The sequence below is a fragment of the Mycobacterium sp. genome (assembly GCF_025965855.1).
Taxonomy (GTDB): domain Bacteria; phylum Actinomycetota; class Actinomycetes; order Mycobacteriales; family Mycobacteriaceae; genus Mycobacterium.
In genome coordinates this window covers 1-44,189 of the sequence record NZ_JAOPWB010000006.1, presented here as the reverse complement: position 1 = coordinate 44,189, position 44,189 = coordinate 1, and the positions used below count along the sequence as shown (strand labels likewise).

The 44,189-nt window shown below is 66.9% G+C and carries 41 protein-coding genes and 5 pseudogenes; 20 read left to right on the top strand and 26 right to left on the bottom strand.

Features of this window, described 5'->3' with window-relative positions; all coding sequences use genetic code 11:
- From JWP83_RS00490 to JWP83_RS00475, 4 genes and pseudogenes are all read right to left on the bottom strand, one after another.
- Positions 1-122, bottom strand: a pseudogene (locus JWP83_RS00490) (WXG100 family type VII secretion target); the annotation flags it as partial.
- Between the two features lie 107 nt (positions 123-229).
- Positions 230-556: a hypothetical protein gene (locus tag JWP83_RS00485; protein ID WP_367185557.1), complete on the bottom strand. Its 327-nt coding sequence runs from the start codon at positions 554-556 to the stop codon at positions 230-232.
- 531 nt (positions 557-1,087) lie between these two features.
- Complete coding sequence (locus JWP83_RS00480) at positions 1,088-2,281, bottom strand: PPE family protein (RefSeq protein WP_297724510.1); 1,194 nt, start codon at positions 2,279-2,281, stop codon at positions 1,088-1,090.
- Positions 2,282-3,074: 793 nt separating this feature from the next.
- A complete protein-coding gene (locus JWP83_RS00475) occupies positions 3,075-4,472 on the bottom strand; it encodes a glycine--tRNA ligase (RefSeq protein WP_297724530.1) in 1,398 nt (465 codons plus the stop codon).
- Between the two features lie 192 nt (positions 4,473-4,664).
- Between JWP83_RS00475 and JWP83_RS00470 the strand changes: the two genes are divergently transcribed.
- From JWP83_RS00470 to JWP83_RS00460, 3 genes are all read left to right on the top strand, one after another.
- On the top strand, positions 4,665-5,102 hold the full coding sequence (locus tag JWP83_RS00470) for a helix-turn-helix transcriptional regulator (RefSeq protein ID WP_297724526.1): 438 nt from the start codon (positions 4,665-4,667) through the stop codon (positions 5,100-5,102).
- Positions 5,099-5,491 carry a Fur family transcriptional regulator gene (locus JWP83_RS00465; RefSeq protein WP_297724507.1) on the top strand — a complete coding sequence of 131 codons (393 nt, stop codon included), beginning with the start codon at positions 5,099-5,101 and terminating at the stop codon, positions 5,489-5,491. The genes JWP83_RS00470 and JWP83_RS00465 overlap by 4 nt, the downstream gene beginning before the upstream one ends.
- Before the next feature lie 135 nt (positions 5,492-5,626).
- Positions 5,627-6,628, top strand: a complete 1,002-nt coding sequence (locus JWP83_RS00460; protein ID WP_367185555.1) for an alpha/beta fold hydrolase — start codon at positions 5,627-5,629, stop codon at positions 6,626-6,628.
- On the opposite strand, the gene JWP83_RS00455 is transcribed toward JWP83_RS00460, so the two are convergent.
- Genes JWP83_RS00455 through recO form a run of 3 tightly spaced genes read right to left on the bottom strand, consistent with a single transcriptional unit; the run spans position 6,625 to position 8,719 of the window.
- Entirely contained in the window at positions 6,625-7,053 is a 429-nt protein-coding gene (locus tag JWP83_RS00455; RefSeq protein WP_297724504.1) for a hypothetical protein, read from the bottom strand. The genes JWP83_RS00460 and JWP83_RS00455 overlap by 4 nt on opposite strands.
- Entirely contained in the window at positions 7,054-7,938 is an 885-nt protein-coding gene (locus JWP83_RS00450; RefSeq protein ID WP_297724523.1) for a decaprenyl diphosphate synthase, read from the bottom strand.
- On the bottom strand, positions 7,922-8,719 hold the full coding sequence (gene recO, locus JWP83_RS00445; protein WP_297724501.1) for a DNA repair protein RecO: 798 nt from the start codon (positions 8,717-8,719) through the stop codon (positions 7,922-7,924). The genes JWP83_RS00450 and recO overlap by 17 nt, the downstream gene beginning before the upstream one ends.
- Before the next feature lie 61 nt (positions 8,720-8,780).
- On the opposite strand from recO, the gene JWP83_RS00440 reads away from it, so the two are divergent.
- Positions 8,781-10,286, top strand: coding sequence for an amidase (locus JWP83_RS00440; RefSeq protein WP_297724498.1), 1,506 nt, complete (start codon positions 8,781-8,783; stop codon positions 10,284-10,286).
- Between the two features lie 62 nt (positions 10,287-10,348).
- Positions 10,349-11,809: an ornithine decarboxylase gene (locus tag JWP83_RS00435; RefSeq protein WP_297724494.1), complete on the top strand. Its 1,461-nt coding sequence runs from the start codon at positions 10,349-10,351 to the stop codon at positions 11,807-11,809.
- Here the strand turns inward: JWP83_RS00435 and era are convergent.
- The 8 genes from era to hrcA all read right to left on the bottom strand — a co-directional run bounded on the left by era (position 11,798) and on the right by hrcA (position 19,395).
- Entirely contained in the window at positions 11,798-12,697 is a 900-nt protein-coding gene (gene era / locus JWP83_RS00430) for a GTPase Era (RefSeq protein ID WP_297724491.1), read from the bottom strand. The two genes, JWP83_RS00435 and era, sit on opposite strands and share 12 nt — an antisense overlap.
- Positions 12,698-12,769: 72 nt before the next feature.
- Positions 12,770-13,090 carry a cytidine deaminase gene (locus JWP83_RS00425; RefSeq protein ID WP_297724488.1) on the bottom strand — a complete coding sequence of 107 codons (321 nt, stop codon included), beginning with the start codon at positions 13,088-13,090 and terminating at the stop codon, positions 12,770-12,772.
- On the bottom strand, positions 13,083-14,399 hold the full coding sequence (locus JWP83_RS00420; RefSeq protein ID WP_297724484.1) for a hemolysin family protein: 1,317 nt from the start codon (positions 14,397-14,399) through the stop codon (positions 13,083-13,085). Before JWP83_RS00420 ends, JWP83_RS00425 begins: the two co-directional genes overlap by 8 nt.
- Positions 14,396-14,929: an rRNA maturation RNase YbeY gene (gene ybeY / locus JWP83_RS00415; protein WP_297724482.1), complete on the bottom strand. Its 534-nt coding sequence runs from the start codon at positions 14,927-14,929 to the stop codon at positions 14,396-14,398. The genes JWP83_RS00420 and ybeY overlap by 4 nt, the downstream gene beginning before the upstream one ends.
- A gap of 16 nt (positions 14,930-14,945) precedes the next feature.
- Complete coding sequence (locus JWP83_RS00410; protein ID WP_297724479.1) at positions 14,946-15,995, bottom strand: PhoH family protein; 1,050 nt, start codon at positions 15,993-15,995, stop codon at positions 14,946-14,948.
- A gap of 360 nt (positions 15,996-16,355) precedes the next feature.
- Positions 16,356-17,117, bottom strand: coding sequence for a 16S rRNA (uracil(1498)-N(3))-methyltransferase (locus JWP83_RS00405; RefSeq protein ID WP_297724476.1), 762 nt, complete (start codon positions 17,115-17,117; stop codon positions 16,356-16,358).
- A gap of 18 nt (positions 17,118-17,135) precedes the next feature.
- Entirely contained in the window at positions 17,136-18,281 is a 1,146-nt protein-coding gene (gene dnaJ, locus JWP83_RS00400; protein ID WP_297724473.1) for a molecular chaperone DnaJ, read from the bottom strand.
- Between the two features lie 70 nt (positions 18,282-18,351).
- Entirely contained in the window at positions 18,352-19,395 is a 1,044-nt protein-coding gene (gene hrcA / locus JWP83_RS00395) for a heat-inducible transcriptional repressor HrcA (protein WP_297724470.1), read from the bottom strand.
- 164 nt (positions 19,396-19,559) lie between these two features.
- Here hrcA and JWP83_RS00390 point away from each other — a divergent pair, with 164 nt between their 5' ends.
- From JWP83_RS00390 to JWP83_RS00380, 3 genes are all read left to right on the top strand, one after another.
- Positions 19,560-19,874, top strand: coding sequence for a type II toxin-antitoxin system VapB family antitoxin (locus JWP83_RS00390; protein WP_297724467.1), 315 nt, complete (start codon positions 19,560-19,562; stop codon positions 19,872-19,874).
- A 65-nt stretch (positions 19,875-19,939) separates the two neighbouring features.
- The gene (locus JWP83_RS00385; RefSeq protein WP_297724464.1) at positions 19,940-20,536 is read left to right on the top strand and encodes a carboxymuconolactone decarboxylase family protein; all 597 of its coding nucleotides are present in this window, start codon (positions 19,940-19,942) and stop codon (positions 20,534-20,536) included.
- A complete protein-coding gene (locus JWP83_RS00380) occupies positions 20,533-21,435 on the top strand; it encodes a sigma-70 family RNA polymerase sigma factor (protein ID WP_297724461.1) in 903 nt (300 codons plus the stop codon). Before JWP83_RS00385 ends, JWP83_RS00380 begins: the two co-directional genes overlap by 4 nt.
- On the opposite strand, the gene JWP83_RS00375 is transcribed toward JWP83_RS00380, so the two are convergent.
- The 4 genes and pseudogenes from JWP83_RS00375 to JWP83_RS00360 all read right to left on the bottom strand — a co-directional run bounded on the left by JWP83_RS00375 (position 21,432) and on the right by JWP83_RS00360 (position 24,415).
- On the bottom strand, positions 21,432-21,926 hold the full coding sequence (locus JWP83_RS00375; protein ID WP_297724459.1) for a hypothetical protein: 495 nt from the start codon (positions 21,924-21,926) through the stop codon (positions 21,432-21,434). The genes JWP83_RS00380 and JWP83_RS00375 overlap by 4 nt on opposite strands.
- 33 nt (positions 21,927-21,959) lie before the next feature.
- Positions 21,960-22,457 carry a hypothetical protein gene (locus JWP83_RS00370; protein WP_297724456.1) on the bottom strand — a complete coding sequence of 166 codons (498 nt, stop codon included), beginning with the start codon at positions 22,455-22,457 and terminating at the stop codon, positions 21,960-21,962.
- A gap of 227 nt (positions 22,458-22,684) precedes the next feature.
- Positions 22,685-22,897 carry an MbtH family NRPS accessory protein gene (locus tag JWP83_RS00365; RefSeq protein ID WP_297724520.1) on the bottom strand — a complete coding sequence of 71 codons (213 nt, stop codon included), beginning with the start codon at positions 22,895-22,897 and terminating at the stop codon, positions 22,685-22,687.
- A gap of 165 nt (positions 22,898-23,062) precedes the next feature.
- Positions 23,063-24,415: pseudogene (locus JWP83_RS00360) on the bottom strand (salicylate synthase).
- 407 nt (positions 24,416-24,822) lie between these two features.
- Here JWP83_RS00360 and JWP83_RS00355 point away from each other — a divergent pair.
- From JWP83_RS00355 to JWP83_RS00340, 4 genes and pseudogenes are all read left to right on the top strand, one after another.
- The gene (locus JWP83_RS00355; protein ID WP_297724453.1) at positions 24,823-26,058 is read left to right on the top strand and encodes a sodium-dependent bicarbonate transport family permease; all 1,236 of its coding nucleotides are present in this window, start codon (positions 24,823-24,825) and stop codon (positions 26,056-26,058) included.
- Positions 26,059-26,633: 575 nt separating this feature from the next.
- Positions 26,634-26,786, top strand: a pseudogene (locus tag JWP83_RS00350) (hypothetical protein); the annotation flags it as partial.
- Between the two features lie 318 nt (positions 26,787-27,104).
- A complete protein-coding gene (locus tag JWP83_RS00345; RefSeq protein WP_297724450.1) occupies positions 27,105-28,949 on the top strand; it encodes a SulP family inorganic anion transporter in 1,845 nt (614 codons plus the stop codon).
- A gap of 128 nt (positions 28,950-29,077) precedes the next feature.
- A pseudogene (locus JWP83_RS00340) lies at positions 29,078-29,251 on the top strand (sodium-dependent bicarbonate transport family permease); the annotation flags it as partial.
- Positions 29,252-29,254: 3 nt separating this feature from the next.
- Here JWP83_RS00340 and hemW read toward each other — a convergent pair.
- Both hemW and JWP83_RS00330 read right to left on the bottom strand, forming a co-directional pair.
- Complete coding sequence (gene hemW / locus JWP83_RS00335) at positions 29,255-30,427, bottom strand: radical SAM family heme chaperone HemW (protein ID WP_297724447.1); 1,173 nt, start codon at positions 30,425-30,427, stop codon at positions 29,255-29,257.
- 6 nt (positions 30,428-30,433) lie between these two features.
- On the bottom strand, positions 30,434-30,640 hold the full coding sequence (locus tag JWP83_RS00330) for a hypothetical protein (protein ID WP_297724445.1): 207 nt from the start codon (positions 30,638-30,640) through the stop codon (positions 30,434-30,436).
- 6 nt (positions 30,641-30,646) lie between these two features.
- Here JWP83_RS00330 and JWP83_RS31085 point away from each other — a divergent pair, with 6 nt between their 5' ends.
- The 5 genes from JWP83_RS31085 to JWP83_RS00310 all read left to right on the top strand — a co-directional run bounded on the left by JWP83_RS31085 (position 30,647) and on the right by JWP83_RS00310 (position 35,972).
- The gene (locus JWP83_RS31085; protein WP_367185556.1) at positions 30,647-30,748 is read left to right on the top strand and encodes an Ms4527A family Cys-rich leader peptide; all 102 of its coding nucleotides are present in this window, start codon (positions 30,647-30,649) and stop codon (positions 30,746-30,748) included.
- Positions 30,749-30,857: 109 nt separating this feature from the next.
- Complete coding sequence (locus JWP83_RS00325) at positions 30,858-32,525, top strand: nitrite/sulfite reductase (RefSeq protein ID WP_297724442.1); 1,668 nt, start codon at positions 30,858-30,860, stop codon at positions 32,523-32,525.
- Positions 32,522-33,265 (top strand): phosphoadenylyl-sulfate reductase, encoded by a 744-nt coding sequence (locus JWP83_RS00320; protein WP_297724439.1) that lies wholly within the window; start codon positions 32,522-32,524, stop codon positions 33,263-33,265. Before JWP83_RS00325 ends, JWP83_RS00320 begins: the two co-directional genes overlap by 4 nt.
- Positions 33,262-34,002, top strand: a complete 741-nt coding sequence (locus JWP83_RS00315) for a sirohydrochlorin chelatase (protein ID WP_367185554.1) — start codon at positions 33,262-33,264, stop codon at positions 34,000-34,002. The genes JWP83_RS00320 and JWP83_RS00315 overlap by 4 nt, the downstream gene beginning before the upstream one ends.
- A 32-nt stretch (positions 34,003-34,034) precedes the next feature.
- Positions 34,035-35,972: a gamma-glutamyltransferase family protein gene (locus JWP83_RS00310; RefSeq protein WP_297724434.1), complete on the top strand. Its 1,938-nt coding sequence runs from the start codon at positions 34,035-34,037 to the stop codon at positions 35,970-35,972.
- Between the two features lie 17 nt (positions 35,973-35,989).
- On the opposite strand, the gene JWP83_RS00305 is transcribed toward JWP83_RS00310, so the two are convergent.
- The 5 genes from JWP83_RS00305 to JWP83_RS00285 all read right to left on the bottom strand — a co-directional run bounded on the left by JWP83_RS00305 (position 35,990) and on the right by JWP83_RS00285 (position 41,567).
- Complete coding sequence (locus tag JWP83_RS00305) at positions 35,990-37,087, bottom strand: TOBE-like domain-containing protein (protein ID WP_297724431.1); 1,098 nt, start codon at positions 37,085-37,087, stop codon at positions 35,990-35,992.
- Positions 37,088-37,100: 13 nt separating this feature from the next.
- Positions 37,101-37,916 carry a sulfate ABC transporter permease subunit CysW gene (gene cysW / locus JWP83_RS00300; protein WP_297724427.1) on the bottom strand — a complete coding sequence of 272 codons (816 nt, stop codon included), beginning with the start codon at positions 37,914-37,916 and terminating at the stop codon, positions 37,101-37,103.
- Positions 37,916-38,803, bottom strand: coding sequence for a sulfate ABC transporter permease subunit CysT (gene cysT / locus JWP83_RS00295; protein ID WP_297724424.1), 888 nt, complete (start codon positions 38,801-38,803; stop codon positions 37,916-37,918). The genes cysW and cysT overlap by 1 nt, the downstream gene beginning before the upstream one ends.
- A complete protein-coding gene (locus JWP83_RS00290; RefSeq protein ID WP_297724516.1) occupies positions 38,800-39,834 on the bottom strand; it encodes a sulfate ABC transporter substrate-binding protein in 1,035 nt (344 codons plus the stop codon). The genes cysT and JWP83_RS00290 overlap by 4 nt, the downstream gene beginning before the upstream one ends.
- A gap of 701 nt (positions 39,835-40,535) precedes the next feature.
- On the bottom strand, positions 40,536-41,567 hold the full coding sequence (locus JWP83_RS00285) for a (4Fe-4S)-binding protein (RefSeq protein ID WP_297724421.1): 1,032 nt from the start codon (positions 41,565-41,567) through the stop codon (positions 40,536-40,538).
- Between the two features lie 57 nt (positions 41,568-41,624).
- Between JWP83_RS00285 and JWP83_RS00280 the strand changes: the two genes are divergently transcribed.
- From JWP83_RS00280 to JWP83_RS00270, 3 genes and pseudogenes are all read left to right on the top strand, one after another.
- A complete protein-coding gene (locus tag JWP83_RS00280) occupies positions 41,625-41,915 on the top strand; it encodes a three-helix bundle dimerization domain-containing protein (RefSeq protein WP_297724418.1) in 291 nt (96 codons plus the stop codon).
- A gap of 337 nt (positions 41,916-42,252) precedes the next feature.
- A complete protein-coding gene (locus JWP83_RS00275) occupies positions 42,253-43,890 on the top strand; it encodes an L-lactate permease (RefSeq protein ID WP_297724415.1) in 1,638 nt (545 codons plus the stop codon).
- A gap of 56 nt (positions 43,891-43,946) precedes the next feature.
- Positions 43,947-44,189: pseudogene (locus JWP83_RS00270) on the top strand (hypothetical protein); the annotation flags it as partial.

The window sequence follows — 44,189 nt, the reverse complement described above, 5'->3', positions numbered from 1 at the left end:
GCGATGTTCATCGACGACGACCACATCTTGCGAGCCTCGTCCTCAACGGTCTGCGCGTGGACCTCAAAACGTCCCGCCATCGCCCGCATCTGATGCGGGTCAGTCATAAAACGTGTAGCCATGTTGCCTTTCTCCTTCTGGACTAACTTCCTGGATTTCTCATACAGATTGGCCTTGGTCGGCGGCTGCGTGGATCCGGGAGCCGCCGATCACACGTGATCCCTCTTTCTCAACCTGCCGCCGGAGAAGTCGGTATCACGCTGGTTGTGCGCGGCATGTCGAAGCGAGGTTCCGCTTCGGCTTCCCACGCGCTCCATTCGTCCCACTCGTTCCATTCACCCGTGCCCTCAGTGGCGACCTCCGGGTTCAGCCCGTCGGCCGCCTTGTCATTGGCATCGGTGCCGTCTTCCGGCTCCGGTGCCCAATGGTCATAGTCATCCGGCGGAACGGCCACCCCCCACTTCAGGGGAACCGATAAACCGCCGAGCATGCCCGACTCACCACGCTTCGCCGCCACCGCATCGTCCGGCAGCGGCGAACCAAGAGGCAATAGCACGCTGCCCCCTTTCACAGCCGTCTTCGTACTTTTCTCACCCCGTGGCGAACTATTCACCACCAGGCACTTCGCATCGTAAGTCAATCCTGAGGACAATATCCGGGATTCACCGATTTCGCTCCTTTTAAGACAAGTCGCGAACATGGACGAACCGAGGGCCGGATCCGGGTCGAAGCGGCCGCCGGCGTCGCGCTCCGCCGGCGGGAACCGGCCATTTGACCTGCGGCTCGGGTCTGATCGGGAGTCGTTGCCAGGCAACACCTTCCGGCGCGGGCAGCGAATTTTGGCGGATTCCCGGGGCGATGCCGTTGTCGGGGTTATGGATATGGGGCGCGGCGGGCCGAAGCTCCCTGCGGATTCCCACCGGCCGGCCCGAGGTGGCGCGGCGAATTATCGGTCGTTTTAGCGACGCGCGGTGGATCCGGCCGCGGGAAATGAAAAGCGGTTCGGCCGGCGGGTAAACATGCCGAAGGCGCGGGCAACACCATTCCCCCCAGGTGTTACCCGCGCCTTTGGTAGCTGATACGTGGCCTATCCGACGCCGGTCCGCGGCACCACGCTGGGCCGAGACTGGATCACGTGGGTCGGGCTGGCCCCGCCCCGGCCCATCATCCCGCCGGGCATGCCACCGCCGGCACCGCCACCGCCCATCGGCATCGGCATCATCGGCATGCCGCCGCCCATGGGGGCCCCGGCCGCCGCAGCTGCGCCGGGCACTTCGCCGGCCATCCCCGACATCGCCGCACTGACCATCCGGGATGGCGCCGACCCCTGCCAGGTCGGGGGCACCGACATCGCTCCGACCAGCCGCGCCTTGCCCAAACCGGCCTCGGCGCCACCCAGGCCGCCGATTCCACCGCCAAGTCCCTTGCCCGCCGGACCGGCGCTGCTGACGAACTTCGCCGGATCCATGGCGCCGGCCGCACCCGTTGCTCCAGCCAGCCCCGCCGAATTCGCGCCGCCCATTCCCGCTTGGGCCGCCATCATGATCGGCGACATCATCATGCTCACCGGCATCATTCCAACCTGGGCGACCGTCGACAGCGACGAAACTGGCAACGCCGAAGCCAGGGACGACGCCTGCGACGCCACCCCCCCAACCGACATCAACGGACCAGCAATCGACGCCGTCAGTCCAGCGCCCTGCGTTGCGACACCAGTCAGCGGCGCCGTCAGCAGCCCCGCCAGGCCGGCGAGGTTCAACGGGGGCGGGCTGAACGCCGGCAACGCCGCGGCCACCCCCATCGCCCCGCCGTGATAGCCCAGCATCGCGGCGACGTCCTGGGCCCACATCTCCATGTACTCGAATTCGGTCATAAAGATCGCCGGGGTGTTCTGGCCCAGGATGTTCGTCGCGATCAGCGCCATCAGCTGGACACGGTTCGCGGTGACCGCCGGCGTGGGCACCGTCGCCGCCAACGCGGACTCAAACGCCGTCGCCGCGGTGCGGGCCTGAAGGGCCGCGGTCTCGGCCTGCCCGGCGGCCGCGCTCAGCCAGCCCACGTACGGCGTCGCCGCCGCCGCCATCGAGACCGACGCCGGACCCGCCCACGGCCCGTCGGTCAACCCGGTGACGACGTTTTGAAACGACGCCGCGGCACCCGACAGGTCCGACGCCAGCGCGTCCCAGGCCGACGCCGCCATGAACAAGGGCCCCGAACCCGCGCCGGCGAACATCAGCGCCGAGTTGATCTCCGGGGGAAACAACGTAAAAGCAGGAATCATCACAACCCCAACACATCCGGCCGCGTCAACGGCTCCGACAACTACGTAGCCAACGTTCGACTGCGACGACTAGACGCATGCCTACCGCCACGGCTGAAGCGTAAGTCAATCGCGAACCGAAAATGGGGCGTTTCACGAAATCGGTCCCCATTCGGATGGCAGCGGGGCGGGAGGCCGCGTGATCGGCCTGGGTTAAAGCGGGCGACTATCCGGACAAGCGGCCCGGCGGGTGTCAAAAACATGGACAAACTGCGCCGGGGTTCCCGCGTTCGAGGCACAGGGGGGCCTTCCGCAAAGACGCGGCGAGGCGTTCACCCGCCAATACATGCACCGGGCGAAGAAGTCGCAAAATGCCCGTAAATCTTTTAGAACAAGTTCGTGAAGAAGCCCCTTTGCTGAGGCGAACGCGCTGGAGTCGCCGGTTCCCCAGGTGAACAAACCCGAGCTCATGATGCCCGCGACGACGCTACCGACGTCGTCAACGCCCGCGTTCCGGTAACCGGAGTTGTCAAATCCGGTGTCGAGGATCCCGGAGCGCCCCGGCTTGGTACTCATAGTGCGGGTGTTGGTGAACACCGGAATTCCGGAAAGCCGAGTTTTGAAAGCCAGAATTTCGGTGTCAGTGGGATTGTTCTGGCCTAAGCCCGAATTTCTCGCTGCCCGGGTTGAAGAAACTGGAGTTGAGGACAATTCACGAAACCGGTGTTCGAGTTGCCCGAGTTCAAGAAGCCGGAATTGCCGAAGTTGCCGACCCAAAAAACGATGGGACACTCGAAGCGTCGGAGAGGCTGGCCTAGCAGCCCTTCAGGCGCGTCGCGAGGTATTCGGCGACGGCGCCCATCGCGACCCGATCCTGCGTCATGGCGTCGCGCTCGCGCACGGTGACGGCGTCGTCCTCGAGTGAGTCGAAATCGACCGTCACGCAGAACGGCGTACCGACCTCGTCCTGGCGCCGGTAGCGGCGACCGATGGCGCCGGCATCGTCGAAATCGATGTTCCAGCTTTTGCGCAATTCGGCCGCCAGGTCGCGGGCCTTGGGGCTCAGGTCGGCGTGCCGCGACAGCGGCAGCACCGCGGCCTTGACCGGCGCCAGCCGCGGGTCGAGCCGAAGCACGGTGCGCTTGTCCATGCCGCCCTTGGCGTTCGGGGCTTCGTCCTCGGTGTAGGAGTCGATCAAGAACGCCATGAACGACCGCGTCAGGCCTGCCGCCGGTTCGATGACATACGGCGTGTACCGAGTGTCGGTCACCTGGTCGTAGAACGACAGGTCAACGCCGGAATGCTTTGCGTGCGTTGATAAGTCGAAATCGGTACGGTTGGCGACACCTTCCAGCTCGCCCCAGGGGTTGCCGACGAAACCGAACTTGTACTCGATGTCGACGGTGCGGTCCGAGTAGTGCGACAACTTCTCCTTCGGGTGCTCATACAGCCGCAGGTTCTCCGGATCGATGCCGAGGTCCACGTACCACTGCAGCCGGGTGTCGATCCAATACTGATGCCATTCCTTAGCGGTCGACGGCTCGACGAAGAATTCCATCTCCATCTGTTCGAACTCACGGGTCCGGAAGATGAAGTTGCCGGGGGTGATCTCGTTGCGGAAGCTCTTGCCGATCTGTCCAATTCCGAACGGCGGCTTGCGGCGGGCCGTCGTCACCACGTTGGCGAAGTTGACGAAGATGCCCTGCGCGGTTTCGGGCCGCAGGTAGTGCAGCCCCTCCTCGGTTTCGATGGGTCCGAGATAGGTCTTGAGCATCATGTTGAACTCGCGGGGTTCGGTCCATTGGCCCTTGGTGCCGCAGTCCGGGCAGACGATCTCGGTCATCGGCACCGAATCGGGGTCGTCGATCCCCTTCTTGGCCGCGTAGGCCTCCTGCATGTGGTCCTGGCGGTGTCGGTGGTGGCAGTTCAGGCACTCGACCAGCGGGTCGTGGAAGACCTCGACGTGGCCGGAGGCCACCCATACCTGGCGCGGAAGGATGATCGACGAATCGATGCCCACCACGTCGTCGCGGCCGGTGACCACCGAGCGCCACCACTGGCGTTTGATGTTCTCCTTGAGCTCCACGCCCAGCGGGCCGTAATCCCACGCCGATTTGGTGCCGCCGTAGATCTCGCCCGAGGGAAAGACGAAGCCCCGCCGTTTGGCCAGGTTGACTACTGTGTCGATGACGGACGCCACGGGGCGGTGCACTCCCTTTCGAAGATCCAGGCAGACAGGTGCGACGGCGAAGCGCCGCCGCAAAACATCAGTCATGGTATCGACCGCCGCCTCGGGCACTCATCGGCTTTGACATGCGTCATCATGCATGTGACAGTGGAAGGCGGCCGATCATGGCGCTTCCAAATATCCGGCACTTCTCGAGGTGATGACTCTCCCATGGCGATGTCCTCCTCTGTGCCCTTTCCCAAGTCCTCTTCGGTGCCGACCGCTGCCGGCGGCGACATGCGATCCGACCTGGGCGTGGTGCCGCACGAGCACGGCGAAGCCGACTCCGGCGACCACGCGATATTTCCCGAATATCCCGTGCCGCCGTCGCGGGAGATTCTTGACGCCGCCGGAGAGCTGTTGCGCGCGCTGGCCGCGCCCGTGCGGATCGCCATCGTGCTCCAGTTGCGCGAATCACAGCGCTGCGTGCACGAACTGGTCGACGCCTTGGGCGTGCCACAGCCGCTGGTCAGCCAGCATCTGAAGATACTCAAGGCGGCTGGCGTGGTCGCCGGGGAGCGATCCGGCCGCGAAGTGCTGTACCGGCTCGCAGACCACCACCTCGCACACATCGTCGTCGATGCCGTCGCCCACGCGAGCGAGGACACCTTATGAATGGCGCGAGCGTGCGCTCCACCCGCCAGCGGGCCGCGATTTCCACGCTGCTCGAGACGCTCGACGAATTCCGCTCGGCCCAGGAGCTGCACGATGAGCTGCGCCGGCGCGGCGAGAACATCGGTTTGACCACCGTGTATCGGACGCTGCAGTCGATGGCGGCGGCGGGAATGGTCGACACGCTGCGCACCGACACCGGCGAATCGGTCTACCGCAGATGCTCGGAGCACCATCACCACCATCTGGTGTGCCGCGGCTGCGGTTCCACCATCGAGGTGGGCGACCACGAGGTCGAGGAGTGGGCGACGCAAGTGGCCGCCAAGCACGGCTTTTCCGACGTCAGCCACACCATCGAAATCTTCGGAACGTGCTCGGAGTGCGGGTCCTAGGCTTACCCGAGCCGGCACGGTGCGGCATGTTTTCTTTGATCTGAAAAAAGTGTCCGAGACGCGCCCGCCGCGTGCTCCTACCCATGAGTGGCCCACGGGCCGAGGCAAGCAAGACTCAAGGGAAGCGAGAATACGATGCGGAATCCAACGCCCCACCTGCGGCCGGTACGCGACGTAGAGACTCCGTCACTGCAGTTCCGGACCATCCACGGCTACCGCCGCGCCTTCCGGGTTGCGGGCTCGGGTCCGGTCCTGCTGCTGATCCACGGCGTCGGCGACAACTCCAAGTCCTGGGGGCCCGTGCACGCCAAGCTGGCGGAGCGCTTTACGGTCATCGCGCCGGACCTGCTGGGCCACGGCGAGTCCGACAAACCCCACGCCGACTACTCGTTGCCGGCCTTCGCCAACGGCATGCGCGACCTGCTCGCCGTGCTCGGTATCGAGCGGGTCACCGTCGTCGGGCATTCGTTCGGTGGCGGCGTCGCGATGCAGTTCGCCTATCAGTACCCGCAGCTGGTCGAGCGCATCGTGCTGGTGAGCGCCGGCGGCGTCGCTCAGGAGGTGAGCCTGGCGTTGCGGTTGGCGGCGATGCCGATGGGCGCCGAGGCGCTGGGCGTGCTGCGCGCGCCTGGCCTGATGCCCGCGATGCGGCGCATCGGCCGCGCCGTCGGGACCGTGCTGGGTTCCACCAGGCTCGGGCGTGACGCCGTCGATGCGGTGCAGCTGCTCGAGGGCTTCCAGGATCCCGCCGGGTTGGCGGCTTTTGCGCGCACCTTGCGGTCGGTGGTGGACGCGCGCGGCCAATTCGTCACCATGCTGGACCGCAGCTATCTCGTGGAATCCGTTCCGGTGCAGATCATTTGGGGCGAAGACGACGTGATCATCCCGGTGGACCATGCCCACACGGCCCACGCGGCGATGCCCGGTTCGCGCGTCGAGATCTTCGAAGACTCCGGGCACATGCCGTTTCACGACCACCCGGATCGCTTCGTCGAGGTCCTCGAGCGGTTCATCGACTCGACCCGACCGGCCGATCACGAACCGGACCGCGTGCGCTCGCTGCTGCGGACCGGCGGCCGCGACGACCTTGCCCCCGATTCGGTGGCCGTCGCGCCGACCGAATCCGCCGTCTGCTAGCCCGTCACGGAACGCCGTATCTCGGCGCCCGTGTCCAGCACCAGCAGGATCAGGGTGCGCAGGGCGTCGTCGGTTAGTCCGCCACCGGGAAAGTTGTAGCGCAGCATCACGTCGGCGGTTTTGGATGCGCTCTTGCCGGAGTTGCGCTGCACCGCCTTCTCGCTGACCTTCTCGACCAGCGTCACGCTGCCGAAGTTGCTCTCGCGCGCCTGCTTGGCGATCTGGTCGCCGATTTTCTTGGTGAGCGGCAGGTCCCAGGCCAAGATCTGGGTCAGCGAGATCAGGTCGAGGTCCTCGGCGATGTTCACCACCCGTAGCGACGCCAGCGTGCCGTTGTGGCGCACCGTCAGCGCGCCGTCGGGTTCCTCCTCGACGGCAAGGACGTCGCGCAGTATCGACGCCAAACGCTCCTGCAGTGACGGCATTTAGGCGCTCCCAAACCTTCGATTGCGCTCAGCGTATTCCTCGCAGGCCGCCCACAGGTCGCGGCGGTCGTAGTCGGGCCACAGCTTGTCGGAGAAGATGTACTCGGCGTACGCCGCCTGCCACAACATGAAATTGCTGGACCGCTGCTCCCCCGACGTCCGCAGGAAAAGGTCGACGTCGGGGATGTCGGGCCGTTGCAGGTGACGGGAGATCGTCGCCTCGGTGATGCGTTCGGGGTTGAGCCGGCCGGCCTCGACCAGACGAGCGATATCCTTTGCCGCTTCGGCGATTTCGGCGCGGCCGCCGTAGTTCACACAGTAGTTCACCGTGATGACGTCGTTGCGCCGCGTCATGGCCTCCGCGATCGCCAATTCATTGATGACGCTGCGCCACAGGCGGGGCCGGGAACCCACCCACCGGATCCGGACCCCGATCTCGTTGAGGTTCACGCGGCGCATCCGCACCACGTCGCGGTTGAACCCCATCAGGAACCGGACCTCTTCGGGGGAACGCTTCCAGTTCTCGGTGGAGAAGGCGTACAGGCTGAGCCACTTGATCCCGATTTCGATTGCGCCGCAGACGATGTCGATTACGACCGCCTCGCCCGCCCGATGCCCGTCGGTCCGGGTCAGCCCGCGTTGAGAGGCCCAGCGACCATTGCCGTCCATCACGATCGCCACATGATTGGGTAATCGGTCCAACGGGATCCGCGGCGCGGCCGCTTTCGAAATGTGCTGCGGCGGCCGGCGCGGCCCACCGTCGGCGGACGGCGGCAGCTCCGGGAAGGCGACCGGCCAGGTCGACGTGTCGGGAAAGACCGGGTAATCGTCGGGCGCGGGGGGCAGTTGGGGGAAGTTCGGCTTGCGCTCAGCCACAGACCGTATCCTGCCCGATCAGCGCGGCGCGCCGTTCGGCGATGGTGCGGTCGACGTGATATGTCCGCTCTACCAGCGGCAACGTTTTGAGCTGCCGTTCCAGATGCCACTGCAAGTGCGCGGCCACCAATCCGCTGACGTAGCTGCGGTGTGATTGCGGCGACGCTTCGGCGGCCTCCCAATCGCCGTCGTGCAGGGCGGCCATCAGATCCAGCACACCCGGCGGCGGGGTGGTCGAACCGGCCGGGCGGCAGTGTGTGCAGACGCTGCCCCCGGCGGCGACGTGAAACGCCCGATGCGGACCGGGCGTGGCGCACCGGGCGCACTCGGTGAGCGCCGGCGCCCATCCGGCGATGCCCATGGCACGCAGCAGATAGGCGTCCAGCAGCAGGTCACGGGGCCGGTGTCCGTCGGCGACCGCCCGCAGCGCGCTCACCGTGAGCCGGTGCAGGGCCGGGGCGGGTGCCCGCTCCTCACCGGCGAGGCGTTCGGCGGTTTCCAGCATCGCGCACCCGCAGGTGTACCGGCCGTAGTCGCTGACGATGTCGGTGGCGAACGCGTCGATGGCGACGACCTGGGTGACGATGTCGAGATTGCGGCCGGGGTGCAGTTGCGCGTCGATGTGAGCAAACGGCTCGAGTCGCGCGCCAAATTTGCTGCGGGTGCGGCGCACGCCCTTGGCCACCGCGCGAACCAGCCCGTGATCGCGGGTCAGCAGGGTGACGATCCGGTCGGCTTCGCCGAGCTTGTGCTGGCGCAACACCACAGCCCGGTCACGATATAGCCGCATCACAATAGTTTTGCACCCCGCTGCGACAATGCGGGTATCCGCGCCGTTAGTCTCGTACCCCGTGATTGGCGCTTCCGGGTCCGCTTTCGGGGCCCTCTCCGGCTCGGGTTCCGGATCCGGCGGCCAGCGCCTGCCCACGCTGACTGACCTGCTCTATCAGCTGGCCAGCCGCGCGGTTACATCCACCACGCTGGTGAGCCGCTCCCTGCACGCCATCCACGCGAGCCAGCCGACGCTGAACGCCTTCCGGGTGGTGCTCACCGAGTCGGCGCTGGCCGATGCGGCGGCGGCCGATCGGCGGCGCGCGGCCGGGGACACCGCCCCGCTGCTGGGCATCCCGATCGCGGTCAAAGACGACGTCGACGTCGCGGGAGTGCCGACCGCGTTCGGCACCGAGGGGTACGTCGCGCCCGCTACCCACGACGCCGAGGTGGTGCGCCGCCTGAAAGCCGCCGGCGCGGTGATCGTCGGCAAGACGAACACCTGCGAACTGGGCCAATGGCCATTCACCAGCGGTCCCGGATTCGGACACACCCGCAACCCCTGGTCGCGCCGGCACACGCCGGGCGGATCCTCGGGGGGTAGCGCGGCCGCGGTGGCCGCGGGTCTGGTCGCCGCCGCCATCGGCTCCGACGGCGCCGGCAGCGTGCGCATCCCCGCGGCGTGGACGCACCTGGTGGGCATCAAGCCGCAGCGCGGCCGCATCTCGACCTGGCCGTTGCCGGAGGCGTTCAACGGCATCACGGTCAACGGCGTGCTGGCGCGCGCGGTGGCCGATGCGGCGTTGGTGCTGGACGCCGCGTCGGGCAACGTCGAGGGCGACCGGCACAAACCGCCCCCGATCACGGCGTCCGACTTTGTCGGGAAGGCGCCCGGTCCGCTCAACATCGCGCTGTCAACCCGGTTCCCGTACACCGCTTTTCGGGCCAAGTTGCACCCCGAGATCCTGGCCGCGACCCGGGCCGTCGGCAAGCAGCTCCAGCTACTGGGCCACACCGTGGTGCCCGGCAACCCCGACTACGGCCTGCGGTTGTCGTGGGACTTCCTGGCCCGGTCCACCGCGGGGCTGCGGGACTGGGAGGAGCGGCTGGGCGACGGGGTGGTCCTCGACCCCCGCACCTTGTCCAACCTGCGCGTGGGCCACGTGATGGGCGAGGCGATCCTGCGCAGCGCGCGCCGCCACGAAGCCGTCGACCAGCGCAGGGTCGGTTCGATCTTCGACATCGTCGACGTGGTGCTCGCGCCCACCACCGCCCAACCGCCGCCGTTGGCGCGGTCCTTCGACCGGTTGAGCGGGTTCGGCACCGACCGCGCCATGATCGCGGCTTGCCCATTGACCTGGCCATGGAACGTGCTGGGGTGGCCGTCCATCAACGTGCCCGCGGGCTTTACCTCCGAAGGTTTGCCAATCGGCGTGCAGCTGATGGGGCCGGCAAACAGCGAGGGCCTGCTGATCTCGCTGGCCGCGGAGCTGGAGGCCGTCTGCGGCTGGTCGACCAAGCAGCCGAGCGTGTGGTGGCGTCCCGGCGGCGACACGCCGCCGGCCGGCACGCCGCCGCGAAGGTGAGGTGCCGCCCGAACGCGAGGGCGCGCGCACATAGCCCGGGACAACACGGGTATTCCGTTGCAATGGATCAATCCGATGCTCCACTGCTGAATGCGCTGGCCGACTACCGCGATAAGGACCGGTACGGGTTCACGCCACCGGGCCACCGGCAGGGCCGCGGCACCGATGACCGGGTCCTCGCCGTGCTGGGCCGCGAACCTTTCCTCGACGACGTGCTGGCCAGCGGGGGGCTGGATGACCGCCGGACAAGCAACGGGTTCCTGAAGCGCGCGGAAGACCTCATGGCCGACGCCGTGGGTGCCGACATCGCATGGTTCTCCACCTGCGGCAGCTCGCTCTCGGTGAAGGCGGCGATGATGGCCGTGGCCGGCGGCGACGGCAGCCTGCTGGTGAGCCGGGACAGCCACAAGTCCGTCGTGGCCGGCCTCATTTTCTCCGGTGTGCAGCCCCGCTGGATCACCCCGCGCTGGGACGCCGAGCGTCATTTCTCGCACCCGCCCTCACCGCAACAGGTGGAGGAAACCTGGGAAAAGCATCCCGACGCCGCGGGAGCGCTGATCGTGAGCCCCAGCCCGTACGGCACCTGTGCCGACATCGCCGGAATCGCCGGAATCTGCCACGCGCGCGGCAAGCCGTTGATCATCGACGAGGCCTGGGGCGCGCACCTGCCCTTCCACGAGGACCTTCCGACCTGGGCGATGGACGCCGACGCGGACCTCTGCGTGGTCAGCGTGCACAAGATGGGCGCCGGTTTCGAACAGGGCTCGGTGTTTCACGTGCAGGGCGACCGGATCGACCGGGACCGCCTCTCGGCCTGCGCGGATCTCCTGATGACCACCAGCCCCAGCGTCCTGGTGTATGCCGCGATGGACGGATGGCGGCGGCAAATGGTCGAACAGGGTCACGACTTACTCGGTGCCGCACTGGATTTGGCGTGCCAGCTGCGCCAGGACATCGAACTGATTCCGGACGTGCAGGTGCTCGACGACGAGCTGCTCGGTGTGGAGGCATCCCATGACCTGGACCGGTTGCAGGTGTTGATGGATGTTTCGGAGACGGGCACCTCCGGTTATCAGGCCGCCGACTGGCTGCGCGCGCACGCCCCCGTCGATGTTGGGATGAGCGATCACCGCCGCATCCTGGCGACCCTGTCCTTCGCCGACGACAAGACCACCGCGGGGCGCCTCACCCAGGCGCTCACGGAATGGCGCACGGCGGCCGACGATTTCGACCGGCCGCCGCAAATCGACCTGCCCTCACCCGAGGAGCTGCAGCTGGAAACCGTCTGCCTGCCCCGCGACGCGTTCTTCGGGCGCGTCGAGGCGGTGCCCACCGACCGGGCCGCGGGACGGATCTCCGCCGAACAAGTCACCCCGTACCCCCCGGGCATTCCCGCCGTCGTGCCGGGCGAGCGCCTCAACGCCGGCGTGCTGAACTACTTGTGTTCGGGCGTGCGCGCCGGGATGAACGTCCCCGACGCGGCGGATCCGTCGCTGCAGACGATCCGGGTGCTAAAAACCTAGCCGGCCAAGCTGTTTGGGGTCGCTCTGCCAGTTTTTGGCGACCTTGACGCGCAGGTCGAGGTAGATCTTGGTGCCCAGCAGCTTCTCGAGCTGGGCGCGCGCGGCGGTACCCACTTCCCGCAGCCGCGCGCCGCCCTTGCCGATGACAATGCCCTTCTGGCTGTCCCGCTCCACGTAGAGGATGGCGTTCACGTCGATGAGATCATCCCGGCCGTCGCGCCTTGTGATTTCGTCGATCACCACCGCCAGCGAATGCGGCAGCTCGTCGCGAACCCCCTCCAGGGCGGCCTCGCGGATGAGCTCGGCCATCAGGACCTCTTCGGGTTCGTCGGTCAGCTCCCCGTCGGGGTAGTACGCCGGGCCGACGGGCAGCGCCGCGGCCAGCACGTCGATCAGCACGTCGACCTGCGTGCCGGTTGCCGCGGACACCGGGACGATTTCGGCCGAGCCGCCGACCAGTTCGCTTGCGCCGACCAGCTGCGCGGCGACCCGGTCTTTGGGCACCTTGTCGATTTTGGTGACGACGGCCACGAGCGTGGTCTTGGGCGCGATCGCACGAATCTGTTCGACGATCCACCGGTCGCCCGGGCCGATGGCCTCGTCGGCCGGGATGCACAACCCGATCACGTCGACTTCGGCGTAGGTATCGCGGACCAGGTCGTTGAGCCGCTTGCCCAGCAGGGTGCGCGGCCGATGCAGGCCCGGGGTATCGACCAGGATGATCTGGAAGTCTTCCCGGTGCACGATCCCGCGAATGGTGTGCCGGGTGGTCTGCGGACGCGTCGAGGTGATCGCCACCTTGGCGCCGACGAGGGCGTTGGTCAGCGTCGACTTGCCGGTATTCGGCCGGCCGACCAAACATACGAAGCCCGAACGGAATTCAGCCATGATCACCCGTCGCCGAGCGTGCACACAGTGCGATTTTCGCCGGATATTTTCGCCGTGAGCGCACGTTCGGCGTCATAACAGGTTGCCGGCGCGGTCGGTGACGATGATGACGGCCGTCGGCGAGAGTTCGCGAACCGCGACGATCCCGGGATCGTCCGCGGATCCCGCCACCAGGACGGCGGCCTCCAGCCTGGTCGCGCCGCTGGACGCGGCGGCGGCGACCGCGGACTGCAGTCCGCTCAGCTTCAGTGTCGACAAGTCCACCGGCGCGGCCGCATACGTGCGTCCGTCGACATCCCTGACCGCGGCGCCGCTGCCGGCTTCGGCGCGGGCCATCGCGGCCCGGGCCAGCACCACCAGCTTGGCGTCCTCGGCGTCGAGCTCCTCAGCCATGGCCACCGGCCTCCCCGTCGGTCGATCCGTTGGACCCGCCGTACTCGGCCGGGCTCAGCAGTACGGTGTTGATCCGAACTCGCCCTCGATGATCCGGGCCGCCCTCGGCGCGCAAGCGCAGGCCGTGCGAGACCACCTCGGCCCCCGGCAGCGGCACCCGGCCCAATTCCAAGGCGACCAGGCCTCCCACGGTGTCGACGTCGAGGTCGTCGTCGAATTCCACGTCGTACAGTTCCCCGACGTCTTCGATCGGCAGCCGCGCGGAAACCCGAAAGCGCTTGTCGCCCAACTCTTCTATTGGGGCCGTCTCCGCCTCGTCGTACTCGTCGGCGATCTCGCCGACGATTTCTTCCAGCACGTCTTCGATGCTGACCAGGCCGGCTATCGCGCCGTACTCGTCGACCAGCAGCGCCATGTGGTTGCGGTCGCGCTGCATCTCCCGTAGCAGCGTGTCCAGCGGCTTGGAGTCCGGCACGAAGATCGCCGGGCGCATCACCTGCGACACCTTGGTGTCCCGGCCGCCATCGGGCGACAAGAAGGTCTGCCGGACAAGGTCTTTCAGGTACACCACCCCGACGACGTCGTCGACGTTTTCGCCGATCACCGGGAGGCGGGAATGCCCGCTGCGCACGGCGAGGTTTGTCGCCTGGCTGGCGAACTTGTCGCTCTCGATCCAGATCATCTCGGTGCGCGGCACCATCACCTCGCGGGCCGGGGTGTCACCGAGCTCGAAGACCGACTCGATCATCCGGCGTTCGTCGGCGGCGACCACGCCGCGCTGCTGGGCCAGGTCGACGACTTCGCGCAGTTCGATCTCGGAGGCGAACGGCCCGTTTCGCAACCCGCGGCCCGGCGTGAGCGTGTTGCCCAGCACCACAAGCAACCGGCTGAGCGGCATCAACAACCACGAAATCACCCGCAGCGGAAGGGCCGTCACCAAGGAAATGGAATACGCGTGCTGGCGGCCGAGGGTGCGCGGTCCGACTCCGATCACGACGAAGCTGGTCACCACCATGATGGTCGCGGCGCCGAACAGCGCCCATTTCATGCCGAAGTTGTCGTAGAGGAACACCACCAGCAACACGGTCGCGGTGATCTCGCAGATGATGCGCAGCAACACCACCAGATTGATGTAGCGTGGCCGCTCGCTCATCACCTTGAACAGCGACACCGCGCCGGGTCGCTCCTCGCGCACCAGTTCCTGCACCCGCGCCAGCGACACCGTGCTGACCGCGGCGTCGATCGCCGCGAAAAGGCCGCCCAGAGCGATCAGGGCGATCGCGCCGAGCAGCTGCGACACGCCGGTCAATTGTCGAAATACCTTGACTTGTCCAGCAATCGGCGGTCGCGCTCCTCCTGGCGATCTTGCTGGTAGGCCTCGACCTGTTCGGCGACCCATTCTTGGAGCAACCGGTCCTGCAGCGCGAACATCTCTTTTTCCTCGTCCGGTTCGCCGTGGTCGTAACCGAGCAGATGGAGCACGCCGTGAATCGTCAACAGCGCCAACTCATGGCCCAGGCTGTGGCCCGCCGCGGCCGCATGCTCGGCGGCGAATTCCGGGCACAGCACGATGTCGCCCAGCATCGAGGGGCCCGGCTCGGGCGCGTCGGGGCGGCCGCCGGGCTCGAGCTCGTCCATCGGGAAGCTCATCACGTCGGTGGGCCCGGGCAGGTCCATCCAGCGCATGTGCAGGTCGGCCATCGCCGCGGTGTCCAACAGCACCATCGACAGCTCGGCGCTCGGGTTGACGTCCATCCTGGCGATGACAAACCGCGCGACGCTGACCAATTCCGCTTCGGAGACGTCGATGCCCGACTCGTTGGATACTTCGATGCTCATAAGTTCATCGCGCTCATCATCGGCGGGTGCGGGTACCCGAGGCCCGCCGGGCCGCCCGGTTCATCCCCGAGCCGGGCTCCTCGTAGCGGGCGTAGGCGTCGACGATCTCCGAGACCAGCCGGTGGCGCACGACATCCACGCTGGTCAGCTCCGCGATGTAGATATCCTCGACGCTCTCGAGGATGTCGACCGCGGACCGCAGCCCGGAACGGGCGCCGCCGGGAAGGTCGATCTGGGTCATGTCCCCGGTGACGACGATCTTCGACCCGAAGCCCAGTCGGGTGAGGAACATCTTCATCTGCTCGGCGGTGGTGTTCTGCGCCTCGTCGAGGACGATGAACGCGGAATTAAGGGTGCGGCCCCGCATATATCCGAGTGGCGCGACTTCGATGACGCCGGCGGACATCAGCTTCGGGATCAGCTCGGCATCCATCATGTCGTACAGGGCGTCATACAGCGGCCGCAGGTAGGGATCGATCTTCTCGCTCAGCGTTCCAGGCAAAAAGCCAAGGCGCTCACCGGCTTCCACGGCAGGCCGGGTCAGGATGATCCTGCTTACCTGCTTGGTCTGCAGGGCGTGGACAGCCTTGGCCATGGCCAGATACGTCTTACCGGTACCGGCGGGGCCTACCCCGAAGACAATGGTGTTGGCGTCGATGGCGTCGACGTAATGCTTCTGGTTGAGCGTCTTGGGCCGAATCGTGTTGCCGCGGCGCGACAAGATGTCCAGGGTCAGCACCTCGGCCGGTGACTCGTTGCCGGTACCGACCAGCATGGCAACGCTGTGGCGCACCACCTCCGGCGTCAACGGCTGACCGCTGGCCACGATCGAAACCAGCTCGGAAATCACCCGTTCGGCCAGTGCGACGTCGGCCGGCTCACCGGCGAGGGTGACGGCGTTGCCCCGCACGTGCAAATCGGCGTTCAGTATGCGTTCCAACGCGCGCAGGTTTTCGTCTGCCGAGCCCAGCAGGCCCACCACTAGGTCTGGCGGAACATCAATGCTGCTGCGAACCTGAGAAGATGCCGATGACGAGGTAGCAGCCTTGGTTTCGCGGGGCGTCACGTGGCTTCTGATGCCTGCTTTCTGGTCGGCTTGTCAGGGGTTTGCTCGGCTGCCTCAGTCTACGCCGGGGCCCCCGGTTGGTCAGCTTTGAGCAGCGTCTTCAACGGCAGGACACCTGGTCCGGGACCTCACGAGCCCGGACGACACCGGCAGCTGCGCCTGGTCGGGTAGCAGCACGTGATTGGCGAAGGATTTCGCGGTCATGGCCGCCATGGTGGCGGCGACGTCCTTGGGCGATGAACTCGGCGGCGACGTGCTCGTCAAAGATGGCGCTCAAATCCCGCGGGCTACTCATCCAGAGGCTCCCTTCGTCGCGAGACTGTAATTGTGCGGGGAAAGTCCGAGTAGCGGCCTGTCAAACTACAGGCTCGACGCGGCATCCCATCGCGGGGTGAGCACGCCCAGCGCACCCAGCGCCACCGCGGCCGCGGTCGACGTCCGCAGCACCTGCGGGCCGAGACGCACCGCCACCGCGCCCGCCCCGGTCAACGCGGCGATCTCGTCCGGCGCGATGCCGCCTTCCGGACCGACCACCAGCAGCACCGAATCTGCTTGTGCCACATGAAAATCCGCCAGCCGATCGGTCGCCGACTCGTGCAGGGCCAGCACCGCCGACCCGGCCGCCACCTCGTCGCGGACCCGTCGGGTCAGCGCCGACGTGGACAGCACGCCCTCGACGGACGGGATGTGCGCGCGGCGGGACTGCCGGGCGGCCGAACGGGCGACGGCACGCCACCGGCGCAGACCCTTGTCGACCCGGGCGCCGTCCCAGCTGGCCACACAGCGGGCCGCCTGCCAGGCCAGGAACGCGTCGGCGCCGGCTTCGGTGGCCAACTCGATCGCCAGCTCCGAGCGATCGGACTTGGGCAGGGCCTGCACCACCGTCACCGCCGGACGCCCGGGGGCGACGCTCCAGCGCCCCAGCACCCGCGCGCGCAAGCCCTCGCGGCCCGCGTGCTCGACCTCGCAGCGGGCGAGGCCGCCGTTGCCGTCGCCGAGGACCAGTCGCTCGCCGGGCCGGATCCGGCGCACCGTGGCGGCGTGGAACCCCTCGTCGCCGTCGACGACGGCGAGCGCGCCGGTGTCGGGCAGTTCGTCAACGTAGAACAGCGTCGCCACCATGCGCGGGGCTCCTAGAAACTAGCGCCCGGTGAAGGTCTCGCGGAGCCGGCTGAACAGGCCGCCGCCGGCATGGGTCGAACGGACCTCGGCCACGTCGCGGCTGCGTCGGGTCTTCAGCTCGCGCAGCAGTTCGCTGTCGTGGTGGTCCAGCCGGGTGGGGACCACCACCTCGACGTGGACGTTCAGGTTGCCCCGGGCGCCCGACCGCAGGTGCGGCATCCCGTGGCCGCGCAGTGTGAGGATCGTGCCGGGCTGCGTGCCGGGCGGAATGTTGATCTCGCTCTTGCCGTCCAGGATGGCGTCGATGGTGACGGTGGCGCCCAGCGCCGCGTCGACCATCGGCACCGAAACCGTGCAGTGCAGGTCGTCGCCATCGCGGACGAAGATGTCATGAGCCTGCTCGTGGACCTCGACGTACAGGTCGCCGGCCGGCCCTCCCCCGGGCCCGACCTCACCCTGGGCGGCAAGCCGGACCCGCATGCCGTCGCCGACACCGGCGGGAATCTTGACGCTGATCTCCCGACGGGCCCGCACCCGCCCGTCGCCCATGCATTGGTGGCACGGATCGGGGATGACCACTCCCACGCCGCGGCAGGTGGGACACGGCCGCGACGTCACCATCTGGCCCAGCAGCGAACGCTGCACGGTCTGCACCTCCCCGCGGCCACCGCAGGTGTCGCAGGGGACGGGCGCGGAATCGCCGTTGGTGCCCTTGCCCTGGCAGCGATCGCAGAGGACCGCGGTGTCGACGGTGACCTGCTTGGTCACCCCCGTCGCGCACTCTTCGAGATCCAGCCGCATCCGCAGCAGCGAGTCGGAGCCGGGCCGAACCCGTCCGATGGGACCGCGGGAGGCCGACCCCGCGCTGAAGCCGCCACCGAAGAAGGCCTCGAACACGTCGCCCAAATTGCCGAAGCCGCCGAATCCGGCGCCGGCCGTGGCGGCGTTCTCCAGCGGATCCCCGCCCAAGTCGACGATCCGGCGTTTCTCCGGGTCGCTCAGCACCTCGTAGGCGACGCTGATTTCCTTGAACTTCGCCTGCGCGGCCTCATCGGGGTTGATGTCGGGATGCAGCTCGCGCGCCAACTTGCGGTATGCGCGTTTGATCTCCGCATCGCTGGCGTTTCTGCTCACGCCGAGCAGCCCGTAATAGTCGCGTGCCACGCCTGACTCTCCTGAAGGGTCTTAGGCCGCGCCTACGCGGCCGTCCACAAACTCTGATGCGGGTGCGCGGTCATCGGGCACCCAGAACTTCGCCGATATAAAGAGCAACCGCAGCCACGCTGGCGATAGTTCCCGGATAGTCCATCCGGGTGGGTCCCAGCACACCCATGCCGCCGTACACGGTATCCGAGGTGCCGTAGGCGGTGGACACCACCGAGGTGCCCACGATCTGCTCGGCGGCGGTCTCGTGCCCGATGCGCACCGTCACCTTGCCGGCTTGCTGCTGGGCCGCCAGCAACCGCAGCACCACCACCTGCTCCTCCAGGGCCTCCAGGATGGACCGCAGGGAACCGCCGAAATCCGCGGCGTTGCGGGTCAGATTGGCGGTGCCGCCCATCAGCAGGCGTTCCTCGGTGTGCTCCACCAGCGACTCCAGCAACACCGTCGCCGAGCGGCCCACGGCGTCGCTCAGGCTGTTGGGCCGCCCGCTGCGCCCGTGGAACTCCCCGGCCAAGTCGGCGACCGCCGTCGACGCCGCGGAGAGCCGCTTGCCCACCAGGGCCTGGCCGAGCATCTCGCGCAACTGGGAAAGCTGATGGTCGTCGATGACGTCGCCGAGTTCGACGATGCGCTGGTCCACCCGTCCGGAGTCGGTGATCACCACCATCAACAGCCGCGCCGGTGTCAGCCCGACCACTTCCAGATGGCGGACGCTCGACGTCGACAGCGTCGGGTACTGCACCACCGCAACCTGGCGAGTCAGCTGCGCCAACAGCCGCACCGCGCGGCGCAGCACGTCGTCGAGGTCGACGCCGGACTCCAGGAAGCTTTGGATCGCCTTCCGCTCCGCCGACGACAGCGGCTTGACGTCGTCGAGCCGGTCCACGAACTCGCGGTAGCCCTTTTCGGTGGGCACCCGCCCTGAGCTGGTGTGCGGCTGGGCGATGTAGCCCTCGGCCTCCAGCACCGCCATGTCGTTGCGGACCGTGGCGGACGACACACCCAGGTTGTGCCGCTCCACCAACGACTTCGAACCGATCGGTTCCTGCGTGGCGACGAAGTCGGCGACGATCGCGCGCAGCACCTCAAAGCGACGCTCGTCGGCACTTCCCATCGGCACCCACCTCCTTGATCGTGTCCATTTTACGGTCTCAAGAGCTGGTAACCGCCATCCGCGGGTCGTCTGGCGATAACCGCCGGCAAGTTCCCGGCTAGCCTGTCCAGCATGTACCCGTCGGGCCGCCGCGACGCGTCCGGAACGTCCAAGACGACCCGCCGATGATTTTCAAGGGCGTGCGCGACGGCAAGCCGTACCCGGACCACGGGCTGTCCTACAAGGACTGGTCCCAGATACCGCCGCAGCAGATCCGGCTCGACGAACTGGTCACGACGACGACCGTGCTGGCGCTGGACCGCCTGCTGTCGGAGGACTCCACCTTCTACGGCGACCTCTTCCCGCACGCGGTGCGATGGAAGGGCATCACCTACCTCGAGGACGGCCTGCACCGCGCGGTGCGCGCCGCGCTGCGGAATCGCACCGTGCTGCACGCCCGGATCTTCGACATGGACATGCCGCTGAGCCAGCAGACGTAGCTCCGGTCACGTTCGGGCCCCGCCAGGTGTCGACCTAGTGAGGACGACACTCAAGGAGGACCGCCATGTCTCGGCTTCAAGGAGTCTCCGACCGCGACGCCGGCCCGGGCGCGAAGATCGCCTTCTTCTTCACCAGACGCAAGCTGGCGCAGATGACCGGCCTGAAAACCGCGGGGATGCTGGAACCGCTGCGCATGTACGCGCACATCCCGCGATTGCTCAACGCCTACGGCAAGCTGGAGCAGGCCGAGTCGAAACTGGACATCCTCAGCCCCCGCCACCGCGCGCTGGCCGAACTGAAGTCGGCGACCACCGTGCGCTGCGAGTACTGCATCGACCTCGGTTCACAGATCGCCCGCCAGTGGGGAATCACCGACGAGGAGCTGCTGGGGATGGCCGATTACCGCAACGCCGCATGCTTCTCCGAGCTCGACAAGCTGATCCTGGAGTACGCCACCGCGATCAGCCGCACCCCGGTCGAGGTGAGCGATCGGCTCTTCGGAGCGCTGCGCGCCCACTTCGATACGCCGCAACTCGTCGGGCTCACCCACGTCATCACGCTGGGCAACCTGCGCGCCCGGTTCAATATCGCGCTCGGCATCGGTTCGTCCGGCTTTTCCGGCAACCGGGTCTGCGCCCTGCCCGAGGCCGGTCGCGCGTGACGGCGGGGGACGCTTCGCTGTCCGCGCGCTTCGAGGCGGCGCGGCCAAGGCTGGGCGCCATCGCCTACCGCATGCTGGGCTCGGTCGACGACGCCCAGGACGCCGTGCAGGAGGCGTGGCTGCGGCTCAGCGCCAGCAACGGCAACGGCAACGGCACCGGTGCTGAAGATATCGCCAACCTCGACGCCTGGCTGACCACCGTGGTGGCCCGCATCTGCCTGAACGCGTTGCGCGACCGCCACGGGCGCGGCCGGGAGGAGCCGGTCGGGCACCTGCCGGATCCGATCGTGGATGCCGAGGGCGAATTCGATCCCGAACACCGGGTGATGTTGGCCGACGCGGTGGGGTTGGCGCTGTTCGTGGTCCTGGATACGTTGCCGCCGGCCGAGCGGCTGGCGTTCGTGCTGCACGACGTGTTCGCGGTCCCGTTCGACGAGATCGCCCCCATCGTCGACCGGACGCCGGAGGCGACGCGCAAGCTGGCCAGCCGGGCGCGCCGGCGCATCGAGCAGGCCGATCCAGCCCCCGACGGTGGTTTCGCCGCGCAACGCGAGGCCGTCGACGCCTTCTTCGCCGCGGGCCGCGCCGGCGACTTCGACCGGCTGGTGTCGGTGCTGGATCCCGGCGTTGTCTTGCGCGGCGATTTCGGCCGTGGCGCAACCGGATTCCGCGCCGAGGGTGCGGAATCCGTCGCCAGGCTGGCCCGCAGCTACGCGGGACCCGAGCGCGAGGTACGCCCCGCCACGGTCAACGGCGCCGCCGGCGCGGTCATCGTCGTCGCCGGCCGACCCAGCGCGATCATGGGATTCGTCGTCCGCCGCGGGCGGATCGCCGCGATCGACGTGCTGGCCGACCCGGAGCGCATCGCGCGGACCGACCTGAGCGCGGTGACCGGCTAACCCGTCGCTGACGCTGCCTGTATCAGCGCGATGGCGGCGTCGTGCTGCAGGATCCAGTTGCCGCCTTGGTTGACGAACGCGAGGTGCTTGGTCACCGGGCCGGCGAACCTCGGACCCCCGATGGCGACGTCGGCCTGGGCCGCGTTCGGGCCGGCCGGCGCAATGTTCGTCACGGTGAACGTCTCCGGGAAGTTCCCGTTCCGGTAGGCCTTTCTCAGGTCGTGGTCGGCGACGTGGCCCTCGTCGGGATTGATGCCGTTTTCGACCAGGTTGTTCTTGGTCGTATACGACACGCCGGGATTGGTGGCCTGGTCGCAAAGGCCGGACAACTGCTCCGGGGTCGGCAGCCCCGGCGCGGGCGGCGGCTCCTGCGGTAACGGCGCGCCGACCGCGGTCAGTTGCACCTGACTCGGCGGTGCGCCAGCAGCGATCCCCGCGGCGGCGCCCCCAACGACGGCCAACGCCACCACGCTTGTGACTACAAATTTCATGGTTCCCCCTCCAGTGTTTCGTGGACGTGTGAGTCAGTGTCCCGCGGCCTGCAACAGCTCCATCGCCGAGGAACGTGACAGCATCCAGCTGCCCTGGTTCACGAACGTGACGTTCTGTGTGACCGGGCTCGGGATCTTCGGACCCGAGACCGCGACATCGGCCGTGACCGAACCCGGCGCACCCGATTGGATAGTGGTGATGTTGAAGCCCAGGGGCAGATCCCCGTTCTTGGCGGCCTTCTTCAGCTCGTGGTCGGCCATGTGCGCCTCGGTCCCGCTGATGCCACCTTCAACGAGGTTGCCCTTGTTGGCGAACGGGACACTGGGGTCGGCGAGGCTGTTCAGCAGCCCGGTCAACTGGCCCGCCGTCTGGACGTTCGCGCCGGGCGCCGGGGCCGGCGGCGGGTTGTGCGGCTGCGGCGCGCCGATCGCGGCCAGCCGCACCTGGACCGGGTTGCCGGCCGCAAGGGAGGAGATGGACGTCGCGCCGACGGCCGCGGCGCCAAGGGCACCCAGAGCTGGCACACCCATGGCTAGCGACTTCAGGGATTTGACGCGCAAGATCAGGTCCTCCCCCTTTTGATCCGCATGCTCTCGGGACGGTCCGTCGCGACGCCCATGGTGTAAATGGTGTAAGTGTGCCCGCTGTGACTGGTGTTCTGTGTCTCAGGCGAATCACGTTCGGAGCACGCTATGGGTGCGAGCCATCAGCAATCTGTGCCGTAGCCGGTAGCGGCCCAGAAACGCGCGGCGGGAGGTCAGTCGCCGGCCATGGCCTCGCGCAGGCTCTTGGGCCGCATGTCCGCCCAGTTCTGTTCGATGTAGTCGAGGCACTCCGGCCGGCTCGCTGCGCCGTAGACCGCGCGCCAGCCGGCCGGGATTTCGGCGAAAGCCGGCCACAGGCTGTGCTGCTGTTCGCCGTTGATATGCGGGTTCCATACCTTGAACAGCGAGAGGTGGCGGTTGAGCAATCGCTCGACCACGGGCTCGAGCTCGCGAAGTAGCTGCAGATTGGTCAAGCCATCGGACACGGAGCTCTCCCAGTTATATGTGTCGATCAGTATCTGTGTCGTGTGGTTACACCAAGATGACACGCTGGGGAATCGGCCGACTAGGGACTAAAGTCCCTGGCGGCGCTATTGCCGCGCAACCAGGTACGGCGCGAGCGTGGACAGCTTTTCGCAGGTATCCTCGAATTCGCGCACGGGCTCGGACTCTTCGATGATTCCGGCGCCGGCGCGCAACCAGGTCTTTCCGTCGCATTCGTAGGCCGCTCGCAGCGTCAGCGCCGCGTCGAGCCCGCCCGCCGCCGAAAGCATGACGACCGCACCGGAATAGAGGCCGCGGGGGCCCTCATCGAGGCGCAGGACGGCCTCTACGCCGGCCGCCTTCGGGATGCCCGACGCCGTGACTGCCGGAAAAAGCGCTTCCAGCGCGTCCATCCGGTCTATCGACGGGTCCAGCCGGGCGCTGATCGTGGAGCCAAGGTGCTGCACGCTCCCCCGCTCCCGCACAGTCATGAAGTCGGTGACCACCGCGGTTCCCGGTTCGGCGATCTCGGACATCTCCTGCAGCGAGCTGCGTACCGAAATGGCGTGCTCGACAATCTCTTTGGAGTTCGATTCCAGATCGTCGCGGGCCTGACGATCATGCACCGCGCCGCGGCCGAGCGCGCGTGTCCCGGCCAGCGGCTCGGTCACCACGGTGCCGTCGTGGTCAACGGCCGCCACAAGCTCGGGGCTGTAGCCCACGGCGCGCATGCCGCCGAGCCGCAACAAGAACGACCTCACCGGGGTGTTGTGCCGACGGCCCAGCCGGTAGGTGGACGGGAAGTCAAGCGGGAAAGGCACTTCGACGCAGCGCGACAGGATCACCTTGTGATACTCGCCCTGGGCGATCTCGCGGACGGCCACCGCCACCCGAGCGCGGTAGCCGGACGGGTGGCGCTCACGTCGACCGTTCGGACGTCCGGCACGCTGCGCACGCCGTCGCTCACCAACTGGTGTACCGCCTCGCCGTGGGCGACCTCGGCGCCGTAAAGGCGAACCGCATCCGCGGTCACCACGATGCGGGTGCGGGGCCAAAACAGCCGCGCCAACGGCGTTTGCGGTGCCAGTCGCTGCTGCAGCCCGTAACGGTAGACGCCGAATTCAAAGGCGACCCAGCCGAAAAGCTGGTCGGTTTCGAGTAGCAGCCGGTCGACGGCTTCACCCAGCACCGGCCCGGGCCGGGCCGGACCATTGTTGCCGCTGCGTGCTGCCGTCGCGGATCACCCTCAGCTCATCGCTGTCCAGCTCGACGATCGCCCGCACTCCGCTGGCCAGCACCCATTGCCCGTCGCGCTCGTAGAGCAGGTACTCCTCGCCCAAGCGCTCGGGCAGCACGGCGGCCAGCTCGGCCGCCAGATCGGCCGGATGAAGGTCGGGGGGCAACGGAATCGGTGGTGACGCAGAGCCGGCGGGACTCGTCTCGACGCTGACCTCGGTCACGGTTAGTAAACGTAGCCTAACCTATGTAAGGCCGCGCAACCCCTTCCCTGGACCAGCCGAAAACCGGCCTCGCCCGCCGGCGGGCTCACCGGCGCGGAGTCAGCGTCGGGCCCTCGCCGGCGCGTCAGCATCGCCACGCCCATCCCCACAGCGAATCCCCAGAAAAGTCACAGTGGACTCACGCTAATCGGGCTCTATATGTTCCTACCAGCACGGCTGTGACCTCCGGCTTTAGCAAAATCCGGTATTCGCTCGCGCCGACGTTAAACGTGGGTTTCTCGGGCTGTTTCCGAGTGGCGGACGCGCAATGGCGGGGCTAAATTTTTGCACGATCATCGGGATGTTCGTGGTGACCCCCTTCGGACGGTGCTTTCCCTGATCACCGGATCACTGAAGAGAGGCACCAAATGCTGCAGGAGTTCTGGCACAACTTCACCCACAACCTATTCAAGCCGCTGCTGTTGTTCTTTTACTTCGGGTTCCTGATCCCCATCCTGAAGGTGCGCTTTGAGTTCCCATATGTGATCTATCAGGGATTGACGATGTACCTGCTGCTGGCCATCGGCTGGCACGGTGGCGAAGAGCTCGCCAAGATCAGCGCCTCAAGCATCTGGAGCATCGTGGGATTCATGCTGGTGGGCTTCGTGCTGAACTTTGTGATCGGAGCCATAGCTTATGGGTTGATGGGTTGGCTGACCTCCCTGCGAAAAGTCGACCGAGCAACGGTCGCCGGCTACTACGGATCGGACTCGGCGGGAACGTTTGCCACCTGTGTGGCCGTCTTGGCCGCCGTCGGCATCGCGTTCAACCCCTACATGCCGGTGATGCTGGCCGTCATGGAGGTTCCCGGCTGCCTGGTCGCGCTGTACTTCGTGGCGGTACTGCGTCACCGGAACATGGACGCGGCGGGGAACATGCCCGACGAGCCCGGATATACCCCACCGGTGAAGGTCGGCGTCGGGCCCGGCACCGCGGCAAAGCCCCCGCATGGCCAGAGCCTCCAGGCTGAGCACGAGCGGGGAGTCGAGCAGGAGGTAGAGCTCGCGATGGAAAGGCTGGAGCATCCGGACTGGGAGCCCGACCAGAGTCCAGCGATCGGTAAGGCCAAGAGGATGCCCCTTTTCTCCCGCGAGCTCCTGCAGGAGGTGTTTCTCAACCCCGGACTCGTCCTCCTCTTCGGTGGGATCATGATCGGCCTGATCAGTGGGTTGCAGGGACAGAAGGTCGTTGCCGACGACGACAAATTCTTCGTATTGGCTTTCCAAGGCGTGCTGTGTCTGTTCCTGCTCGAGATGGGCATGACGGCCTCCCGCAAGTTGAGAGACCTTCGATCGGCGGGCCCCGGTTTCATCGTTTTCGCCCTGCTGGCACCGAATATCTTTGCGCCGCTGGGGATCATTGTCGCTCACATCTACGCATCCCTCACCCACGCCGATTTCAAGCCAGGAACCTACGTGTTGTTCGCGGTGCTTTGCGGTGCCGCCTCTTACATCGCCGTTCCGGCCGTGCAGCGGCTGGCGATCCCGGAGGCCAGCCCAACCCTGCCGCTAGCCGCATCACTGGGTTTGACCTTTTCCTACAACGTCACCATCGGAATCCCGCTCTACATCGAGCTCAACCGCTTAGTCTCGCACTGGTTCTAATCTCCTGAGGGTTGAGAACGGCTTAGCGCAGAGCAGGGTCCGCGCCACCGCGTCAGCGAGCAGCCTTTCGCGCTGCGGGTTGAGATGTCTGTCAGCACCAAGCCGCACCGGGTCCCGTGCGGACCAACTTGAAACACACCCAACCACGATGGGCAGACCGGATGGTGCGGGCAACGTGCCGGCATCCACGTGTCAGCGGCCATAGGAGGGGGAGTGAAACGAGCCCAGGTGACCGGCCGCATTCCACGCCGACGACCTGCTGCTCGTTCCGACTCGGTGTGAATCTGCTTGCAGCCGAGCGCAATACGCATTGAATTTGTCCGCTGCAGGCCGCTCCTAAACGCGATGTCTCCGAAAATCACTACAGCAGAGCTGTATTCGATCCCGCGAGTGATTCTCACCGCCGGCCGTTACGCCGCTAAGCGCACCGGCGATCCCCCATGTGGCGATGCCTAGCTGCGCGATGTCGAAGAATCTCGGTCTACGCTTTCGAACCCACGGCAAGGTGGCGCCCGCGAGCCGCAGATCGGGCACGAAGATCTCCTTGTGCCACAACATGATCCGTCACCGCCGCTGCCGTGCAGCGGCTGACGATCCCCGAGGCCGGCCCAACCCTGCCTTTGGCCGCATCACTGCGTTTGACGTTTTCCAATAAAGCCACGATCGAAATCCCGCCTCTAGATCGAGGTCGCCCCCATGGTGGGGGGCGCTCGTTCCCGATCACCTAACCGTCGCTACCCGAGCAACACGCGCATCACGGTCGGTAATCCGCGTAAGGCCGATGACCGGGAGCACCCATTCGGCCACTCGGCGCGTCGCTAGCCAGCCGGACGCATTATCCTCCCCGACACCCGGGGCTGACTGGTTGTTTCCACGATGTTTCCACGCTGGCACAGTGCGCGTCGACTGTTCGTAAAGATGATGTCAATTGTTCGTAAAGACCGGTTAACTAAGGCCGCCATGGGTGGGGCGAGGAGGAAACTGCATGAGTTCCATATGAATCTGACCCACAACCTGTTCGACCGGTTGTCGAGAGGGCGCGCACCGTGCTAGAGGCTACAACCGTTCCGGCAACCGGTGCGACCGAAAAGCCCCGCAATGGCCTGGCCGGCCTGAAACATTGGCGCTACGACCTTCGGTCGGGTTTCACGGTGGCCATGATCTCGCTGCCGTTCTCGATGGGAATCGCGATCACCTCGGGCGCCCCGCCGATCTGCGGGATCATGTCGGCGATCATCGCCGGTTTCATCCTGCCGTTCGTGGGCGGCTCGTATGTGACCATCAGCGGCCCGGCCGCGGGACTGGCGCCGGCCCTTTTCGCCGGCATGATCGCACTGGGACACGCCCGACTGGGCCATGGCGGCTCTACATCCGAGTTGCTTGCGGTGGGATACCCGCTCGTCCTGGTCGCCATCGCCATCGCGGGCGTCTTGCAAGTGATCCTTGCCAAGTTGAAGGTGGCCCGCCTGAGCGCCATCTTCCCGGCCGCGGCCATCCAGGGCATGCTGGCGGCGATCGGCCTGATGATCATCGTCAAGCAAATCCCTCTCTTCATGGGCGTGAAGTTCGAGGCCCACGAATTCTGGGCGGTCCTCGGCGAAGTGCCCAGCCATGTCCGGTCGATGAGTCATTCGGTCTGCGCCCTGGGAATCGGTTGCCTCGCAGCGCTGTTCGTGCTGTCCGCCCTGCCCGGGCGGCTGCTGAAGATCATGCCGCCTCCGGTCTGGGTGTTCCTCGGCGGCACGGTGGTCAGCACACTCATCCTGAAAGTGGACAAATCCCACCTGATCAACGTGCCCGATTCGCTCGAGCACGGGATCGTCTTCCCCCAGTTCGGTGAGGCATTCACCAATGCCGCACTGTTCCTGCCCCTGGCCTACTTGGTCGTCACCCTGCTGTTGATCGACGCGACCGAGTCCCTGGCGACGATCGCGGCCGTGGACAACATCGACCCCTATCGCCGCCGGTCCGACCCGGACCGGACCTTGCTGGCCATGGGCGTGTCCAACGGTGCCTCGAGCCTGCTCGGTGGCTTGACCATCATCCCCGGCATGGTCAAGAGCACGGCGAATGTCCTGGCCGGCGGCCGGACCCAGTGGGCCAACTTCTACAACGCATGCTTCCTGCTGACATTCGTGCTGCTCGGCCGGTTTGTGATCGACATGGTCCCCATGGCGGTCCTGGGCGCGATCCTGGTCTTCATCGGCTACAAGCTATGTAAGCCTGCGCTCTGGCTCAAGATCGCGCGGATCGGGACGGAGCAGTTCGTCGTCTTCGTCACCACATTGCTCGTGACCGTGACAACGGACCTGCTCATCGGCATCGTCGCCGGCGTCGCCCTCGAGTTGCTCTTGAACCTGTGGTACGTAGGCCTCTGGCACACCCTGAGCAACGGGTCGGAATACGCCAAGCCGAATTTTGCCGTGCGTTTCCTCAGTCTGTTCCGCAATCCGGTGTCTGATCGGGAAGTCGATGAAGGCACGTACCACCTGTACTTGGATGGTCCACTTGTGTGTTTCAACCTCTTCCACGTGATTCGGGAGCTAGGGCAGCTTCCGCACGGTACCCGGGCGGTGTATCTCCACGTGAGCTCCCGTGTGCCTCTCGTCGATCACACGACAGGTGAGTCCCTCCGTTATTTCCTGGAGGAGTTCAGCGGCCAAGACCAGAGTCCGAAGCTAGTGATCGAGGGATGGGACCACATGCGGTCCCTGTCCAAACATGAGACGAGCACGCGGATCGCCATAGCCACCGTCGAGAAGGTGGCCTTGACCACCGTCGAGAGGGTGGGCTTCACCGATGTCGAGAAGCTGGCCTTCACCGATGTCGAGAAGATGGCCTTCACGGATCGAGCCGAACAGGAATTGAGGCTCGCTCAGACCACGGATTGACGGCCGACTGAGCTTCTGTTGGCGGCCCCGAGGTCCCGGCTCATATGCTCGCGGTCATGCCTACTTGTTCTTGCTAGAGATGGGTATAACGGCGTCCCGTAAGCTACATGATCTCACGCTCGTCGAGCGCGGCGTCCTACATCACGGTCCCGGCGGTGCAGAGGCTGGCGATCCCCGAGGCCAGCCCGACGCTGCCGCTGGCGGCATCACTGGGTTTGACGTTTTCCTACAACGTCACCATCGGGATCCCGCTCTATATCGAGTTCAATCGCGTAGTCGCGCATTGGTTCCCGGGCGTCTGACGACTACCCCAGCAGCGTGCGCACCACCGCGTCGGCCAGCAGTCGGCCGCGCGGGGTCAGCGCCAGTCGGTCGCCGTCGGATACAAGCAGCCCGTCCGCGACCGACGTCTCGGCGCGTTCGCGTTCGGCGGTGCCCAACCGGTCCAGCGGAAGCCCTTGGCGCAGCCGGGTTTTCAGTAGCACCTCCTCGGTGTGCAACGCGTCGTCGTCGAGCTGCTCGAAACCCGCCACCGGCAGCGTGCCAGCGGCCAGCTTCTCGGCGTAGGCGTTGGGGTGCTTGACGTTCCACCACCGCGTCGCACCGACGTATCCGTGGGCCCCCGGCCCCGCGCCCCACCACTGGCCGCCAGCCCAGTAGCCGAGGTTATGCCGGCAGTCGCCGCCCGGTCGGCTCCAGTTGGACACCTCGTACCAGCTCAATCCGGCCGCGGACAGCCGGTCATCGACCAACTCGTAGCGGTGCGCGAGCACGTCGTCGTCGGGAGCGGCCAGCTCCCCCCGCCGGACCCGCCGCGCCAGCGCGGTGCCCTCCTCCACCACCAGGGCATACGCGGATACGTGGTCGACGCCAGTGTCGATGGCGGTGTCGACCGAGCGCAGCAGGTCGTCGTCGGACTCCCCCGGCGTTCCATAGATCAGGTCGAGGCTGACGTGTTCGAAGCCCTCAGCTAATGCCTCGCGGGCAGCGGCCGCCGACCGGTTCGGTGTGTGGATCCGGTCGAGGACCCCCAGGACCCGCGGTGACACCGACTGCATGCCAAGCGACACCCGCGTGTAGCCGGCCGCGCGGATCGCCGCGAAAAAGTCCGGCCAGGCCGACTCCGGGTTGGCCTCGGTGGTGATCTCGGCATCGGGGGCAAGAGCGAAGTGCTCACGCACCATGTCCAGCAGCTTGGCCACGCGCGCGCCGCCCAGCAGCGAAGGCGTGCCGCCGCCGACGAACACCGTGCTCACCGTCGGTCCGTCCAACCGCGCGGCCGCCAGCTGCAGCTCCGTTCCCAGTGCCTGCACCCAGGCGTCCGGGTTGACACCACCCAACTCGGCCGGGGTGTAGGTGTTGAAGTCGCAATATCCGCAACGGGTGATGCAGAACGGCACATGCACGTACAGCCCGAACGGCTGCCCCGGAGTCGGTTGCAGGGCGGGCAGGTCAACCGGGGCCTCGCGAAGTGGCATGCCAAATCATCCCATGGCGACCAGGTCGAGCCGTGGCACGGACCGTTGAATGAGCGCATCGGTACTGGTCAGGCGGCCTGGGCGGCCCTTTTTCGAGGGCACCGATTCCCAGTCGATTCGTGGCTGCGTTTGCCCGACCGTCCAGGGCCGCTCCGTACTTTGGGTCACCGTGAGGAAAAATATGACCTGATCGCCACGCTCGTCGCGGTCCATGGCACAATGGCTGCCGTGACCGTCGCCAACCGCAGCGTGCGTATTGCCCTCGTGGCGCGGCGGCACATTGATCTCAAGCGTGTTTGCAGCTGTTGCTGTCTGCCTTGACGTCGTAGACCCGTCCCACCTGTAACTCAGCTGGCTGCCGGATCTGCGCAGCCGAAATAAAACCGGTGAGCTGCGCGTCCCAGCCTGCAACGTTCGCGAAGGAGATCCGATGACCACAGCCCGTCCGGCAAAGGCCCGAAGCGAGGGCCAGTGGGCGCTGGGAGATCGCGAGCCGCTCAACCCCAACGAAGAGATGAAGCAGGCCGGCGCGCCACTCGACGTGCGGGAGCGCATCGAAAACGTCTACGCCAGGGCCGGATTCGACAGCATCGAGAAAACCGATCTGCGGGGTCGCTTCCGCTGGTGGGGCCTCTACACCCAGCGCGAGCAGGGCTACGACGGGTCGTTCACCGGCGACGAGAACGCCGAGCTGCTGGAGGCCAAGTACTTCATGATGCGGGTGCGCTGCGACGGCGGCGGCCTCTCGGCCAGCGCGCTGCGCACCCTGGGTGAGATTTCGTCCGAGTTCGCACGCGACACCGCCGACATCTCCGTCCGGGAGAACGTGCAGTACCACTGGATCGAGGTGGAGAACGTCCCGGAGATCTGGCGGCGGCTCGACGAGGTAGGCCTGCAGACCGCCGAGGCGTGTGGTGACTGCCCCCGCGTGATTCTGGGCTCACCGCTGGCCGGCGAGTCGCTCGACGAGGTGATCGACGGCACGCCTGCGATCGACGAGATCGTCCGCCGCTACATCGGCAAGCCGGACTTCGCCGACCTGCCGCGCAAGTACAAGACCGCCATTTCCGGCTTGCAGGACGTCGTGCACGAGGTCAACGACATCGCGTTCATCGGCGTCAATCACCCTGAGCACGGACCCGGCCTGGACCTGTGGGTCGGCGGCGGCCTGTCGACCAACCCGATGCTGGGCCAGCGCGTCGGCGCGTGGGTCCCGCTGGCCGAGGTGCCCGAGGTGTGGGCGGCGGTGACGTCGGTGTTCCGCGACTATGGCTACCGGCGGCTGCGGGCCAAGGCACGGCTGAAGTTCCTCATCAAGGACTGGGGCATCGAGAAGTTCAGGGAAGTCCTCGAAACCGAGTACCTGCATCGTCCGCTGATCGACGGCCCGGCCCTCGAGCCGGTCCCGCATCCGATCGATCACGTCGGGGTGCAGCGGCTCAAAAACGGGCTCAACGCGCTCGGGGTCGCCCCGATCGCCGGGCGCGTGTCCGGCACCATCCTTTCGGCGGTCGCCGAACTGGCCGAGCGGGCCGGTTCGGACCGCATCCGGTTCACGCCTTACCAGAAGCTCGTCATCCTCGACGTGCCCGACGACAAGCTCGAGGACCTGATCGCCGGCGTGGAGGCGCTGGGTCTTCGGTCACGCCCGTCGCATTGGCGCCGAAACCTAATGGCGTGCACCGGGATCGAATTCTGTAAACTGTCGTTCGCCGAAACCCGTGGCCGGGCACAGGATTTGGTGCCCGAGCTGGAGCATCGGCTGGAGGACATCAACTCCGTGCTGGACGTGCCCATCACCGTCAACATCAACGGCTGCCCCAACTCGTGTGCGCGAATTCAAGTCGCCGACATCGGGTTCAAGGGTCAGATGGTCGACGACGGCCACGGTGGCTCGGTCGAGGGGTTCCAGGTGCATCTGGGCGGCAGCCTCGGCCTGGACAGCGGTTTCGGCCGAAAACTGCGTCAGCACAAGGTCACCAGCGACGAGCTGGGCGACTACATCGAGCGAGTAGTACGCAACTTCATCAAGCACCGGAGCGACGGTGAACGATTCGCGCAGTGGGTCGTTCGCGCCGAGGAAGGCGACTTGCGATGACAGTAGAAGTGACCACGCCAACGGAAGCCCAACTGCGTGAGTTGGCTGCCCGTGGCGCCGCGGAACTCGAGGGCGCCAGCGCCACCGAGCTGCTGCGTTGGGCCGATGAGAACTTCGGCGGTGTCAACGGCCCGCGTGGCTCGGCGACGTGCAACTACGTCGTGGCGTCCAGCATGCAGGAGGCCGTGTTGATCGATCTGGCCGCCCAGGTGCGGCCGGGCGTGCCAGTGATGTTCCTGGACACCGGCTACCACTTCGTGGAGACCATCGGTACCCGGGACGCGATCGAGTCCGTCTACGACATTCGGGTGGTCAACGTCACGCCCGAGCACACCGTGGCCGAGCAGGACAGGCTGATGGGAAAGGACCTGTTCGCGCGCGACCCGGGCGAGTGCTGCCGGCTGCGGAAAGTCGCCCCGCTGGGCAAGGCCCTGCGCGGCTATTCCGCGTGGGTGACCGGGCTACGCCGCAGCGACTCACCGACCCGCGCCAACGCCCCGGTGGTCAGCTTCGACGAGGGCTACAAGCTGGTGAAGATCAACCCGCTGGCCACGTGGACCGACGACGACATGCAGAACTACATCGACGAGCACGACGTGTTGGTCAATCCCCTTGTCTACGAAGGCTATCCGTCGATCGGATGCGCTCCCTGCACGGCCAGGCCGGCCAAGGGGGCCGATCCCCGCAGCGGGCGCTGGCAGGGGCATGCCAAGACGGAATGCGGGCTGCACGCGTCGTGACCACCCTCGTGCTGACCGCACACGGAAGCGAAGATCCACGGTCGGCCGCCAACGCGCGGGCCGTCGCGGAGCGGGTGGCGCGCGCGCGGCCCGGGCTGGACGTGCGGCTGGCCTTCTGCGAGCTGAACACGCCCAGCCTGATCGACGTGCTCACCGGCCTGCCGGGCAGCGCCGGTGAGGCGGTGGTGAGCCCGTTGCTGCTGGCCGACGCCTACCACGCCCGCATCGACATCCCCGGCCAGATCGCCGGGTCGGGTGCCGCCGGGCGGGGACTCGTGGTGCTGCAGTCGCGGGTGCTCGGCGAGGATCCTCGGCTCGTCTCGGTGCTGCGACACCGGGTGCTGGAGTTGGGCGTTTCCGGGCTCGACGACCGGCTCGGTGTGCTCGTGGCGGCGATCGGCTCATCCGACCCCGCGGCCAACGCGCGCACCGCACGGGTGGCGCCGAAGCTGCTGGCGGGCACCCGCTGGGCGGGCGCGACGACGGCGTTCGTGACCCGTCCGCAACCCGCACTGGCTGAGGCCGCCGACCTGCTACGCCGGCGGGGCGCCCGGCGTGTGGTCCTCGCGCCGTGGTTCCTGGCGCCGGGGCGGCTGCCGGACCGGGTGCGGAGTTTCGCGGACGACGCCGGCATGGCACTGGCGGCACCGTTGGGCGCGCACCGGTTGGTGGCCGAGACGGTGCTGGATCGCTTTGACCAGGCCCTGAGGTCTCGAGCCGACCGGATTGCGGCCTGATTCGCTCGAATTGATCCAGTACACTTCGTGGCTTGAACACCCGCTCAATTGGAGCTTTGCTGGCTGCGCTGGTGGTGGGGCTGGCCGGGTGTAGCGGCGGCAACCACGCGGCTATGCCCACCGCGGCGGGTCCGTGCGAGATCGTGCCCAACGGCACGCCGACCTCCGAGACCCCTTCGGAGTCAACACCTTCGGCGCGGAACACCGCGGCGCGCCCCGAGATCGCGACCGGATACCGCAGGGACATGACCGTGGTGCACACGGCTCACTACGCGGTCGCCACCGCCAATCCTCTGTCGACCCAGGCGGCGTGCCGGGTGCTGCGTGACGGTGGCACGGCCGCCGACGCGATGGTGGTGGCCCAGGCGGTCCTGGGTTTGGTCGAACCGCAGTCGTCGGGGCTCGGGGGCGGCGGATTCGCGGTCTATTACGACGCCCGCACCGGTTCGGTGCAGGCCTACGACGGCCGCGAAGCCGCCCCCGCTGGAGCCGGCGAGAACTACCTGCGCTGGATCAGCGACGCCGATCGCGCCGCGCCCGTCCCCGACGCGCGAGCCTCGGGCCGATCGATCGGAGTCCCCGGCATTCCGCGGATGCTCGAGCTCGTGCACAACGACCACGGCCACCTGCCGTGGCGCGATCTCTTCGTCCCCGCAACGGCGTTGGCCGACAACGGATTCGACATCAGCCCCCGGCTGGCCGCCTCCATCTCCGACTCGGCGGCACAACTGCGCGTCGACCCGCAGGCGCGGGGATACTTCCTCAATCCGGACGGCAGCCCCAAGGCCGCGGGAACGCGGCTGACGAACCCCGCATACTCAAAGACCTTGTCCACCATCGCCTCCGCGGGTGTCAACGCCTTCTACACCGGCGACATCGCTCACGACGTCGTCGCGGGGGCGCACGACACATCGGGTGGCCGGACGCCAAGCCTGCTGACCGACGAGGATCTGGCGGGCTACGTCGCCAAGAAACGCGACCCGCTGTGCGCGACGTATCGCGGCCGGCAGATCTGCGGCATGCCCACCCCGTCGTCGGGCGGCGTCGCGGTGGCGGCCACGCTGGGAATCCTCGAGCATTTCCCGATGGGCGACTACCCGCCCACCAACGTCGACCTCAACGGCGGTCGCCCGAGTGTGCTCGGGGTTCACCTGGTCTCCGAAGCCGAGCGGCTCGCCTACGCCGACCGTGACAAGTATGTCGCCGACGCCGATTTCGTCGGGCTGCCCGGCGGCTCCCTCAATACGCTGATCGACCCGGGTTATCTGGCCGGGCGCGCCGCGCTGATCTCGCCGCAGCACAGCATGGGAACCGCCAAGCCGGGCGACTTCGGCATGCCTACCACCGTCGCACCGCCCGGGACGGAGCACGGCACCAGCCACGTCAGCATCGTCGACTCCTACGGCAATGCGGCCGCATTCACGACGACCGTCGAGTCGCCGTTCGGTTCGTTCCACATGGTCGACGGGTTCGTCCTCAACAACCAGCTCACCGATTTCGCCGCCGACCCCCGCGCCGGCGACGGATTGCCGGCGGCCAACCGCGTCCAGCCCGGGAAACGGCCACGAAGCTCGATGGCACCGACGTTGGTGTTCGATTCCTCGCCGGCGGGGCGGGGCGCGCTGTACGCGGTGACCGGCTCGCCCGGCGGTTCCACGATCATCCAGTTCGTCGTGAAAACCCTTGTGGGGGTGCTAGATTGGGGCCTGAACCCGCAGCAGGCGGTGTCGCTGGTCGATTTCGGTGCGCAGAACTCGCCGCAAACCAACGTCGGCGGCGAGGATCCCGAGATCAACAGATCCGACAACGGCGACCACGACCCGCTGGTGCAAGGCCTGCGCGCATTGGGCCATCAGGTCAACCTGACCGACCAGTCCAGCGGCCTTTCGGCGATCACCCGGAGCTCATCGCAGTGGACCGGTGGCGCCGACCCGCGCCGCGAGGGCGCGGTCATGGGTGACAACGGGTAACCCGGGCTCCCCGTAGCTCAAGCCGACGTCAGCGTGCTCTGATCTTCGTCGGCGTCCCCGACCCCGCCATGGGGAATGACGACGTCGCTGGGGATGGGTGGGACACGGGTCGCGCGCACGTAGACGGTGTCCCCGTCGCGCAGGGCCAGCGCCTCCGCGTCGCCGCGGGTGATCTGCGCGGTGAAGGCTCCCCCGGTGGCGGCACTGGTCATCTCCACGCGGACCTCGAAGCCCAGCGCGACCACCCGGTCGACGGTGGCGCGCACCACTCCAATGGATTCCGCGGTGCCGTCCCCGCCGGCCACGGCCATGTCTGGCTTGCGCCCGACCCGGATGTCGTGCGGGCGCACCAACGCGCCATTGAGCTCGGACACCGCGCCCAAAAAGGACATGACAAACGTGCTTGACGGGGAGTCATAGACCTCGGTGGGCGATCCGACCTGCTCGATGCGGCCCTTGTTGAGCACCGCGATCCGATCCGCCACATCCAGCGCCTCATGCTGATCGTGGGTGACCAGCACCGTGGTGACGTGCACCTCGTCGTGCAGGCGGCGCAACCAAGCCCGCAAATCCTCGCGCACCTTGGCATCCAGCGCCCCGAACGGCTCATCGAGCAACAACACCTGCGGATCCACCGCCAGCGCCCGGGCCAGCGCCATGCGCTGGCGCTGGCCACCGGAGAGCTGATTGGGATAGCGGGTCTGAAACCCGCTCAGCCCCACCACCTCCAGCAGATTGTCGACCTTCGCCTTGACCTCGGCCTTGGGCCGCTTGCGGATCTTGAGCCCATAGGCCACGTTGTCGCGAACGGTCAGGTGCTTAAACGCCGCATAGTGCTGAAACACAAACCCGATGCCGCGCCGCTGCGGCGACACCCCGGTCACATCGCGGCCGTTGATCGTGACGGTGCCGCTGTCGGGGTGATCCAGCCCGGCGATGGCCCGCAACAGCGTCGACTTGCCCGAACCACTGGGACCCAACAACGCCGTCAACGACCCCTTGGGCACCACGAAATCCACATGATCCAACGCCACGAAATCGCCGAAGCGCCTATAGGCGTCCCGCACCACGATCGCCGGAGCGGCTGCGGCCCCATCGATTTCGGTCTTGGACATCTCAGTCTCCTTGTCAGCCTTGCCTGGCCGCTCGCGACCGGCGAATGAGCAGAACGGTCTTGACGATCAGGAACGCGACCGCGACACCCATCAACAGGGTCGAGAGCGCGTAGGCGCCGTACTCGGCACCGCGGTTGTAGCGATCGTTCACCAGCAGCGTGAGCGTTTGCGATTCACCCGGCAGGTTGGATGACACCATGATCACCCCGCCGAATTCGCCGAGCGTGCGCGCGGTGGTCAGCACGATGCCGTAGGTCAGTCCCCACCGGATGGACGGCAGCGTGATCCGCCAAAACGTCTGCCACCAACCCGAACCCAGGGTCGCCGCCGCCTGCTCCTGTTCGGTCCCCACCTCTTGGAGCACGGGCTGGACCTCGCGCACCACGAACGGCAGGGTGACGAAGATGCTGGCCAGCACGATGCCGGGCAGGCCGAAGATGATCCTGAACCCCAGGTTGTTTTCGACGAAGCCCAGCGCGCCGGCCGATCCCCACAGCACGATCAACGCCACGCCCACGATGATGGGCGAGACCGCGAACGGCAGATCGATGACCGCCTGCAGCACGCCCCTACCGCGGAAACCGTCGCGCGCCAGCAGCAACGAGATCATTACGCCGAAGATCACGTTGAGTGGCAACACGATCGCCACCACGCGCAGCGACAAGTCCAGGGCCGATATCGCCGCCGGCGTGCTCACCCACTCGTAGAACTGGGCGAACCCCGGCCGGAATGTCCGCCACAGGATCAGCGCCACCGGAACGATCAGCATCACGACGACGTAGGCGAGCACGACGTATCGCACCAGGTAGCGGACCAAGGACGGCGACATCACGCCGCCTTTTCTTCGCGCTTGGCCGTACGGCCGCCGACGATCCGCAAGATCAGCAGCACGGTGAATGAGATCGTCAGCAGCACAATGGATATCGCGGCGGCGCCGGTGCGGTCGTCGTTCTCGATCAGGGTGCGGATCCACTGCGACGACACCTCCGTTCGGCCCGGCACCGCGCCGCCGATCGTCACCACCGAACCGAACTCGCCGATGGAACGCGAGAACGCCAGGCCCGCACCGGACAGCAACGCCGGCGCCAGCGACGGCAACACGATCGAGGTGAAGACCTTTGGGCCCGTCGCGCCCAGCGACGCCGCCGCCTCCTCGACTTCCCGATCGATCTCCAACAGCACCGGCTGGACGGCGCGCACCACCAACGGCAGCGTGACGAACACCAGCGCCACCGTCACCCCCGGCGGGGTGTGCTGCAGGTGAAGGCCCACCGGGCTGTTCTTGCCGTACAAGGCCAGCATTACCAGGCTGGTGACGATGGTGGGCAACGCGAACGGCAGATCGATGATCGCGTCGATCAGACCCTCCCCGACGAAGTCGTCGCGCACCAGCACCCAGGCGGTCATGAGACCGAACACGACATTGATGACCGTCACCGCGACCGAAATGGTCAACGTCACCCGGAAGGACTCCAGCGCGGCATGCGAGGTAACCGCCAACCAGAAGCCCAGCCAGCCGTGACCGGTCGCCTGCCAGGCGATTGCGGCCAGCGGCAGCAGCACGATCACCGACAGCCACAGCGTTGCGACACCGACCCGAAGCGGGATGGCAACCGGCCGGCTGGGCGCGCGCCACGCCGGCAGCGCCTGCGAGACAGCGCCTTCGGCGACCTCTGGCCGGGCCGCCTCGGGGTCGGGCGTGACCAGTGTGGTCATCCGGTGGCCTGCAGGTAGACCTTGGTGATGCTGCCGGTGTTCCTGTCGAACAGCTGCGTGTCCACCGTGGCCCAGCCACCGAAATCGGCGATCGTCCACAGTTTGACCGGCACCGGGTACTGGTCGCGAAACTTGGCGGCGACGGCGGGATCGATCGGCCGGAAACCGGCCTGCGCCCATAACTTCTGCGCCGCCGCGGTGTACTGGAAGTTCTTGAACGCGGTCGCGGCGTCCAGGTGCGGACTGGTGCTCACCACCGCCACCGGGTTCTCGATCTTGAAGGTCTGCGTTGGGTTGACGTGTTCCACTGACTTGCCTTGCCGCTCGATGGCGATGGCCTCGTTCTCGTAGCTGATCAACACGTCCCCGCTACCTTCGACGAAGACGTCGGTGGCTATCCGCCCCGAGCCGGGACGCAGTATGACGTGTCCACTCACCAACTTGCTGATGAAATCGATACCCGCTCGGCCATCCGCGCCGCCACCGCTTTTCGCGGCGTACGGGGCGAGCAAGTTCCACTTTGCCGACCCGGAACTCAGCGGACTGGGAGTGATGACTTCGACGCCCGGCCGCAGCAGGTCGTCCCAGTCCTGGATGTTCTTCGGATTGCCTTTACGCACAACCAGTGTCACCACCGATCCGAACGGAATGCCCCTCGTGCCATCAGTGGCCCAGTCCGCGGACACCTTGCCCGCCTTGACCAATCGGGTGACGTCGGGATCGACCGAGAAGTTCACGATGTCGGCCGGCTTGCCCTCGACGACCCCTCGCGATTGGTCGGCGGAGGCCCCGTATGACGTGATGACCTGCACGCCCTTGCCCTCTTCGGAGGCGTTGAACGCCGGAATCACCTTGCTCCAGCCTGGTTCTGGGACCGAGTAGGCGACCAGCGTGATCTTCGTGTGCGCGTTGATCAGTCCGCCGCCGCCCACCACGTCGCTGGCGCCGCCCTGGCATGCCGCGACCAACCCGGCCAGAAGGGTGAGCGCCCCGATGCGGCGGCCGTGCCGCCAGCGCGGTGCGATCCGGATGTCGTTGCGCAATTGATGGCCTTCCAGTGCGGGACTTGGGTAGATCGGTCCCGTGGCTGCGGAAGGCGTTAGAACATCAACGGTCTTCGCCAACTCCCAGTCCGCGCACGGGCTTACGAGTCAGCGACAACAGAGCACGACTGGGGAGCAAACAAGGGCTGCCGCGTGCATGGCGCGAAGCCTAACAGCGCGCGCCCGCATCGGCGCGCCGGCAGCAACGTGGCCTAGCCGGCGCCACGAGTGTGACGTACACCGGCGCCGCGCGAGACCGCGCGCGGTTACCCGGGCGTAACGTCCGGTCTGGCCGGCGACCCCACCATCCCGATGCCCGTGCCGATCGACGTGTCCAGCAATGAGTCAGTGGCGTGCGCCACCGCGGGGCCACCACCATCAGCTCTCGCACCGATGGCCGGTCCGCAAAACCACAGGTCGAGGCCCGTCGCACCGGTTCGCGGACCGGCACGCAGGCCACCCGGCATCTCCGTGGCGCCCAGATCGGGCTGGCACGGACGGCGACGCCTCCCGGGTCGGCGCGACGGCCTTTCTCATCGGCGGCCGGTCGGCCCGGTGAACCGCGCGTTCGGCCCGCGGTGGGGCGCCGGCATAAAAGTCACGGTGACGCAAACGCGCGGGCTGTCGGGCGGCGGCCGCGAAACATGGTGTACGCGAGTACTTGCGGAGGTTCAGCGTCGGGCTGATCCCTAGCGCCCGCGGACTCCGCCGTCGACGACCTTCACCGGCTTGTGCGGATACCGGCGTTCGGCGTGCGCCTTTGCCCGCGAGTTCGGCAGCACGTACAACGTCTCCTTCTTGTCCTGTAGCGGCTTCAGCACCAAGTCCATGAATCCCTTGCGATTCTCGAGGTAGGGCTCGATGACCTCCTCCCCCGCCGGACACACCGCCAGACAATAGGCGGCCTTGTAGTTGGGCTTGAACGACAGGCTCTGCCACATCGAGGCGTTCTCCGAATCGCTGACCCGCGAACGGAAGTCGGCCGCATCGGCGCTGTCGGCGATCGTCTGCACCCAGTCGGTGAACCCGCCCATGAACTCGCGGTAGTTGTGCACCGAGCAGAAGACGAAGTCGAAGTCGCCGTCCTTGCCGATCGCGCCGACCGGACACGCCGCCACGCACAACTTGCACTCGAGGCACGGGCTGTAATGCAGCGGCTCGCCGTAGCCGCTGATCGGGGCGTCCACCAGGATCGTGCCGAGCAGGATGAAGTTGCCGAATTTGGGGTGAATCACGTTGCGGTGGATGCCCATTACGCCAAGGCCCGCGGCCACGGCGACGGGTTTGTGCGCCACCACCCAGATGCGGCCCGGGAAGTTGTCCATCTCCATCGGGAAGGTCGCCGACGGGTTCAGCGCCCGATAGCCGGCATCCTGCAGCCGGCGCACGATGCGATGGGCCGCTTCGTTGAGCACTTCGCCGCTGCGGTGGAACTCCTGGTTTGCGACGCTGCGCGCCTTCGAGCGGACGTTGTCGCGGTTCATCTTGACCACCAGCGAGATGTAGCTCCTGGTTCCCGGCAGCGCGGCCTCGACGTGCTCGGCCTCGGAGACCAGGTCGGGGTTGTCGACGCCGGCGAACGCGACGTCGTCGGCGCCGGCGGCCAGGCATAGCTCGCGCAGCCAGCCGGCGTCCAGCACACCGGGCTGCCGCTTTTGGCGCGAGCTCACCTTTTTGACCGTGGGATGGTCGGCCAGCCGGCCGGGAAGTTTCTCCGCCATGCTCAGTATAGTATACAATACTCAGCTGGCTGCACGTCGAGGATTCCGTGGTTAACAATGTTTGACTTCGGTGTGAACGCGTGCGAGCCTTACGCGGTGATCGAGTTGCGTGAACAGACGATCATCGCCCAGGTGGCCGATCGACTGATCGGCAAGTATCCGACCATCCCAGCCGAAACCGTGACCGCAGTCGTGCGGGGCGCTCATGTCACATTCGACGGCCGTCCGGTGCGCGAGTACATTCCGCTTCTCGTTGAGCGGTTCGCGGGCCAGGAGCTGGCAATGCTCCTGTTGACAGGCCGCCGCCCGCTCTCCGGGCCGACGGTCGACGGAGCTATCGCCGTTTGATCACACGTCGAGCGTGACGCGCTCGGCGCGCTGCGGTTGATCGTGCAGGCCCGCGACGAAATCCACGCCCCGCGTACCGATTGCCTCGTCGCGCTCTGCGTCCGCGGCGTAGGCGGTTACGATCGGTACACGGTCACCTACCCCTCCACACGCCATTCTCTGTTGACTCCGCGGGTCGCCAAGAAGGCCCCGGAGCCGCCGCGTCGGATGCGCCGTCTGATCCTGCGTTACCGTCAGCCGCCGAGTCCTTTCGCGGCTTCGACGGATCCCCTGCACTCATCTCCGTTCCTTGGCATGCAAGAAGTGTCCAGCCCCCTCGTCCAGGAAGGCGCCCCGCATGTATCGCCAGATCCTCGATCCCGTCGCGCACTCCCTGGCGTGGAGTTCACTCGTGGCCGCCTTGCCGTTGGCATCGCTATTCGTGATGCTCGGTGTGCTGCGTGTGCGGGCCTGGATGGCGTCGGTTGCGTCGCTGGCCGTCGCGATCGCGATTGCGGTCGCGCTATACGGGATGCCGATCGGGCAAGCGGCGCTGGCGGGCGGTGAAGGCGCCGCCTTCGGCTTCTTCCCGATCCTCTGGATCGTTATCAACGCGATCTGGATCTACCAGATGACGCTGGCGACAGGCCATTTCGACGTGCTGCGACGCAGTTTTGCGACGGTCAGTGATGATCACCGGATCCAGGCGATTATCATCGCATTTTCGTTCGGCGCGTTGCTCGAAGCACTCGCCGGGTTCGGCACACCCGTGGCAGTCACGTCGGTGATGCTGCTCGCGCTGGGCTTCAAACCAATCAAGGCGGCGGTACTGGCGCTGGTTGCCAACACCGCGCCGGTCGCATACGGCGCGATGGCCACGCCCATCATCACGCTCGCCAAGACGTCCGGGTTGCCGACCGACACGCTCGGGGCCATGGTCGGGCGCCAAACCCCGATCCTGGCGGTCTTCGTCCCCCTGGCGCTGGTCGCCATCGCCGACGGCCGGCGCGGCGTCCGCGAAACATGGATCCCCGCGCTGGCGGGTGGCGTGGTTTTCGGCCTGGGCCAATACGCGACCTCGAACTTCGTGTCGGTGCCACTGGCCGACGTGATCGCGTCCCTGTTGTCGGCAGGCGCCGTTGTGTCGGTGGTTCGCATCGGGCATTCGCGCCTCGAACACGTTGGTGCCCCGGTCGTTTCCGGCGGTACCGGCGACGCGCCGGCCCCCGACTTCGCCGCGAGCGTCGCGAGTCCCGACCCACGCGTGCGGGTGCTGCGTGCCTACGCGCCGTACGCGATCGTCATTGCCATCTTCGTGATTTGCCAGATCTCGGCGGTGAAAAAGCTCCTCGAAAAGGCGACCTTCATCGTGCACTGGCCGGGCCTGCACCTCTACACCGCCAAGGGCGCCCCGTCGTCGCTGCCGAACTTCACATTGAATCTGCTGACCACGCCGGGCACCCAGATGCTCGCGGCCGGAGTCCTCACGTGTGTCGCGCTGCGCCTGTCGGTGGGCGGGGCGCTCCGGGCCTACGGGGCGACGCTGTATCAGCTCCGGTGGGCCATCGTCACCGTAATGGCCGTGCTGGCACTGGCATTCGTGATGAATGCGTCCGGGCAGACCATCACCCTGGGCACGTGGATGGCCGGGGTGGGAGGCGCGTTCGCGCTGATCTCACCCATCCTGGGCTGGCTCGGTGTGGCGGTGACGGGGTCCGACACCTCTTCGAACTCTCTCTTCGGCGCCCTGCAGGTGACCGCGGCGACCAAGGCGGGACTGTCCCCGGTGCTGATGGCCGCAGGCAATAGCTCCGGCGGTGTGCTCGGCAAGATGATCTCGCCGCAGAACCTCGCCATCGGGGCGGCTGCCGTCGGTGTGCACGGCAAGGAAGGCGACATCTTCCGCCGGGTATTCGTCTGGAGCCTCGTGTTCCTGGCGTTCATTTGCGCCCTCTCGGGGCTACAGGCCTCAGTGCTGTCGTGGATGGTGCCCTGATACTTGGTGCCACGCGGCCCGGCGACCTCACTTGGCCGTAGCACCCAACAAGAGATATCGAAAAGATTGCCACATACGTCCCGCACGGCGCTAAGCTGCTGTTCGTGCGCAAAGGCCTGTTAGCCATCGGCAGGAGCCGCTGGTTGGCGTTGGCGGCCTCGCTGGTGGTCTCGGCCGCCATCATCTATGCCCAAGGCACAAAGCCCATCTCCGCCCAGGGCGCAAAGCCGCCGTGCTGCGGCGAGACCCCGGCCGCGAGCCCGGCACCGACGGCCCCGGTCCCGGCCGGCGCGCCGCAG

What these genes read in the sequence shown, in the direction of transcription:
- JWP83_RS00390 (WP_297724467.1), top strand. Translation starts at nt 19,560, where the DNA reads ATGATTTTCAAGGGCGTGCGCGACGGCAAGCCGTACCCGGACCACGGG.
- JWP83_RS00455 (WP_297724504.1), bottom strand. Translation starts at nt 7,053, where the DNA reads ATGCCGTCACTGCAGGAGCGTTTGGCGTCGATACTGCGCGACGTCCTT.
- JWP83_RS00325 (WP_297724442.1), top strand. Translation starts at nt 30,858, where the DNA reads ATGACCACAGCCCGTCCGGCAAAGGCCCGAAGCGAGGGCCAGTGGGCG.
- JWP83_RS00470 (WP_297724526.1), top strand. Translation starts at nt 4,665, where the DNA reads ATGTCCTCCTCTGTGCCCTTTCCCAAGTCCTCTTCGGTGCCGACCGCT.
- JWP83_RS00370 (WP_297724456.1), bottom strand. Translation starts at nt 22,457, where the DNA reads ATGGGTGTGCCAGCTCTGGGTGCCCTTGGCGCCGCGGCCGTCGGCGCG.
- recO (WP_297724501.1), bottom strand. Translation starts at nt 8,719, where the DNA reads ATGCGGCTATATCGTGACCGGGCTGTGGTGTTGCGCCAGCACAAGCTC.
- cysT (WP_297724424.1), bottom strand. Translation starts at nt 38,803, where the DNA reads ATGACCACACTGGTCACGCCCGACCCCGAGGCGGCCCGGCCAGAGGTC.
- JWP83_RS00480 (WP_297724510.1), bottom strand. Translation starts at nt 2,281, where the DNA reads ATGATTCCTGCTTTTACGTTGTTTCCCCCGGAGATCAACTCGGCGCTG.
- era (WP_297724491.1), bottom strand. Translation starts at nt 12,697, where the DNA reads ATGGCTGAATTCCGTTCGGGCTTCGTATGTTTGGTCGGCCGGCCGAAT.
- JWP83_RS00305 (WP_297724431.1), bottom strand. Translation starts at nt 37,087, where the DNA reads ATGTCCAAGACCGAAATCGATGGGGCCGCAGCCGCTCCGGCGATCGTG.
- JWP83_RS00330 (WP_297724445.1), bottom strand. Translation starts at nt 30,640, where the DNA reads ATGGACCGCGACGAGCGTGGCGATCAGGTCATATTTTTCCTCACGGTG.
- JWP83_RS00285 (WP_297724421.1), bottom strand. Translation starts at nt 41,567, where the DNA reads ATGGCGGAGAAACTTCCCGGCCGGCTGGCCGACCATCCCACGGTCAAA.
- JWP83_RS00275 (WP_297724415.1), top strand. Translation starts at nt 42,253, where the DNA reads ATGTATCGCCAGATCCTCGATCCCGTCGCGCACTCCCTGGCGTGGAGT.
- JWP83_RS00460 (WP_367185555.1), top strand. Translation starts at nt 5,627, where the DNA reads ATGCGGAATCCAACGCCCCACCTGCGGCCGGTACGCGACGTAGAGACT.
- JWP83_RS31085 (WP_367185556.1), top strand. Translation starts at nt 30,647, where the DNA reads ATGGCTGCCGTGACCGTCGCCAACCGCAGCGTGCGTATTGCCCTCGTG.
- JWP83_RS00425 (WP_297724488.1), bottom strand. Translation starts at nt 13,090, where the DNA reads ATGGCTGAGGAGCTCGACGCCGAGGACGCCAAGCTGGTGGTGCTGGCC.
- JWP83_RS00405 (WP_297724476.1), bottom strand. Translation starts at nt 17,117, where the DNA reads ATGGTGGCGACGCTGTTCTACGTTGACGAACTGCCCGACACCGGCGCG.
- JWP83_RS00385 (WP_297724464.1), top strand. Translation starts at nt 19,940, where the DNA reads ATGTCTCGGCTTCAAGGAGTCTCCGACCGCGACGCCGGCCCGGGCGCG.
- JWP83_RS00465 (WP_297724507.1), top strand. Translation starts at nt 5,099, where the DNA reads ATGAATGGCGCGAGCGTGCGCTCCACCCGCCAGCGGGCCGCGATTTCC.
- ybeY (WP_297724482.1), bottom strand. Translation starts at nt 14,929, where the DNA reads ATGAGCATCGAAGTATCCAACGAGTCGGGCATCGACGTCTCCGAAGCG.
- cysW (WP_297724427.1), bottom strand. Translation starts at nt 37,916, where the DNA reads ATGTCGCCGTCCTTGGTCCGCTACCTGGTGCGATACGTCGTGCTCGCC.
- hrcA (WP_297724470.1), bottom strand. Translation starts at nt 19,395, where the DNA reads ATGGGAAGTGCCGACGAGCGTCGCTTTGAGGTGCTGCGCGCGATCGTC.
- JWP83_RS00435 (WP_297724494.1), top strand. Translation starts at nt 10,349, where the DNA reads ATGGATCAATCCGATGCTCCACTGCTGAATGCGCTGGCCGACTACCGC.
- JWP83_RS00320 (WP_297724439.1), top strand. Translation starts at nt 32,522, where the DNA reads ATGACAGTAGAAGTGACCACGCCAACGGAAGCCCAACTGCGTGAGTTG.
- JWP83_RS00375 (WP_297724459.1), bottom strand. Translation starts at nt 21,926, where the DNA reads ATGAAATTTGTAGTCACAAGCGTGGTGGCGTTGGCCGTCGTTGGGGGC.
- hemW (WP_297724447.1), bottom strand. Translation starts at nt 30,427, where the DNA reads ATGCCACTTCGCGAGGCCCCGGTTGACCTGCCCGCCCTGCAACCGACT.
- JWP83_RS00355 (WP_297724453.1), top strand. Translation starts at nt 24,823, where the DNA reads ATGCTGCAGGAGTTCTGGCACAACTTCACCCACAACCTATTCAAGCCG.
- JWP83_RS00280 (WP_297724418.1), top strand. Translation starts at nt 41,625, where the DNA reads ATGTTTGACTTCGGTGTGAACGCGTGCGAGCCTTACGCGGTGATCGAG.